General features: G+C 45.5%; 41 protein-coding genes (2 of these 41 only partly in view). 25 read left to right on the top strand and 16 right to left on the bottom strand.

What is annotated here, in order from left to right:
• The 5 genes from AC23N5_RS12150 to AC23N5_RS12130 form a co-directional block, all read right to left on the bottom strand.
• A protein-coding gene (locus AC23N5_RS12150) for a SusC/RagA family TonB-linked outer membrane protein (RefSeq protein ID WP_487755793.1) crosses the window boundary here: on the bottom strand, positions 1–2,118 show its 5' portion. 1,206 nt of this gene lie to the left of the window's left edge; the window shows 2,118 of its 3,324 coding nt (coding positions 1–2,118); it begins with the start codon at positions 2,116–2,118; its stop codon lies beyond the left edge, outside the window.
• A 225-nt stretch (positions 2,119–2,343) separates the two neighbouring features.
• A complete protein-coding gene (locus AC23N5_RS12145; protein WP_487755792.1) occupies positions 2,344–3,438 on the bottom strand; it encodes a FecR family protein in 1,095 nt (364 codons plus the stop codon).
• Positions 3,439–3,459: 21 nt separating this feature from the next.
• Positions 3,460–4,071: an RNA polymerase sigma factor gene (locus AC23N5_RS12140; protein ID WP_487755791.1), complete on the bottom strand. Its 612-nt coding sequence runs from the start codon at positions 4,069–4,071 to the stop codon at positions 3,460–3,462.
• Positions 4,072–4,415: 344 nt separating this feature from the next.
• Positions 4,416–4,790, bottom strand: coding sequence for a PIN domain-containing protein (locus AC23N5_RS12135; RefSeq protein ID WP_487755790.1), 375 nt, complete (start codon positions 4,788–4,790; stop codon positions 4,416–4,418).
• The gene (locus tag AC23N5_RS12130) at positions 4,787–5,026 is read right to left on the bottom strand and encodes a hypothetical protein (protein ID WP_487755789.1); all 240 of its coding nucleotides are present in this window, start codon (positions 5,024–5,026) and stop codon (positions 4,787–4,789) included. The genes AC23N5_RS12135 and AC23N5_RS12130 overlap by 4 nt, the downstream gene beginning before the upstream one ends.
• A 127-nt stretch (positions 5,027–5,153) precedes the next feature.
• Here AC23N5_RS12130 and AC23N5_RS12125 point away from each other — a divergent pair, with 127 nt between their 5' ends.
• Positions 5,154–7,190 carry an alginate lyase family protein gene (locus tag AC23N5_RS12125; protein ID WP_487755788.1) on the top strand — a complete coding sequence of 679 codons (2,037 nt, stop codon included), beginning with the start codon at positions 5,154–5,156 and terminating at the stop codon, positions 7,188–7,190.
• A 13-nt stretch (positions 7,191–7,203) separates the two neighbouring features.
• Here the strand turns inward: AC23N5_RS12125 and AC23N5_RS12120 are convergent, their stop codons facing one another.
• The 8 genes from AC23N5_RS12120 to AC23N5_RS12085 form a co-directional block, all read right to left on the bottom strand.
• The gene (locus AC23N5_RS12120; protein WP_487755787.1) at positions 7,204–8,421 is read right to left on the bottom strand and encodes an exo-beta-N-acetylmuramidase NamZ family protein; all 1,218 of its coding nucleotides are present in this window, start codon (positions 8,419–8,421) and stop codon (positions 7,204–7,206) included.
• Positions 8,422–8,538: 117 nt separating this feature from the next.
• Entirely contained in the window at positions 8,539–11,025 is a 2,487-nt protein-coding gene (locus AC23N5_RS12115; RefSeq protein WP_487755786.1) for a hypothetical protein, read from the bottom strand.
• A 117-nt stretch (positions 11,026–11,142) separates the two neighbouring features.
• A complete protein-coding gene (locus tag AC23N5_RS12110) occupies positions 11,143–12,855 on the bottom strand; it encodes a RagB/SusD family nutrient uptake outer membrane protein (RefSeq protein WP_487755785.1) in 1,713 nt (570 codons plus the stop codon).
• A 19-nt stretch (positions 12,856–12,874) separates the two neighbouring features.
• Positions 12,875–16,330 (bottom strand): SusC/RagA family TonB-linked outer membrane protein, encoded by a 3,456-nt coding sequence (locus tag AC23N5_RS12105; protein ID WP_487755784.1) that lies wholly within the window; start codon positions 16,328–16,330, stop codon positions 12,875–12,877.
• A 119-nt stretch (positions 16,331–16,449) separates the two neighbouring features.
• Positions 16,450–17,454: a FecR family protein gene (locus AC23N5_RS12100; protein ID WP_487755783.1), complete on the bottom strand. Its 1,005-nt coding sequence runs from the start codon at positions 17,452–17,454 to the stop codon at positions 16,450–16,452.
• A 23-nt stretch (positions 17,455–17,477) separates the two neighbouring features.
• Entirely contained in the window at positions 17,478–18,029 is a 552-nt protein-coding gene (locus AC23N5_RS12095; RefSeq protein ID WP_229600083.1) for an RNA polymerase sigma factor, read from the bottom strand.
• 163 nt (positions 18,030–18,192) lie between these two features.
• Positions 18,193–19,701, bottom strand: a complete 1,509-nt coding sequence (locus AC23N5_RS12090; protein WP_487755782.1) for a family 16 glycosylhydrolase — start codon at positions 19,699–19,701, stop codon at positions 18,193–18,195.
• A gap of 32 nt (positions 19,702–19,733) precedes the next feature.
• Positions 19,734–22,157: a T9SS type A sorting domain-containing protein gene (locus AC23N5_RS12085; RefSeq protein ID WP_487755781.1), complete on the bottom strand. Its 2,424-nt coding sequence runs from the start codon at positions 22,155–22,157 to the stop codon at positions 19,734–19,736.
• 521 nt (positions 22,158–22,678) lie between these two features.
• On the opposite strand from AC23N5_RS12085, the gene AC23N5_RS12080 reads away from it, so the two are divergent.
• The 7 genes from AC23N5_RS12080 (at position 22,679) to AC23N5_RS12050 (ending at position 33,694) form a co-directional block, all read left to right on the top strand.
• Complete coding sequence (locus AC23N5_RS12080; protein WP_487755780.1) at positions 22,679–24,481, top strand: FAD-dependent oxidoreductase; 1,803 nt, start codon at positions 22,679–22,681, stop codon at positions 24,479–24,481.
• Positions 24,451–26,274 carry a 2-oxoacid:acceptor oxidoreductase subunit alpha gene (locus AC23N5_RS12075; protein WP_487755779.1) on the top strand — a complete coding sequence of 608 codons (1,824 nt, stop codon included), beginning with the start codon at positions 24,451–24,453 and terminating at the stop codon, positions 26,272–26,274. Before AC23N5_RS12080 ends, AC23N5_RS12075 begins: the two co-directional genes overlap by 31 nt.
• Before the next feature lie 67 nt (positions 26,275–26,341).
• Complete coding sequence (locus tag AC23N5_RS12070) at positions 26,342–27,394, top strand: 2-oxoacid:ferredoxin oxidoreductase subunit beta (protein WP_487755778.1); 1,053 nt, start codon at positions 26,342–26,344, stop codon at positions 27,392–27,394.
• A gap of 172 nt (positions 27,395–27,566) precedes the next feature.
• Positions 27,567–28,721 carry a DUF4856 domain-containing protein gene (locus AC23N5_RS12065; protein WP_183976101.1) on the top strand — a complete coding sequence of 385 codons (1,155 nt, stop codon included), beginning with the start codon at positions 27,567–27,569 and terminating at the stop codon, positions 28,719–28,721.
• Positions 28,722–28,817: 96 nt separating this feature from the next.
• Positions 28,818–29,954 carry an imelysin family protein gene (locus AC23N5_RS12060; RefSeq protein ID WP_183976103.1) on the top strand — a complete coding sequence of 379 codons (1,137 nt, stop codon included), beginning with the start codon at positions 28,818–28,820 and terminating at the stop codon, positions 29,952–29,954.
• Positions 29,944–31,293: an HTTM domain-containing protein gene (locus tag AC23N5_RS12055; protein WP_487755777.1), complete on the top strand. Its 1,350-nt coding sequence runs from the start codon at positions 29,944–29,946 to the stop codon at positions 31,291–31,293. Before AC23N5_RS12060 ends, AC23N5_RS12055 begins: the two co-directional genes overlap by 11 nt.
• Positions 31,271–33,694, top strand: coding sequence for a TonB-dependent receptor domain-containing protein (locus AC23N5_RS12050; RefSeq protein ID WP_487755776.1), 2,424 nt, complete (start codon positions 31,271–31,273; stop codon positions 33,692–33,694). The genes AC23N5_RS12055 and AC23N5_RS12050 overlap by 23 nt, the downstream gene beginning before the upstream one ends.
• Before the next feature lie 6 nt (positions 33,695–33,700).
• Here AC23N5_RS12050 and AC23N5_RS12045 read toward each other — a convergent pair whose 3' ends face one another.
• On the bottom strand, positions 33,701–34,720 hold the full coding sequence (locus tag AC23N5_RS12045) for a LacI family DNA-binding transcriptional regulator (protein WP_487755775.1): 1,020 nt from the start codon (positions 34,718–34,720) through the stop codon (positions 33,701–33,703).
• A 278-nt stretch (positions 34,721–34,998) separates the two neighbouring features.
• Here AC23N5_RS12045 and AC23N5_RS12040 point away from each other — a divergent pair, with 278 nt between their 5' ends.
• The 7 genes from AC23N5_RS12040 to AC23N5_RS12010 all read left to right on the top strand — a co-directional run bounded on the left by AC23N5_RS12040 (position 34,999) and on the right by AC23N5_RS12010 (position 45,026).
• Positions 34,999–36,354: a 3-keto-disaccharide hydrolase gene (locus tag AC23N5_RS12040; RefSeq protein ID WP_487755774.1), complete on the top strand. Its 1,356-nt coding sequence runs from the start codon at positions 34,999–35,001 to the stop codon at positions 36,352–36,354.
• Positions 36,355–36,459: 105 nt separating this feature from the next.
• Positions 36,460–38,463: a glycoside hydrolase family 3 protein gene (locus AC23N5_RS12035; protein ID WP_487755773.1), complete on the top strand. Its 2,004-nt coding sequence runs from the start codon at positions 36,460–36,462 to the stop codon at positions 38,461–38,463.
• A 17-nt stretch (positions 38,464–38,480) separates the two neighbouring features.
• Complete coding sequence (gene uxuA, locus AC23N5_RS12030; protein WP_487755772.1) at positions 38,481–39,668, top strand: mannonate dehydratase; 1,188 nt, start codon at positions 38,481–38,483, stop codon at positions 39,666–39,668.
• Between the two features lie 114 nt (positions 39,669–39,782).
• Complete coding sequence (locus AC23N5_RS12025; protein ID WP_183976117.1) at positions 39,783–40,691, top strand: helix-turn-helix domain-containing protein; 909 nt, start codon at positions 39,783–39,785, stop codon at positions 40,689–40,691.
• A 117-nt stretch (positions 40,692–40,808) separates the two neighbouring features.
• A complete protein-coding gene (locus AC23N5_RS12020) occupies positions 40,809–42,371 on the top strand; it encodes a GDSL-type esterase/lipase family protein (protein ID WP_487755771.1) in 1,563 nt (520 codons plus the stop codon).
• A gap of 466 nt (positions 42,372–42,837) precedes the next feature.
• Positions 42,838–43,827: a VOC family protein gene (locus AC23N5_RS12015; RefSeq protein ID WP_487755770.1), complete on the top strand. Its 990-nt coding sequence runs from the start codon at positions 42,838–42,840 to the stop codon at positions 43,825–43,827.
• Positions 43,828–43,940: 113 nt separating this feature from the next.
• On the top strand, positions 43,941–45,026 hold the full coding sequence (locus AC23N5_RS12010; RefSeq protein WP_487755769.1) for an alpha/beta hydrolase family protein: 1,086 nt from the start codon (positions 43,941–43,943) through the stop codon (positions 45,024–45,026).
• 14 nt (positions 45,027–45,040) lie between these two features.
• Here the strand turns inward: AC23N5_RS12010 and AC23N5_RS12005 are convergent, their stop codons facing one another.
• Together AC23N5_RS12005 and AC23N5_RS12000 are read right to left on the bottom strand one after the other, a co-directional pair.
• On the bottom strand, positions 45,041–45,457 hold the full coding sequence (locus AC23N5_RS12005) for an HNH endonuclease (RefSeq protein ID WP_487755768.1): 417 nt from the start codon (positions 45,455–45,457) through the stop codon (positions 45,041–45,043).
• The gene (locus tag AC23N5_RS12000; RefSeq protein ID WP_487755767.1) at positions 45,454–45,696 is read right to left on the bottom strand and encodes a hypothetical protein; all 243 of its coding nucleotides are present in this window, start codon (positions 45,694–45,696) and stop codon (positions 45,454–45,456) included. Before AC23N5_RS12000 ends, AC23N5_RS12005 begins: the two co-directional genes overlap by 4 nt.
• 53 nt (positions 45,697–45,749) lie before the next feature.
• Here AC23N5_RS12000 and hisD point away from each other — a divergent pair, with 53 nt between their 5' ends.
• The 10 genes from hisD to AC23N5_RS11950 all read left to right on the top strand — a co-directional run.
• Positions 45,750–47,033, top strand: a complete 1,284-nt coding sequence (gene hisD / locus AC23N5_RS11995) for a histidinol dehydrogenase (RefSeq protein ID WP_487755766.1) — start codon at positions 45,750–45,752, stop codon at positions 47,031–47,033.
• 49 nt (positions 47,034–47,082) lie between these two features.
• Positions 47,083–47,907 carry an SDR family NAD(P)-dependent oxidoreductase gene (locus AC23N5_RS11990; protein WP_487755765.1) on the top strand — a complete coding sequence of 275 codons (825 nt, stop codon included), beginning with the start codon at positions 47,083–47,085 and terminating at the stop codon, positions 47,905–47,907.
• Between the two features lie 11 nt (positions 47,908–47,918).
• Positions 47,919–48,677 (top strand): cyclase family protein, encoded by a 759-nt coding sequence (locus AC23N5_RS11985; RefSeq protein ID WP_487755764.1) that lies wholly within the window; start codon positions 47,919–47,921, stop codon positions 48,675–48,677.
• 89 nt (positions 48,678–48,766) lie between these two features.
• Entirely contained in the window at positions 48,767–49,912 is a 1,146-nt protein-coding gene (locus AC23N5_RS11980; protein WP_487755763.1) for an FAD-dependent monooxygenase, read from the top strand.
• A gap of 105 nt (positions 49,913–50,017) precedes the next feature.
• The gene (locus tag AC23N5_RS11975; RefSeq protein ID WP_487755762.1) at positions 50,018–50,974 is read left to right on the top strand and encodes a fumarylacetoacetate hydrolase family protein; all 957 of its coding nucleotides are present in this window, start codon (positions 50,018–50,020) and stop codon (positions 50,972–50,974) included.
• A gap of 126 nt (positions 50,975–51,100) precedes the next feature.
• Complete coding sequence (locus AC23N5_RS11970; protein WP_487755761.1) at positions 51,101–52,240, top strand: esterase; 1,140 nt, start codon at positions 51,101–51,103, stop codon at positions 52,238–52,240.
• Between the two features lie 108 nt (positions 52,241–52,348).
• The gene (locus AC23N5_RS11965) at positions 52,349–53,560 is read left to right on the top strand and encodes an MFS transporter (protein WP_487755760.1); all 1,212 of its coding nucleotides are present in this window, start codon (positions 52,349–52,351) and stop codon (positions 53,558–53,560) included.
• A gap of 145 nt (positions 53,561–53,705) precedes the next feature.
• Positions 53,706–54,002 (top strand): Dabb family protein, encoded by a 297-nt coding sequence (locus AC23N5_RS11960; protein ID WP_487755759.1) that lies wholly within the window; start codon positions 53,706–53,708, stop codon positions 54,000–54,002.
• Positions 54,003–54,109: 107 nt separating this feature from the next.
• Entirely contained in the window at positions 54,110–54,919 is an 810-nt protein-coding gene (locus tag AC23N5_RS11955; RefSeq protein WP_487755758.1) for a sugar phosphate isomerase/epimerase family protein, read from the top strand.
• Between the two features lie 46 nt (positions 54,920–54,965).
• Positions 54,966–57,671, top strand: partial view of a glycosyl hydrolase gene (locus AC23N5_RS11950; RefSeq protein ID WP_487755757.1) — the 5' portion only. 612 nt of this gene lie beyond the right edge of the window; only the first 2,706 of its 3,318 coding nucleotides appear in the window; its start codon is at positions 54,966–54,968; its stop codon lies beyond the right edge, outside the window.

Raw genomic sequence — 57,671 nt, 5'->3', positions numbered from 1 at the left:
CGAGGGAAACGTTCCGAATTTACGACCCTCTCCAAAGGCCGAAAATCCGTCTCTGCGTACACTCAAAGTAAAGAAGTATTTACTTTTCAACGAATACCCCAAGCGCGCCATGGAAGAGATTTGTCGGTTTTGAGTTGCGCCTACGTCAATGCTGTAGCCTTCACCAATTTCCAATGAATTGTAGCCTAACGCATCGTTGAAAATATTTTGGCTTGACAAAAACGAAAACTGATTTGACAACTGATAAATGCCGTAAAGAACGGTTAAATCAAGACTGTGCTCTTGGGCAAATCTCCGCTGGTATTTAAGAATATTTTCTAAGGTAAAATTTTGAGTTTCTCCGTGTCTTTTAGAGCCAGAACCCAGTCGGTTGGTAGGGGCATAGGTAGGACTGTATGTGAATGTTTTGGAGTCGGTTCGGGTATAGCCCCCGTTGAGTTTGTAGGTCAACCCTTCTAACAAGGTTACATCGGCGTAGGCATTGGCAAATAGGATGTTAGTGATAGATTTGTTGGTATTTAAGAGCGTTCCTAATAAGGGGTTGGCTACCAAGCCCCAGTTTTGTGGAAGAGGATTTGGCGAAACCCCGTCTTCTAAATATAAACTAGCAAAAGGACTCAAATAAGAAGTTGGAACAAGGCTGGCCCTTACCCCTGAATTGTCTCTGGACGAATACCCAGAATTGATGCCCAATTTGAGCCAATCGGTAGCCTGTACGCCCAAGTTTAATCGGCTCGACAAACGATTGAAATTATCGCCTCTGACGGGCGATTTAGAGTCGGTATAAGCTCCTGAAAAAAAGTAACTTAATCTATCCATTTTCCCTGAAACATTGAGCTCATAATTCGACATCGGAGCACTTTGTTTGATTTCCTGAAAAGGATTGATTGTTTTTCCCGAAGCAATGTTTGCTTGCTCAATCACCGAAAACGGCACACTTCCCCCTTCGGCTTCTTCGGCATCTTTGCGCGCAGCTAAGTATTGCTCGGGGGTGCGGTAATTAGGCAAAAAAGCATAATCTGACGCCCCCAAATAGGTAGTGAATGTAAACTTTGGCTTGCCCGATTTCCCTTTTTTTGTGGTAATCTCAATGACCCCGTTGGTTGCCAAAGAGCCATAAATGGCCGTCGAACTGGCATCTTTCAGAATGTCGATGGTCTCAATATCGTTGGGGTTGATGTCGGCCAAATTTCCTCCCGCGTAGATAATTCCGTCCAAGACAATCAGGGGAGAACTATTGGCTGAAATGGAGTTGATTCCTCGGATTCGGATCGTTCCTGCTTGCCCTGGGCGACCATTGTCAATGACTTGCACGCCCGCCGTTGTTCCTCTCAGGATTTGCGAAGCGTTGGTGTTGGGTTGCAATCGGGTGGCTTCCACGTCCACACTGGCGATGGCTCCCGTCAGGTCTTTCTTTTTCTGGGTTCCATAACCCACCACCACCACTTCTTCGAGGGCTTTGGTGTCGGGTTTGAGGGATACGTTGAGGCTGGTTTGGTTGCCAATGGCAAATTCTTGAGAAATATATCCTACAAATGAAAAGACCAAGACTTCGCTGTTGTTGGCAAGAACGATTCGGTATTTTCCTGAAGCATCGGTAGTGGTACCGCGCACGGTTCCTTTGATGATTACACTGACGCCTGGTAGGCCCATTCCGTTTTCGTCAGTAACTGTACCTGTGATGGCTTGGTCTAATTGCAGGTCGAACATAGTGGCTTGATTCTTAGGTTCTAACCCTTCGGGTACGTTTCCCAAAACCCGACGCGTCAACACAATTTTGTTGGCTTTGAGCACTTGGAAGTTGATTTGACGCGGGGTTAAAATTTGCTGCAACACCGACTCTAAGGTTTCGTCCTTGATGTCGAGGCTCAATTTTTCGTTGGTAGTGAGGACGCCTTTTTGGTAAGAAAATACGACATTGGTTTTTTGCTCAATGGTTTTGAGTACCGTTTTAAGTTCGGTATTTTTCAAATGGAGCGTAATTTTTTCTTGCAGTCGTTCTTGGCCAAAAGTGTTCTCCGCAAAACTGAGGGTAGTCAGCAGACAAACAAACAGCAAGGGGGTGAGGGTGATTTTCATAAGATAGAAAATCTCTTTTCTGGTAAAGAAATTTGACATAATTTTGATTGTTTTTGTTTTGGAAAAGACAAAGCACGAACGCGCGGTGCTTCCTACACAACCGCAAGTTCAGTAAGGGAAAGATGTGACCGCATCTTTCCTCTTTTTTTGATTATGAGATACGCTGGTATTTTTGGTTTACATATTGGTTGGGTTTAATGACATCTGTCTATCAACATTTTACAATTAACGGATAACTGTTAACCGTTAACAAATAACAACTCGCTACTTACATCCCTTTGACTCGATAATAATCTGAGCATCAATCTCTTTGTAAGCGGCGCCGATGGTTTGGCAAATCACTTCAAGCTGGTCGTAGAGCGAATCATCGCTGATGGTGGTGGTGAGGATACAGTCGGAAAGCGTGTCTTCATTGTAGCGGATTTCGACGCCAAACAATTTCTCCAACTCTTTGAATACGTCGGCTACTTTCACTTCGTCAAACTGCCTTTTAACCAGCGTTTTTTGCGCCACAATGGGGATGGGTACTTCTACCAAGCTGCGATTTAGAAGCTCGTTGGCTCGGTTAAAAACCGCCTGTTGGTTGGGTAATAAAAGCAATCCTTTGGTTTCGGGGTCGGCGATGTCAATGCGGTTTTGTTTAAAAACCGATACCCGCCCCGTTTGGACTTTCACCGTTACTTGTTTGCTGTTTTCTAAGGCTGAGATGCGAAAACTCGTTCCCAGTACTCTGGTAATCAATTCATTGGAATAAACATAAAATGGCTTGGCTGGATTTTTGGCTACTTCAAAGAAGGCTTCCCCGCTCAGCACAACTTCGCGCTTTTTTGCTTCAAAATGCACAGGAAAACTCAAACGGCTCCCTTTTTCCAAGTGCACTAATGTTCCATCTTCAAGGCGTATTTTTTTGGTGGTGGGGCCGTTGTTGACTACTTCCTGACGCGGGCTCTTTGCTTCAACCACTGCAATCAAATCTTGGTAATTGACTTGATGAGCGGGTTGTTTCATGGTCCAAAGCCAAGCGGCACCTGCCACCAAGACCAAGCTTGCGGCCCACTTGAAAGCCCTTGAGTGCCAAAATCGTGGTAAGAAACTAACCTGTTTTTCCACGATTTCTTCCTCAGAAATGAGGGCGGTAATATTGTTCCAAATGGATTTTTGGTCAAGCGAAAGGGAAGTGGCTTCTTCCGCCTTTTGTACAGCCAAAATCAATTGTTTTGCTTGGGCAACTTCGTTGGCTTTGGTAGGATGTTGTTGCAGAAACTGTTGCCAAAAAGCGTCTTCTTCCTGAAACAATACCCATCGGACAAACGAGTCGTCGTGTATAAAATCGTTGCGTTTAAATTGGTCATAGTTCATGATGTCGAAAACAAAAAATGGTTAGTTAATAAGGCGGGATAGTTGTAAAAAAAGCAGTATAAGTGGCTGTATTCCTTTGATAGTGAGGCGCAATACGCTGTATGCTTTGAAGAGTAAGTTGCTGACCGACTGCTTACTAAGCCCCATGAGCTGGGTCATTTGGTCGAGGCTCATGCCGTGGTAGAAACGCAAGTTGATGGCTTCCTGCTGACGCTGGCTTAGTTGTGAAATGGCTTTGGCAACGGCTTGTGTTTGATTGACTTGGATTTCCTGCTCAATGGATTGTTGTTCGGACGAAAAAGCCACCAAAAAATCAAGAAAATCATTGATGTCTTCCGAGGTTTCAAGCAAGTCGTTTCGGGTGTTTCGGATTACCTGATGGCGCAAAGCCCGAAATAAATAAAACTTGACACTTTCTACGTCGGCAAGGTGCTGCCTGCGCCGCCACACATCCACAAAAACGTCTTGAATGGCGTCTTCAAGCTGTTGTTTGTCAGTGCTTAACCGATAGCCATAATTGGCCAACACCTCAAAGTAGCGGTTATACAATTGCTCAAAGGCGCGTACATCGCCTTTTTTGAACGCAATCCAGAGGGTTGTTTCGTCGGTATGGTTTGGGTGGTTTTTCTTCATGTTTTTGCAAACGCTTGATTGTCTGCTTGGGATAGTTACATTTATTCTCAAACGAGTGATAAATGCCTCACAAGTACAGGTACAAGGTTCGCAAAAAAATACCCTTCGTTTGGAAATATTTTTTTTGGGGGGGGAGGTGGCAGCGGGCGAGGAGGAAGGGTTTTAGGGGTTGGGGCGAGACAGGTTCAATGAGTTCTAACTGTCGTTTAGTCGCGGCTTGGTAGAGTTTACGGCCAATAAATTCATCAAAATCTATTACCTCCGGAAAAGATGCTATATGACTTCCAATAATATGTACGCCGTTGGGAGTAGGTTCTTGCAGCTTGGGGGATTAGCAGGCATGACTAACTTTTATAAAGTTTTAGATTGGGTATAAAACTAAAATCTTTGAGGTTGTAGGTGAACAGCTCCATTTGAACACTGACAGCCGATGCCGCAATGAGCGCATCAGGAATTGCTAAACCATGGCTTAATCGGTATTTTTCAATTAGTGAAATGGCTAACTTTGAAGATGTGGAATCTATTTGCACAATGTCAAAATACTTAATTTTCTTTTTCATTTGTGCCAATTCCTGTTTATTTGCCATTCCTTGATATAACTCCATGACTGTCACTGACGAAAGCGCAATGTTTTCATAGCCAATACTTTGTAATGCTTCAATAGTTCTACTATTCCCATTAAAGGCATGAATAATTATATTCGTATCGCAAATAATCATAATTGTACCTTTGTTCTTTTTGGCCAAGCTTTTGTTCTGATTTCTTCGAGAGTACGAGGCTCTTTTTCCCAAATGCCAAATAGATTATCAGGTTTAATGGTCTTATCGCCTTTTTGTAGGGTCGGCTCTATAGCTTCATTCGCTTCTACCTCAAAAGGTACTTGTAAACGGTTGAGTAGCTCAACAAGCCATTGAGCTTCGGCTTCGTTGGGTAAGTTGATGGTTATCTGGGTCATCGCTTTCTTTTTTACCCAAATATAACGATTTTACTAATAACTTACCACGCTGCCATGAAAGCCAAAGGTAGAAATGGCGAGCTATTGTCCTTACTGTTTTTAGGCAGAAATCAAAAAATATCCAACCATGAAACGTAGAAATACCCTGCTTTTTTCCCTCTTATTTTTTCTATTCCTGAACCTTTTCGCCCAAAAAACGTGGCAAAAAATTGTGACGGTGGAGGATGTGTGTGAAAGTTATCCCAAAGAAATGCAACGGCTTTTGGAGCAGCTCAATTTGGAGACCAAAGGCTTGGAACAAACCCGTGAAGCATATCAAAAAGGGGACTTGGTAAATGCCTGCAAAGCCTTGTTGGCGTATTATAAAAATAATGGAAAAGTAGGTTTCTTACGCAAAACTCAGCCTAGTAAAGGCACAAAAACCGTCGCCAGTGCTGACACGATTTTGATGGATGTGTTTGTGGTACAAAATGTAAAAGGAAAAGTGGTGTATGGTGCCGATGGGCACCGCGATTGGTACTACAAAGGCCCCAACAACGACCGTGAATGGGCGTGGCTTTCTAATCGTCATAGTCAGGTGTTGGAGGTGTTTGAGGCGTATTTTGACACAGGAAACCCGAAATATGCCCAGTACATTGATGGTTTTTTGCGGGATTTTATCATTAAAAGTTGGCCTTATCCTGCTGCCAAAGGAAGCGAATCTATCTGGCGTGGACTGGAAGTGGCGGCCAGGGCAAAGGCTTGGTCGAAGGTTTTTTATGGTTTAATCAACAGCGAATATCTATCGCCAGCTACTCAATTACTGATGCTGAGCAGCCTGCCTGACCACGCTCATTACAATCGAAATTTTTATGGAGGAAACAATTGGCTTACGATGGAAATCTCGGCTTTGGCAACGGTGGCGACCAATTTTTCTGAGCTCAAGTCGTCGAACGAATGGCTTGATTACTCCATTGCAACAATAGCCGAAAGCATGAAAGGACAGGTTTATCCAGATGGAATTCAGACCGAACTAACCTCTCATTATCACAATGTTGCGTTGGATAATTTTGTGCTTTTCAAAGAGATTTGTGACCGTGCCAACAAGCCATTACCCGATTTTTTTAACCAAACCATCGAAAACATGTATAGCTACATTGCCCACGCCATACGCCCTGATGGTTTTCGGATTTTAAACAACGACGGCGACCGAGGAAGTGACCGAGCAATCGTGCTGGAAGCGGCCCAAAAGTTCAATAAAAGTGATTGGGCGTATATTGCCTCCAACGGAAAAACGGGGTCGAAACCAACGGATGGTCCTTCTTATTTTTTCCCTTGGGCGGGGCAGCTCATTTCAAGAAGTGGCTATGATGCCCAGGCGCACTGGTCATTTTTTGACATTGGCCCTTGGGGAAGCGGTCACCAGCACAACGACAAGCTGCATCTGTCAGTTTCGGCTTATGGCCGCGATTTGTTGGTGGATGCGGGACGGTTCGCCTACACGGGCGAAACGGCGGACAAATTTCGTCCCTACGCCAAAGGCAGCGAAGGTCATAATCTTTTGTTGATAGACGGGCACGGCCAAAAGCCAGGCCCGACGCACGCCAAAAGCCCGCTGGGGGATTCGTATTTTAAGCTGCACAAAGACTTTGATTACGCCGCCAATTCCATGAGTGATTTTATAGATTTGGAAGGCAAGGCCGAGCACAGAAGGGCGCTTTTTTACGTGAGAGGGGCGTTCTGGGTGGTGGTTGATCAAATCAAAACCGATAAGCCAAGGCAAATTGAGGCGCTTTGGCATTGGCACCCTTCGTGTAATGTCGTCAAAGATAACACAACGGTAAAAACTCAAAATCAGTCTGGGAACTTGGCCGTCATTCCAGTTAGTTCACAGAAGTTTGACATTACCTTTATTAAAGGACAAGAAAAACCGACGATTCAGGGATGGTACAGTCGGGAGTATAATTTATACGAGCCAAACACCATGAGTAAGTTCAGTACCACCATTCAAAGCAATGATACGTTGGTTTGGCTACTACTTCCGTCAGAAAAAGAAACGCCCAAGGTCAATGCCAAGATTTTAGCCCAAAACGAAACTGAAATGAGCCTTGAAGTTAAAATGAAGGGAAAAACATGGCAGCTAACCATTCCCTACGCGGATAGCCGTGGTGCAAGGCTCAAATGAGAAAAATGACAAATTAATCTGGATATAAAAGATATTTTGCCCGAATCGCCTTGAATTTTTGCAATCCTGGCTCCCAGCTTTTTCTGATGTCGGCTTCCGACATTCCCGCGATGATTTGCTTTCTAAGTTGATCTGTCCCGATCCGTAAATCAAAGGGAGATACACCGTTGGTTCTTTCTTTCTGGAAGAAATTAGCTTTGTCAGGATAGGCATTGTAGAGTTCAATGACCCACGCTAAATTAAGCTGACGACTCTTGCGTAACGGGCTGATGTCATAGCCACGAAGGTCGAGTCCATAACAAACAGAATCTTTTTGATTGGGACGTTCGCTCATGCCAGGAATACTTACTGGTTTGTATGAAAACGAGTATTTACCTTTCAATGCGGGCGCGCCCAAAATAGTAAAGGGCATGTACGTCCCTCGGCCTTCGTTGATTGCTGTCCCTTCAAACATACATAAACTCGGGAAAAGTACCACCGCTTGCTGCGTATTTAAGTTGGGAGAGGGATTGATAGGCAGGTCATAAGGGGTCGTATGGTCGTAATTGGCCACTTTGATAACCTTAATTTTGCATGGTTCTTTTAGGTAGCCTTCGCCGTTGAGGTAGTGGGCAAATTCCCCGATGGTCATGCCATGAGTCATAGGCGTATAATGTATCCCAATGGCCGATTTATATTTATCTTCCGTCATGACGGGTCCATCCACAACATAGGCGTTTGGGTTTGGCCTGTCGAGAATCAGCAGTTCTTGGTTGTTTTCTGCACAAGCTTCCATCACATACTCAAGCGTATTGATGTTGGTATAATAGCGGCAGCCCACATCCTGAATATCAAACACCATTAAGTCGATATCTGCCAATTGTTCTTTGGTGGGTTTTTGGTTTTTGCCGTATAAAGAGATAATGGGTAAGCCCGTTATCGCATCTTTTTCGTCGCTTACTGCTGCTCCATTGCTGGCGTTGCCTCTAAAACCGTGCTCAGGGCCAAATACTTTTACAATCGTTACGCCGAGGCTCAATAAACTGTCCACGCTGCTTTTTTTGCCAATAATAGAACTCTGATTGGCAACAAGTGCAATTCGTTTTCCTTTTAGATAAGGTACATATTTTTCAGTCTGGTCGGCTCCCGTAATAATTCCCTGCTTTTGCTTTGATGATTTACTTTGTGCAATGCTTTCACTATTGCTGATTATCAGTAGTGTAAAAAAAAGGATAGAAGTAAATCGTAACATTTGTAGCTGGTTTTATTGTTCGTGCTTTGCGTGATAAGGTGGCTAAATTAGTGAATTTTGGCTAATGAACGCTATTTTAGACCTGCAAGGTTTCAAAAACCTTGCAGGTCTGTTAAATTATTTATACGTCAACCAAGCCGTTGCTTCGCAGTTTTTGTTGGCTGAAAAACGAATCCAGCGCGCTTGAAAACCAGTAGGGAAGGTGTAGTTGAAAGTTTCCCCCGCCTTTACGGTTACTTCTTTATAGTTCATCCAAGGGCCATGACCAATCGGTTCTACCTCTACCGTAAAGGTGACGGCTTCGCTACTTTTGTGGGAAAGTTGGAGGCTTTTTTTGTCATAGAAACCAATCAAATACGGGTCAGAAGGGGTATCGGCACGTACTTGACTGTTTTTCCACGGCCCACCTTGTCCTGTAGGTTTTCCCAATTTCCAAAGGTCGTCGATGGTGCCTGCCCACACTTTGGCTTTCCCGTCGGTGGAAGCAATGATGTGATTGCTGTTTGGCGTTTGGGCATCTAAACCTGTCATCACAAATAACCCACGGTAAGAGGCATAATCGTGAATGGTCAACGAGTGCGAAGCTACAGGACGAATTTTGGCAAAACCGTCGGCGTTTTCGGCGGGTAGTTCGTAAAAAGTGCCGTGTACGTTCATCAAGTCACGCTCAGTAGCCACTTCCCGACAAATCCGCAAGGAAGCACTGTTCGTTTTGGCGGTAAATGCTTCATTTCCTTTGGGCACGCGCCAGCGGCGGCCTGAGTCATCTACAATCAATACCGAAGCCTCGTCCACACTGACCACGTCTTTGGGAATGGCAAATTCTTTACGAATAAACTGCGCTGTGGCAGCGTCTTCTTTACGGACGAGGTTAAGGGCGCTGTCGAGTTCATAATAGCCGTTTTCGCTAAATTGTCCATTCACAAAATCTCCTGCTAACATCCCCAACTGACGGCGGTTTTTACCCAAGCCGTACAAAAGCCCTGCTTTATAATTGTTGCTATTGATGCTGGTCAATCCGTCAAATGATTTGTCTTTGGCAACAGCAAAACGGCTTTCGTCGGTGTAGTTGAAGTTGACTGTCGCAGTGGTATTTTTGTTGGTTTTTAACCGAATCCATTCACCTTGTTCCGTAGCGGCGAACGCAACCGATGCCGCTTGTCCCGCTTTTACGGTGACCGATTTGGCCGATTTCCAGCTTCCTTTTCCGTTCGTGTCGATGTCAAACGTAAACGTCACGTCTTCGTTGCCCGCATTTTTTACCCACGCTATGCGCTGTTTCCAACCCGCAAACAAAAACGGGTCGGAAGCCACGTTTGCTTCTACCTTATCGTTGAGCCAAATAGCTCCTTGGGCAGTGTTAGGGCCTAATTGGTCGGGTAGATTGAAGGAGGTAAACCACAAATTAGAGTTCGACTGTCCTGGGCCTTCGATGTTTCCTTTGGTTTTACGTTTATTCAAAAATTCCTTTTGTGCCGAATCATCGCAGCCAAAAACGAGGCCATTTTGCCAGCGGGTGTAGTCGCCAATGACTTTCAAATACGCCGAACGTGGGCGAATGCCAGCGGTGTTTTTAGACGAAAATGTTTGAGGGAAACGCCAAAATAGCCCGTGCATGGTCATCAAATAATCAGGCTGCGTGGCGGTGCCAATGTCGCGGATGCGCGGCCATTCGGTATTCCAGCCGTGCGCCCCGTCGTAGCTGTGGCTGGCTTTGGGAAGCCTAAAAAACGACCATTTGCCGCTGTCACGTACGGCCAAAAGTACCGAACGATGGTCCCAGCCCGTTGCCCAGATGGGGTCGGTTTCGGGGTTTTTGTTGCCATAAATTCCCCCAGGCCCCGTCACTTCCACAAACTGATTGCGACGCACGACTTTCCAATCTTTTCCATTCCATTCGGCCAGCACACCCGCCTCAATGTCAAACTGTTTGAGGGCTTGGGGACCAGGTTCGCCGTTGTTGGAATACACCATCACGCCTTGTCCCGAGTACAAACCTTTTCCGTGCGCTCCAGGTAGCAATGTACCGTTGTGGTTGTTGGCGACGTCGTTGTCTTTTTTGGTTTTGACGTTGCCGTCTTGGTACAAAAGTTTTGATTCTAAGGTGTTTATATCCACTTCGTAAAACCCTTCTTCCATCGTACCGTAGTAAATCTTGTGGGCGGGGTCGGTCAAGTGCCGTGCATTTCCCGTATGACGGCCAGGCATTTGGGTATAAGGTATGGTTCTGACCTTCCCGTTGTTGGCAATGGCATACGGGCCAATGAATAACTGATTGCTTTCGGAATGAACCATGCGATTGGCGGGTGTTCCACCGATGCTTTCCGAACGAATGGTTTTGTGCAAATCTGGCGTGATTTCGTAAAGTTTGTCCGAAGAGCCGTTGGGCAAGTGCGGCCCGTACGTAATGACCCAGAGCTTTCCAGCCCAAGGGACTACTGCGCCCGTGCCGCATTCGCCTTCGTTGTTATAATAAGCAAGGTGTGGATATATGCCGCTGATTTGTCGGAAAGATGTTTTGGGTTGGGCGTAAGAAGTCTGGGTGGTTAGTTTCAAGCCAATAATGACGCTTGTTACCAACCATTTTAATGGTATTTTATGCATGGTAAAATGAAGTTTAATCAAAAAATGAATAACGTTTCTACTTAACTAATTAAGCAGAACTAATTGAGACATTCCAAGTTTATCAAGTACTTATTTCTAAAACTTGGAATGTCTTACTTAATACCCGTCGTTTTGCTTCATGTTGGGGTTAATTTGGATTTCGGCGGTGGGGATAGGCCACAAATACTGGCGGTCGTTCCAAGTGGTGGGGACTAAGTTTTTGATAAGCCCCGTTTTTTCCATTTCGCTGAAATCAGGTGCGCCGTCTTCGTCAATTTTAGGTGTTCCAGGAAAAAACCAGAGATTTTTGTCAACCACTTTCGCGCGCAAGTCAACAGGGTCGAGCATCCCATAAATCGGACGATTGAGTACTTTGCCCGCAATACGCCAACGCACGATGTCCATGTAGCGAAGCCCTTCAAAGGCCAACTCCATGCGGCGTTCCATGCGAAGTTCGCGGCGCAATTCGGCTTGATTGGTGGTCGTAATAGCAGGGTAGGAGGCCGTGGCGGTAAGTGCTACTTTATAGGCCCTTGCCCGCACAGCGTTAATGGCGTCTAACACCGATTTGTCAATTTGATTTTGTTCAATTTTGGCTTCGGCGTACATCAACAGCACGTCGGCATAGCGGATGATGATTTGCTCAGGATCAATCAATCGGCCATTGAGCAACCACGAATCGTCAACGCCTTTTTTCCAAACCAAACCGTTGAATGACGCAAATTGCGCATTAGCACGGTTATCGTTGTTGGTCACTTTGGTGTTGGTGCTGATACGTGTCACTTGTAGGGTATTTGGGTGGGGATCATAAATAAATCCTAAGTGGGGTTGACCAAACTCTACGATGGTGGCCGTACAGCGAGGGTCACGGTTTTTGAAGGGGTTACGTGGGTCATAAAGCGGCGATTTGTCGATTGTTTTACCGTCTGTACAGAGGTAAGAACAAAACAAATCCCATGAAGGGTTGGCTGCGGCAAAGCCTCCCGAAGTACGACTGATAATATCGGAAGTCGGCCCTGTAGTTACTTTCAATTCCAATGAACGGGGAATGGAGAAAATGATTTCTTTGGAGTTTTTGGTACTCTGCAAAAACAAATTGGCATAGTCCGAATGTAACACGTATTGGTTCAAATCGATGCACGCTTTGGCGGCGTCGCTGGCCGTTTTGTAGTCTTTTTCGTAAAGCGCAAAACGCGCTTTCAGAGCCATTGCAACGCCTTTTGTAGCACGCTTTACTGCCGAGGTAGCATAACTCGTGGGCAAATTGGCAATGGCAAAATCAAAGTCTTCGTAGATTTTGGTCATCACCGTTTTTTTGTCGGTACGGCCTTTGGTATAGGCCTCTTCAATACTGACAACGTTGTCGCTATAAACCACATCGCCAAACTTATTGACCAACTTAGCATACTGCCCTGCCCGATGAAGCCGAGCTTCTGCTAAATAAACATCTAATTTTGCCTGACTTACCTTGGCTTTGGTTTCGGCGCTATTTAAGGCTACAATCGCTCTATTTGCCCTAGCTATGGCCTTATAAGAGTTGCGCCAAAGCGTGGTCGAAAAAGCCCATTGGCTCGTCACTGTGCCAGATTTGATGGGCGTAAGGGTTTGACGATAAAAACCATCATCCGAAAGATAATTGATACCAGTACCGTCTTCGTCCCACTGCCAAAAATCAATACGATAGAGGTCATTGAGGGCTAGTTGGATTTCGGTTTCGTTAGAGTACCACTTTTCGGCGGAGGGTTCAGCCAATGGATAAAGGTCGAGGGAGTTTTGGCAGGAAGCTAACAATAGAAAGCTGAGAGCTGCGATATATATGTTCTTTTTCATTGAAAGTCAAAGGATTACATTAAAAGCCAATGGTAAAGCCACCCAATACAGTTGTTACGATTCCCATTCCTTCTGGATCCCAACCTTTGGGGTATTTGTTGAGTGAAAATACGTCGGTAGCATTGAGATACACCCGAATGTTGTTCGAGAGAATTTTGCGCGAAATCCGTTGTGGAATGGTGTAACCCAACGTGATGTTTTTCAGACGGAAATAACCGCCATTAAACAACCAAAAATCAGACATGGCGCGGTTCAAGCCCTTGTTGGTTTCGGTAAATCTTGGGTATTTCGCGGCAAGGTTTTGGTCGGCAGTATTGTTCATACTCCAAGTGCTTCCGTCCAAATACACAGGAAAGACACCCCAGTTTTCGGCGTTGTAATCGGTATAAGGTAGCAGCGACGTGTTTTGGTAGCCAATGCCCTGAAAAGTTACTCCCAAATCAAATCCGCTGTAGTCTAACTTAAAATTTCCACCGTACATCCACTGAGGTTGTGAATTGCCCAATAAAACACGGTCATACTCAGGAGAAATTTTGCCATCAGGGACGCCATTAGGGCCGCTGATGTCGGTGTATTTCATGTCGCCAACTTTGACGTTCGCGTTGATTTTGGGAGAATTATTGACGTCTTCTTGGGTTTGGTAAATTCCTTCCGAACGGTAGCCGTACCACTCGTCAAACTGGCTTCCTAACCTTCGGATGCGGTCGCCAATAAACTCAGTTCCGCCCAAATCGCCCATGACAGATTTAAACTGAGACAGGTTGAAAGAAGCCGAATAGCGCAGCTTGCCGATGTTGTCGCTCCAGCCTAAATCCAAATCAATGCCTTTGGTAGTCATGGTGCCTGTATTTTGGTTAGGGTTTTCAAATCCTACAAACATCGGAATCTGCAAGGCCAACAACATGTCTTTGGTTTGCTTGTAATAAGCATCGGCCGTGAAGCGCAAACGATTTTTTAGGAAGTAAGCATCTAAGCCAACGTCGGTAGAGGCGGTCTTTTCCCACGAAATATCCTGAATGGCATATTGCACTTGGGCGGCGGTTTGCTGAGCTACCGCTACGTTGTTTTGATAAAAAAGTGCATTGCTAAAGTTCATGATACCCACCGATGGATAGTTTCCAATACGCTCGTTACCAAGATTTCCCCACGATGCCCGCAGTTTCAAAAATGACATCACGTTTTGTCTTTTGAAGAAATCCTCTTCGCTTACTACCCAGCCCGCCGACACCGACGGAAATGTACCCCAACGGTAGTTGGCATTGAAACGCGACGACCCGTCACGGCGCACATTGGCCTGAATCAGATATTTATCTTTGAAACTATAGGTCAAACGGCCGAAATAAGAGCGATAGGCCGTTTCAAAGGCTGACCCGAAGTTATCTCTTAACGCAGCGGGGCCTTGGTTGAGATAAGGATAGGTGTCAAACAAATATTGGTCGCGCGAAGCCCCCATCGACTCGCCTTTGAAATAGTAGTTTTCGTAACCTGCCAACGCCGTAAAGTCGTGGTTACCAATGGTTTTTAGGTAGTTGCCTAAAAACTGGGTTGTCACACTAAAATTAGTCGTGCGGTTTTCGTCCAAACGTGTCGTGAGACCACCGCCAATCAACGATACCAAATATTGGTTGGGGTCATTGGCGGCATAGACATCTACTTGGCGATTAAAGCGTTTTTGAATGTTAAAATCAAAAATTGGGGCAATGATTCCCGATATTTTCAGTCCTTCAATGGGTTTAATATCAAGGGCAAGTCGTCCACCAATTTGATTGTAATTGATTCGGTCAGTGCCACCATATTTAATCTTAGCATACACGTTTTCACCTGCTTTTCCATCAGCAATGCGGCCATCTGCCCAGACTGCTGGATAAATAGGAGATGAGATCAGAATGCGCTGCAAAGGAGTTGCCACCGAAGGGTTACTTCGGGTATCAATTCCAATGTTTCCTAAATCTGTTGGGCTGGTGTTTGCGGTTGGGTCGAGCGTGTTCGTTCTTTTGAAGTTAAAATCAACCGTTCCTCCAATGAGTTTATTGATGGTAAAGTCGTTGTTGGAACGGACAAAAATCCGATTGTAGTTTTTGTTGTCGTAAAAACCGCCCACTTTCTCAAAACGAACCGATGCGTTTGATTTTACAAATTTTGAACCTCCTACGATGCTGATGCTGTGGGCTTCTCTAGGGGCTACTTTGTTGAGGGTCAAGGCCATCCAATCGGTGTCGGGGTATCGGTTGGGGTCAGACAAGTGTTTTTGGTTGTAATCCGTCAACAAATCTTGGCTAAAAGTCGGGAAGCGGTTTGCGCCGTTGCCCGCATCGTTCCAGCGGAGTTCATTGACAAGCTCCATGTAGCGCTGCGCCCGCATGTAGTCGGGTAGCTGAGTGGGGGTATCAAAGCCGTTTTCGTAACTATATTGAATAGAAGCTTGGTCGGTTTTGGCGCGCTTGGTCGTAATCAAAATTACCCCTGCTGCTGCTCGCGAGCCGTAAATAGAGGCCGACGCCGCATCTTTCAATACAGTAAGGTTCTCGATATCATTGGGGTTTACTTGGTTAACATCACTCACAGGTACACCATCGACAATCACCAGTGGGTCAGAACTACCAATCGTCGTAATCCCCCGAATCCGAATCGTGGCGCCGCCCATCGCACCATTGGCACCACTTCGCGACACCATCACGCCCGACATCGCCCCCTGCAGTGCTTGTGCTACCTGCGTTTCTTTGCGCTCCTTAAACATCTCCGCATTGACGGTGGACACGGCACCCGTGAGGTCTTTTTTCTTTTGAACGCCATAACCTACCACCACCACTTCTTCCAGCGATTTGGTGTCAGGCTTGAGCGAAATAGTCAAAGAAGTCTGATTGGCGACATTTATTTCTTGACTCAAATAACCGACAAATGAGAAAACGAGGATGATGTTGTCGTCGGGAATCGAGAGACGATAATTGCCATTGACATCGGTATTGGTGCCACGCTGCGTACCTTTTACCAAAATACTTACCCCAGGTAGCCCTACACCTTTTTCGTCCGAAACGGTCCCCGTGATATTTCTATCGACATTGCGGAATAATTCAAGGCTTGAGGCGTCGCCGTTTGGGAGTACTTCTTTTTCGTTTTTTACTTTTTTTAGCAAAATCCGATTTTCAATCACTTCGTACGTGACTTCGATGGGCTTCAAAATTTGGTCCAACACGGTCGAAAGACGGCGGTTGTTGAGACTCACAGAAAGGCGCTGGGTTGACTTGATTTTGGTGCTATACACAAACTTAACGTTTGCTTGCTTTTCAATGTCGCTCAAAATTCTACTTAACTCAAGCTGCTCCCCCGCGACGGAAATGGTGCGGTTGAGCACCTCTTGGGCACGTGTATCGTGTGCGATTGCCATACCACTGCACAACACGATTAACAGCAATTGTGATAAGGTAATTTTCATGAGATTCCACCAGATTTTGGGAATTGGTAACGGTTTTTGCATACATTTACTTGTTTTTTGATTGGATAAATTGGAAAACTAGCCCCTCCCACAGATTGGCGTTTGTAGAGGGTTTTACTCTTGGCCGAAAATGTTCGCTGCATTTTCGGCCGCTTTTTTATTTAGCAACCGTCTCCATAAATGAAGACCACCGTGCCACGTTTTTCGTAAGTGGCGTCTATGGATTTACAGATAAGTTCGAGTTGGGTAAACATCGAAAGGCCGTTGAGGTCGGCAGTGATGTGGCAATCCTTGGCGTTGGGATTGGCAATCACAAACTCTAGCCCGTACCGCAAAGAGAGGGAGTGGAGGACGTTCTCCAACGAGGTTTCTTTAAACACCAAAGGAAGATTCTCTACCTCTGGTGCAGCAATTGGAACAGGGTTTTCAACAATGCCTGGGACAATGTTTTTGGAGGTAACGTCGTAGAGCACCTTTTGATTTTGGGTTAAAATAACGCCATTTTTCTCCGCTTTCTGGTTGGGCTTTTCGGTATAAACCGATACTTTGCCCGTCGTAACCGATACTTCGATGGTGTTTGATTTTTCGTGGTGACTTACCCAAAAGCTCGTTCCCAATACCTCGGTTGTTAGCTCTCCCGCGTGTACCACAAAGGGTTTGGTAACGTTGCGTTTTACCTTGAAAAAGGCTTGTCCTTTCAAATAAACGGTGCGTTTGGTTTGGTTGAACGTTTTGTCATACACGATGCTGCTGTTTTGTTTGAGGAGCACAATCGTACCGTCTTCGAGGCGTACTTCTTGCTCGTGTGTGGTCGTGTTTTTTACTTCAATACCCTTGTTTTCGGCTTGCGCCGTAATGGCTTGTAAAGTGATGTTTGAGGTTGTCGGCTCGTTGGTATTCCACCAAATGAAGCCCATGACTAAACATGCCGCGGCTGCCGAAACCCACGTCCAGGGCATTTGTAGGAGGCGAGCGCTAGGACGAATATGCCCGTGAATACGCTGCCAAAGGCGCTTTTCAAGCGAATTTCGCTGATTTTCTGCTAGATTGGTGGGGTAGGAAGAAGGTTGCTGCCGAAGCCATTGCTCCAAAAACCGCTCCTCTTCTTCGGTTGTTTTCCCTTCTAGGTAGCGCTTTGATAGCTCGTTAAATTCTTGTTGAGTCATCTTTATAGGGGTGTGTTTATAGCCTAGTTGTTGGATTGATACGATTTCAGGTTTTCTTTCAAGAACTTGAGCGATTTGGTAATGTGGTACTCGACCGCTTTTTCACTCAGGTTGAGGCCATGAGCAATTTCTTTCACCGATTGATTCTCAAAACGGCTTCTCTTAAAAACCTCCGCACTTTTTTCGGGCAAAAGATTGAGCACTTTGTCCACCGCTTCGGCCAATTCTACGTAATTGACGATTTCGTCGGTGGCATAATTTTGATGGATTTCCTGAAAAATAAGGTACTCTTGGTATTTGCGGTAGTTGACTTGCGACTTGATGTAGTCATAAACCTGGTTCTTGATGGCAATGGTCAGGTACAAATCCAAGTGGCGAATGACTACCTCGTTACGGCGGTTCCAAATGGTTAAAAATACCTCTTGCACCAACTCTTCGGCTTCTTCCCGCACCCCCGTTTGGTGGTAGGCAATGCCGTAGAGTTTGTACCAGTAGCGACGGTAGATTTCTTCAAAAGCAGGAATCTTGCCTTCTCGTAGAAACTCCACCAATCGTTCGTCATCCCATTGCTTCATTGTCATTATTGTGTGATTTACCAGTACAGTAGAGGAAAGGGAGTAAATCCCTAAATAATTTTAAAAAATAATTGAATTATCTTGTTTTGAGCCAATAGAGGCATAAAAAACAAAAAAGGAGGCCACGTTCAGTAACCTCCTTCGGAAAAACAATCGGGCCAATTTATTGATAAATGCGCACAAAATCCACTTCCATCGAAGCAGGGAAAACGCTTTCATCAACCCCTTTGGCGCCACCCCAGTTGCCACCAACGGCTAAGTTGAGCAACAAATAGTGGGGTTTGTCAAAAGGCCATTCATTGACCGTTTTGTGTTCGTTGGGAATGCTCAAATAAACAACGCCATCCAACAAGAAATCCATCTTCTCGGGTGTCCAGTCCACGGCATACACGTGAAACTCGGTATAAGGGTTTTTGATGAAAATTTTCTTCGATTTCTGGGTTCCTTTGACGTGGTTGTAGGCTTGGGTGTGAATCGTCCCGACGAGCGTATCGGGGTCGTAGCCAACGTGCTCCATGATGTCGATTTCGCCGCATTTGGGCCAGCCGACTTCTTTAATGTCTTTGCCAAGCATCCAAATCGCGGGCCAAGTTCCTCGTCCTTTCGGTAATTTTGCCCGAACTTCAATTCTGCCGTACGTCCATTCCCCTTTGTCACGCGTAACCAAACGAGCAGAGGTAAATTTGCGATTTTCCATTGCCTGTGGACGGGCTGTAATGGTCAAGATGCCTTTCCGAACGACGGCGTTGTTGGTGTCTTCCTTCGTATAATATTGCAGTTCGTTGTTTCCCCAACCATTTCCGCCGACGTCGTAACCCCATTTTTTTGAATCAGGTAAACCCGTGTAATTAAACTCATCACCACCTACCAACTTGCGTTTGGTTTTGGCAAAATAGGCATCGTGTTGCAGCCCTTTTTCGGGTTCATCGGTCGTAAGGAAATCAATGTTTCTACCTAAAAAATAATCCATGAGCAAGGTATCGTTGACCGTCCAAGCGTTCGTAACAATGCCCTCTTTTTTCGCTTCATCCAGCCATTGTTCATCCCGTTGAAAAACACTAAAATGATAATCTGCTCCACCGATGTTGTCGGCTTTCAACTGTGCTGCAGAAATGTTGCCATTGAGGTATTGAAGTTTGGCGTCTTTGTCGAGTTCGCGTACTTTTTTCAAAATATCATAATCAAAGCTGATGTAAACAATCCACTTTTGAGCCTTCATTTTGCGCACCATTTGCACCACTTTTTCGGCCAAAAGCACCGCCCGTTCTTTGCCCGCAGGCGACGGTTTGATTTCGGTAACGAGCATGGTTTTTTTCTGCTTTTTGCCTTCTTTTAAGTACTCCTCCAGCGTAGGTAGTAGTTCGCCGTTTTTGAGCGGTTTTTTACGCAGTTCGGCAAAATCGGTTTGTTCGATGTCCATGCCTTCGTGGTGCGCGTCGTGGTTGATGACCAAGACGTCATCTTTGGTCATCCGCACGTCAAATTCAGAGCCTACGCATCCCAAGCGAACGGCTGCTTGCAGGGAAGCGATGGAGTTTTGAGGAACGCCCGTTTTTTTCCACGCTCCTCGGTGTGCCACGATTTTGTTGTTGTGAAACTGCTGCGCACTACTTAATTGAGTGCTTAAAAGTAGGATTGTGAAAAGGGAAATCAGATGGATTTTTGGAGTCATGATGAAAATCAGGAATAGAGCTACTAGGTTGACTACTGTACTTTTATTACTTTCAAAATCGTTTGTTTATCTCTCAAATGAACACGTAAAAAATAGACACCATTGGATAACTGACTGACGTTAAATTCTTCGTGGTGGATACTCGTTTCGGGGACAAAAACCCGTTTAAAAACCTGACGACCCGAGGCGTCTAATAAAATAGTTTGCACATCTTGCCCTTTGCTCTCTTGTACTTTTAGGCGAAGGGTGTTGGTGACGGGGTTGGGTATCACTTCGGCCAAAGCCCCGTTGTCTGTCATTTGTTGTCCATTCTCCGAAGCAATTGCTTTTTGTCGTAAGGCGCCTGCTCCGACGCCGTCTTTGGATTGAATTCGGAACCAATATTCTTGATAGGCCAAAACTGTTCCTTGTGGTTGCCGCGTTGAGGGGTAATTGCTTCCCCAGCCTTTCTGATTCCAGTAGCGGATGGACAACTTAAACAAACCTTTGGACAAACCTGCATCGTGAATATTTACCCCTTTGTCATCCAGCTGATAAAAGCCGTAGGCAGGGTGGTTTTGGGCATAAAGTTCGGTAAAACCGTCGCGATTGGCAAACATAAAATAAGGGGCATTGTTTTCGTGGGTATTGTACGAACGCACAGTGCCTGTTTCCGAAACGGTTAGCATGTCAAAGGTAAGCGAGCCGTCGGTGCCAAGTGCGCAGGTTTCTACGAAGGCTGTCCAAAAACGGGGTGCGGTTTTGTTGGGGTTTTCGCTGTAATAAATGGTTGGATTTGATTCAGTACTTTGTGGCAATGTGGGGCCTGCATCGGGAGAAATGTACTGAGAAGCCCAAGCCGTCAAGTCATTTGTTTTGATGGCCGATTTTGATTGCCCAATGTTGATAAGGCTAATAGTGATTGGTGTAACCCTCACGAGTGCGTTGCCGTTTAAGCTGGCTGAGGGTAGGGTTGCGCCATTGGCATCTGTCACCGACACCAAGGTGTAAGTGGTGGTCTGGGTAGGAGCTACACTTATTTTCTGACCGCTACTGTAATTATTGACGGTAAAAGTACTACTGCCATTGCCATACACAAGGGAATAGGGAGCGGTGCCACCCGTAATAGCCACCCTAATATCGGTACTTGCACCTGCACAAATGGTGGCTTCACCGCTGAGGATGGCATTGGTGAGCGGCATTGACGAACAGCCAGCGATGGGTTGAAAACCGACGTCAGTACTTTGGTCAGAACCACTACTCAGCACTTGGTTGAGGCTGATGGTGCCGTTGCCTGCACTTTCAAACCCATTTCTGATGGTTGAGGGCGTCGTGGAGCCGTGCCAGTTACAGTTTAGGGTGACAGTACCTTGGGTTCGGTGGATGAGTGCTTTGTAGGTGAAGCCAAAACTTAAATCGTTTTGTTCAACGATGATTCCAACGGGAGAGGCATTGATTTTCCCAAATTCCCCAAAACGAATGCCATTTTGCGGCCCAGCAATCCGATTGTTTTTCAGGATAACCCCCGACAGCGCCGCAGGGAGGGTATGGTACAAAGGGGCATCGTCGCGGGCTTTGATGGCAATGGCCGCAGCACTTTGTGAGTCTAATGCCGCACCATTTACCCCCGAATTGGTAATGTCTGAGTTTTGGAGGGTAATGTTGGCGTAAGTGCCGTATTTCAAGTTGATATCAATGCCGTTGTTGAACTCATAAGTGGGGTCGGTGCCGTTGTTTTCCATCGTTAGATTTGATAGCAACGCGTTGCTCAGTTTTTCAAAATACAACCCCTTCTGAAAATTATTGCTAATGGTGCTGTTTTGAATAGTGATTTGGTCAAAGGCAACGGGTGTGGTTGACTGGGTGACCAACATTCCTTGGGTATTGCCCGAAATGAGGCAATTGTCAATCAGCATTCCGTTGACTGCGTTGGTGGTAAGTACCTGAATCCCGACTGTGCTTGCTTTTGCGCTGGTGCGTTGAATGCTTGTTTTTGAAATGGTAACATTGGTGGTGAGGCCACTGAAATTGATTCCTTTTTGACAATAATCTACCAAAGCCATGTCTTGGAGCGTCGGACGAGCAACTCCGCTTATTTGTACAGCTACCTCATACTGGGTAAGGTACATTTGTTGAAGGGTGACGTTGGGGGCGGTAATGGTAAATCCAATTCCTTGGCAAGCCGATGCGGGAGTCAGAATGGTATTGGTAGCAGGGGAGCTTCCTTTGCCTGCTCCTTTGATGGTCAGTTCTTTCGACACCATGACGTTTTCTTGGTAAGTTCCTGCTGCTACGTTGATCACGTCGCCAGTTGACGCAGCATTGATTGCGGCTTGAATCGTACGTTTGGGCGACCCCGCCGCTCCCGCATTTGAATCGTTACCTGTTGTAGAAACGTACCAATCGGCCGACCAACATACATGGGTAGCTACTAAAATACCGACTAAGCTCAACAAGAAAGAGGCTGTTTTTTTCATGACATTTGGAATAGAAAAGGTGTATGGGGGGAGGAGGCTAACGCTAACAAGGATGTAAAAATACGCAGGCACATCAGAATTGCCTAGTTTTTTATTTCTTTTAAATAGAAGATTTTGATTGTCGCTCTAAGTCATCCTAAATGAGTGTATCCAAGGTGGATGAGATAGGCATGAGTATAGGTGACTTTGTGTTTAAAGTGTCTGTTAGTCAGCGTTTTAAAAAAGGTGTCATTCTGACACAAAGCAAAGTGGCTCCATACACCTTTAAGTACCATCGCAATTTTATAGTTTAGGCTTTAAAAAAATGGAAAACCGTTAAGTAATATTTAGATAACATAGCCTTTGTAATACCAAATGAAATTCCTTAATTGCCATCAAAAGGCAAATTAAGCACAATTAACTAATGAAATTACCCATCAAAACCATTGATTTCTGCTGCTTAAAAGACTATTTATCCTTTTAACAATTAGTGCTTATTGTTAAAAAACTTACGAATAGCAGATTTTTCAAACCATACTTCCTTGAAACCGACAGAGATTAAAAACCCTGAGTATTTCCACAAAGTGGTGGATTGCCAGTACGCTTGCCCTGCGCATACGCCTGTACCAGAGTACATTCGGCTGATTGCGGCAGAGCGCTACACGGAGGCGTACATGGTCAACTGGGAATCCAATGTTTTCCCAGGTGTGTTAGGTCGTACTTGCGACCGTCCGTGTGAGCCTGCTTGTCGCCGTGGGCGCGTGGAGGAAGAACCCGTTGCGATTTGCCGCCTCAAGCGCGTTGCTGCTGACAACAAAGGGGACGTAAAGGCATTTATGCCGCAAGGCCCTTTTACGTCAAACGGTAAACGTATTGCCTTGATTGGTGGTGGCCCTGCGGCCCTGACCGTGGCGCGAGATTTGGCGCCGCTTGGTTATCAAATCGACCTTTACGACGACCAAGACCGTGGGGGAGGAATGATGCGCAGCCAAATTCCTTCGTTTCGTTTACCCGAAAACGTGCTGAACGAAGAGGTAAACTTTATCCTTGATTTGGGGATTCATACACATTTCAAAACGCGCGTTGATAGCCTTCGTGGCGTGTTGGACAAAGGGTATGATGCGGTTTTTGTAGGAACGGGCGCGCCCAAAGGAAAAGACTTGGCCGATTTGCCAGGGCGTTGGGATTCGACAGGCAACATCCACATCGGGATTGAGTGGCTGGCGAGTGTTGCGTTTGAACACACCCAAAAAATTGGTAAGAAAGTACTTGTACTGGGTGGTGGAAATACCGCCATGGACTGCTGCCGCACGTCTCGCCGCTTGGGTGGAGAGGAAGTGAAAGTGGTGGTTCGTAGCCCACGCAAAGAAATGAAAGCCTCGCCTTGGGAAATCGAAGATGCCTTGCACGAAGATATTCCTATTTTTGAAAACCACGTTCCAAAATCATTTGTGACCGAAAACGGTAAGCTGGTGGGAATGATGTTTGAAAAAGTAGAACCTAGATATGAAAACGGCCGCCGTAAGCTTGTTCCAACGGGCGAACCTGAGGTGTTTTTTGAGGCTGATGATGTATTGATTGCCATCGGACAAGAAAACTCCTTCCCTTGGATTGAGCGTGATTTAGGCTTGGAGTTTAACCAATGGTGCTTGCCTGCGTTGGATGAAACGACGTTCCAATCGACGGTTCCGAACGTATTTTTTGGTGGTGACGCTGCACTAGGGCCGAAAAACGTCATCACGGCCGTAGCGCAAGGACACCAAGCAGCGGTTTCGATTGATTTGTACTGTAACCAACAATCGCTTACTGAGCGCCCGTCGCCTTATACCAACTTGATTAGCCAAAAAATGGGTATTCACGAGTGGATTTATGATAGCGATGTGACGACTGATATTCGCTACAAAGTGCCGCACGCCGATAAAAGCTTGACCCTAAAAGACCGCAAAAAAGAAGTGGAGTTGGGCTTTAGCCAAGATACGGGCTTCAAAGAAGCGCAACGCTGCCTCAACTGTGACGTTCAAACGGTCTTCTCTGAAAGCCGCTGCATCGAATGTGATGCCTGCGTGGATATTTGTCCTACTACTTGTATTACGTTTACCACAAATGGTGAAGAAGAAGACCTTCGTACGCGTTTGAATGCGCCCGCCAACGATACTGACCAAGATTTGTACGTGTCGGATACGCTGAAAACAGGGCGGGTGATGATCAAAGACGAAAACGTGTGCTTACACTGTGGCCTTTGCGCCGAACGCTGTCCTACATCGGCTTGGGACATGCAGAAATACTTATATTCAGTTACCAAAGCAGGGAATCAATGCGGAATCTTACAGGAATTAACGACTTAGTAGTACGATTTGCCAACGTTAACGGGACAGGGTCGGCCAGTGCCAACAATATGTTTGCAATGTCCATTTTTAGAATGGGCATTCCCATGACGGCTAAAAATATTTTCCCCTCTAATATCCAAGGACTACCAACTTGGTACGAGGTTCGGGTGAGCGAAAAAGGCTATTTGGGCCGCCGTGAAGGGGTGGACGTGCTTGTGTGCGTCAACCCACAAAGTATGAAACAAGACATCGCCTCGGTCAAATCGGGGGGATATTTTGTGTATGATAACACCAAAAATTTACACAAAGATTTTATCCGCGAAGACATCAACTACATCGGAATCCCGATGATTGGTATCTGTATGCGTTTGTACCAAGACCCCCGTCAGCGTCAGTTGTTCAAAAACATGATTTACGTGGGAGCCTTGGCTGCTTTGTTGGACATTGAGTTGGAGGTGGTAAAAGGAATCATTGCTGATGAGTTTGCAAAAAAACCAAAACTCATCGAGCCCAACGTGCAAGCAATGATGGAAGGTGTAAAATATGTGCAGGACAATTATAGCTATCCGCTCCATGTACGCGTCGAACGCCGTGATTTGGTGGGCGACAGCATCGTGATTGACGGAAATACAGCGTGCGGCCTTGGCGCAGTGTATGCGGGAGCGACCGTCGCGGGCTGGTACCCGATTACTCCTTCGACCTCATTGGTAGAAGCTTTTGCCAAATATGCCAACAAATACCGCCTTGACCCCGAAACTGGACTCAAAAAAGTAGCGATCGTGCAAGCCGAAGATGAGCTCGCAGCCTTCGGGATGGTGTTGGGTGCTTCGTGGAATGGAGCACGGGCGTTTACGGCAACGAGCGGCCCAGGAGTTTCGTTGATGAACGAATTTTTGGGCTTGGCCTATTTTGCCGAAATCCCAGCGGTACTGGTGGATGTACAACGTGGTGGCCCTTCAACGGGGATGCCGACGCGTACGCAGCAGTCTGATTTGTTGTTGGCTGCTTATGCCTCGCACGGGGATACCAAACACGTTTTGTTGTTGCCAAGTACGCCTACTGAATGTTTCAATTTGATGGCAGATGCGTTTGATTTGGCAGAACGTTTGCAAACGCCTGTCATTGTGATGACGGATTTGGATTTGGGAATGAATGACCACTTGACGGCACCCTTGAAATGGGACGATAGTCGTCGCTACGACCGTGGTAAAGTATATACTGCGCAAGATTTGGACGATTTGACGGCAGTAGGTAAGCAATTTGGGCGTTATTTGGACGTGGACGGCGACGGGATTCCATACCGTACCATTCCAGCCACTCACCCAACCAAGGGTTCATTCTTCACACGCGGTACGTCGCACGACGAATACGCCCGCTATACCGAAGACGGGGTGAAAAATGCCGAAGTGCTTGACCGTTTGCTTAAAAAGTGGGACACCGCCAAAGAAATTACGCCAAAACCTGAGTTTTACCAAACCGAAAACAAGAGCAATGTCGGGGTGATTTTCTTCGGAACAACGACCTACGCGGCGTTGGAAGCGATGGATTTGCTCCGTGAAGAAGAAGGGATTGCGCTAGATGCGATGCGTGCCACGGCCTTCCCGTTCCATTCGTCGGTAGAGGAGTTCATTGCGGCGCACGACCAAGTGTTTGTGATTGAGCAAAACCGTGATGCGCAGTTCCGTACGTTGTTGATCAACGAACTGGAAGTGAATCCGAAAAAACTCATCAAAATCCTCAATTACGACGGAATGCCAATCACCGCAGAAGCGATTCGTCGTCAGATTGCGGGGGTTTTAGCGACGGTGTAAATAAAATCTAACCAACCTCCCGAAAGTTTTAAACTTTCGGGAGGTTTCCAGAAATTCGACATTCAAAATGACTTACATAAAACCAAAATTTCGTCACCCTGAAATGCCCAAAAATACCATTGGGTACGCCAAAGCTGATTACGAAGGGGTGATTTCGACGCTTTGTGCAGGTTGTGGCCACGATTCCATCAGTGGGGCCATCGTACAAGCTTGTTATGAAATGGCGATTGAGCCGCATCGCGTGGCCAAATTGTCGGGGATTGGTTGCTCGTCTAAGACGCCCAACTATTTCTTGAACAATTCGCACGGCTTTAACTCGGTTCACGGCCGTATGCCTTCGGTGGCGACGGGCGCTAACATGGCCAACCGCGACTTGATTTACCTTGGTGTTTCGGGCGATGGCGATACGGCTTCCATTGGGATGGGGCAGTTTGTGCACGCCATTCGTCGGAATTTGAACATGCTTTACATCGTGATGAACAACGGCTGCTACGGACTGACCAAAGGGCAGGATTCGGCAACGGCCGACCAAGGTTCGGTGAGCAAAAGTGGCTCGGTCAATCCCTTTGAGGGTATTGACTTGCCAGGGATGGCGCTTGAACTGGGAGCGACTTTTGTGGCACGTAGCTTTTCGGGAGATAAAACGCAATTGGTTCCACTCATCAAAGCTGCGCTTTCGCACAAAGGTTTTGCGTTGATTGATGTGATGTCTCCGTGCGTTACGTTCAACAACAATGCGGGCTCAACCAAATCGTACGACTACGTTCGCGACCACATCGAAGCCTTGGCCGAAATTGGTTTTGTACCTGAAAAAGAAGAAATCACGGTTTCGTACGAGACAGGTACAACAGTAGATGTAGAGTTGCACGATGGTTCGGTAGTGCATTTGCAAAAATTAGCCGATGGCTGGGACCCACGCGACCGTCAAGCGGCGATGCGTCGTTTGCAGGCAGCCAAAACAGAGGGAGAAATTCTGACGGGGTTGTTGTATATCGACCCAAATAGCAAAGATTTGCACGAAGTGATTAAATCGGATTTGCGCCCGTTGAATAGCCTGAAAGAAGAAGACTTGTGCCCAGGTTCTTCTATTTTAGACCTTATAAATGAGGATTTTAGATAGTAATAAACGCTAACGAATTTTAAAAAAGTGGACCCTGACAAGTCCACTTTTTTGTTTTTAATCCATGGAATGCTAAGGTAATTTCGCTCAAATTTTTTCTACTTTATATTTGTAATAAGTCTAAATAATAGTAATCTTTGCGGCTGTATTTCTCACCAAGCCAATAAATACTATGTTTAAGCATCTTTTATCTATCCGTTTTGCCGCAGCCGTGTTGGTAGCTATCAGCCTGACATCCTGCGAAAAAGAAACGACCACACCTCAACTTCGCAAAACGATTGACTACGCAACGTTAACAGAAACGACCCCTTACAGTAGCTTATTTGTGGACGAAACGGGCAAAACAACCGTTGACTTGAGCAATGGCAACAACCGTTACAAGATGTTTCAGGCGTTGAATACCTACATTAGTTCTTCTATTAGTGGAAATAAGCAAGTGGATGCTACTGTGTTGAAAAACATGTTTGGCAATACAGGAAATGCGTTTGCGGATAGTACAAAACTCAATACTTCAGGAGTACAATTACGGAATGTAACTGCTTCGTCTTGGTCAACGACCGAAGCAGAGAAAGTAAGAGCTTATTTTGAAACATACTTTACGCTGACTGCCGAAGCCAGCAAATCGGTGACAGCTACTGCTGCCAAAGGAAAAGCAGGCAAGCTTGGAACGTACTTAGTGGACGAACGAGGAATTGAGCCCATTCAAATCATTCAAAAGTCTTTGATTGGCGCTATGCAGTACGATTATATCGGGAATGTGTTGCTAACCAAAGGGTTAGATGCCGATAATTCTACGTTGGTGTCGGGCAAAAATTACACCCAATTGGAACAAAACTGGGACGAAGCCTATGGATTGTTGACCCTGAACCAAGTATATCTTAAAGGTTCAACGGATGCAACCAGAGGAACTACTGAGTTTGCATTGGGTTCTTATATTTGGGAATACAACAAAGGGGCGTATGCTAAAATCCACCCGGCTTTCTTAAAAGGACGTGCGGCGATTATCAACAACGACAAAGCCGAACTCAAAAAACAAGCCGACTTTATCAAAGCTGAAATAGAAAAAGCGCTTGCGGCTTCAGCCTTGGGATATTTAGGCCCTAAATACATCGCAGCTACCACCGATGCAGCCCGTGCACACGCCATTGGCGAAGGTCTTGGATTTATCTATTCACTGCGTTTTGCCACGGTAAATGGGGCAGATGCGGCTTTCTCGGATGCAATTATCAAAGCGTTGGTCTTGGATTCAGCAGGTGGTTTTTGGGATTTGACTCCTTCAAAACTCACGGCAGCTTCTGACGCCATTAAAGCCAAATTCAAATTGTAACTTTCTGCCTTATCCACACCATTGATTTCTAAGCAAGAGGGTAATTGGTTTTCAGCCTTTTGCCCTCTCTTTTCTGTTTAAAAAGCTATGTTTAAAATGAATACTTTCAAACGAACTATTGCAGTTGTAGCGCTATTGAGTGGTTTTTTGTGGGCATGTGGAGAGAGCTCAACGACCGAGCCAGCGCCAGATGACGATTCTAAAGACCGTAAAGCCGTTTTGACTCATCTAGCGGACGAAATTATTTTACCAGCTTATGCCAATTTTAAGCCGAAATTGGAGACGATGATTTCAAAATCGCAGGCATTTTCGGCCAAGCCTGATGCGACTACCTTGAGCGAATTTCGTCAAGCGTGGGTGGATGCTTATACTGAATGGCAAAAAGTAGAACTGTTTGACGTGGGGCCTGCCAACAAAACGGGAATTCGGAATTACTATAATATTTATCCAACAAATGTGACGGGTATCAATGACTACATATCCGACCCATCGGTCAATTTGGAAGTGGCTACTTCGTACGACAAACAGGGCTTCCCAGCGTTGGATTATTTGATTAATGGCGTTGGGGCAACCGATACACAAATCGTCGCCTATTATACTGCATCGGTGGAAGGCCCCAAGCGATTGGCTTACATAAAGCGAATTACTGACCACATGAATGCGTTGATTACGAAGGTGATAGCCGATTGGAATGGTTCGTACCGAACAGAGTTCACGACCAAAACTGGACTTGACATTGGCTCGCCGATGGGTGAGTTGGTCAATGGGTATGTGCTTCATTATGAGCGCTATATCCGTTCGGGAAAATTCGGTATTCCGTCGGGAGCAATGCTCAATGGCGTGGTCGCCTCCGATAAAGTAGAAGGTTTTTACAAAAAAGATATTTCCAAGATACTTGCCCAGACTGCTCACCAAGCTGCTGTTGATTTTTTTAATGGAAAAAGTGTAAAAACGGGGACAAATGGCGCAGGGTTTAAAACGTACCTCGATGCGCTTGGAGCAAAGGACAGTGCTACTGGCAAAACCCTTTCTGAAATGATCAACGCACAGTTTGACATTGCCAATCAGAAAATAAATGGGCTCAAACCTAATTTTTATGAGGAAGTAAAAACAAACAATGCTGCCATGGTGCAAGTTTATACCGAAATGCAAAAAGCGGTACGTATGCTAAAAGTGGACATGACTTCGGCCATGAGTATCGTGATTACCTATACGGATAACGATGGTGATTAGGGAAGTAAAAACAACTTCAGCAGCCCCTTTGGCCGTTTTTAGGATTGTCTTTGGGGCTATGATTTTTTTGAGTGTGATTCGGTTTTGGTACCAAGGTTGGATTCAATCATTGTACATTGACCCCAAGTATTTTTTTCCATTTTATGGCCTTGAATTTATAAAGCCGTGGGGCGAATATACCTATATTCTGTTTGTTAGTTGTGCTTGTTGTGCCTTGATGTTGGCTTTAGGTATGTTTTATCGGATAGCTTCGATTGGTTTGTTTTTAAGCTTTACGTACATTGAGCTAATGGATAAAAGTACCTACCTCAACCACTATTATTTTGTAAGTTTGGTGTGTTTGATGTTGATTTTTTTGCCAGCTCAGGCGTATTTCTCAGTAGATGCGTATCGGAACAAAAACCTGCTTTCTGATGCTATCCCCGCTTGGTGTCTTAGTTCGCTTCGGCTTTTTGTGGGGCTTCTCTATTTTTTTGCAGGCTTGGCCAAAGTAAACAGCGATTGGTTGTTGTTAGCACAACCCTTAAAAATTTGGCTACCAGCAAAAAATGACCTGCCAATTATTGGTTTTTTGTTCAATTATTCGTGGATTCCCTTCGTATTTAGCTGGTTTGGCTGCCTTTATGATTTGCTCATTCCTTTTTTATTATGGAATGCAAAAACGCGACTTTGGGCCTACGGAGTCGTGGTTGTGTTTCATGGTTTAACGGCTATTTTGTTTCCCATTGGGATGTTTCCTTACGTGATGATGGTAACGGCCTTGGTCTTTTTTTCGGGAGAATTCCACCAAAAAATCATCTCTCACTTAGGAAAATGGTTGCAACTTCCATCGACTTTTTTACATCCCAATCGAATCTATGCTTATGCACCAACTAGGCAACGAATCTTGTTTTTGGGATTTGGAGCCTTTTTTTGTTGGCAATTACTTATGCCGTTTCGGTATTGGTTGTATCCAGGAGAATTGTTTTGGACAGAAGAAGGTTATCGGTTTTCGTGGAGAGTGATGCTGATGGAAAAAGCAGGCTACGCCCAATTTACAGTGCTTGATAAGCAAGGGCGTCGAGAAGTAGTTAATAATCAGCAATTTTTGACGCCATTACAAGAAAAAATGATGTCAACTCAGCCTGATATGCTGTTGCAGTACGCCCATATTTTACGCGATTTTTACCACCAGCGTGGTTATAATAACCCCCAAGTTTACGTTGATTCTTACGTAACTCTCAACGGGCGGATGGGGAAGCCACTGGTCGAACCTACGACCAATTTGGCGCAAGAAGAAGAGTCTTTCAAACCTAAAAAATGGATTACTTCCTTTGATGATACAATTACGGGTTTTTAGTTTTTTAATGACATTTAGCGTCATTTTTTCGGCTTTGGGCCAATATCAGCTTACTGGACAACTTTTAGCCAAACAAGATAGTAGTTTTGTGAAGGGCTGTATCGTTTCGTTGAATGTGGGTAATCGAACTGCTACTACGGACGAAGAAGGGCGTTTTTCGTTTGGAAAATTGGCAAAAGGTACCTACGAGCTCTATACCAATTGTGCAGATTTTAAGTCTGCCAAAATCTCGACGACGCTTTCGGACGATACTCATTTTGTGGCTATCTGGTTGGTGGGGCGTAACGAAACGTTGAATGAAGTGGTCGTTACGGAGAAACAAGCCGACTTTGGTTTTACACGGATGCGTGCCGTCGAAAGCATGGGAATTTATGAAGGGAAAAAATCGGAAGTAATCATCCCAGAACAGTTAGTTGCCAATCTCGCAACCAACAACGCCCGTCAGGTGTATGCCCGCGTTGCAGGGCTGAATATCTGGGAAAATGAAGGCGCAGGGTTGCAACTCAGCATTGGTGGCCGTGGTCTTGACCCCAACCGAAGTTCAAATTTTAACGTACGGCAAAATGGTCACGACATCAGCGCAGATGCGTTAGGCTACCCCGAAAGTTATTATACACCTCCCATCGAGGCCGTTGGAAAAATTCAAATCGTGCGGGGAGCTGCCTCGCTTCAGTACGGTACGCAGTTTGGGGGATTACTCAATTTTGTCATGAAAAAACCTGTACTGAACCGCAAGCTTGAGCTGGTAGCGCGACAATCTATTGGTTCATTTGGGTTTTATAATGGCTTTGTCAGTGCAAGCGGAACTGTCGGAAAACTGAGTTATTATACCTTTGGACAATACAAGCAAGGCAATGGTTGGCGTCCCAACTCGCATTTTACAAATGGGACATTTTATGCCGATGTGGACTATCGACTGTCCGAAAAAACAACGCTTGGAGTGGACGTAACGCATACGTCCTACTTAGCCCAACAGCCTGGCGGGCTCACCGACCAAATGTTTCGGGATAATCCGCGTCAAAGTAACCGAGAACGCAACTGGTTTAAGGTAAATTGGAACATGCTCGCGGTGCATTTTGACCATAAATTTAACGTAAATCACGAGTTTAACCTTCGTTTGTTTGGCTTATCGGCCTATCGCTATTCGTTGGGCTTCCGACCCAATCGCGTCGCAAGTATCGACGACAACAGCGAGCGTGATTTAATCAAAGGCGATTTTACAAACTGGGGAGCCGAAGCGCGCTTTTTGAAACGGTATTTTTTGGGTAAAAAACAAGGTGTTTTACTCGTCGGAACGCGTTATTACCACGGTTTTAACCATAGCATTCAAGGGCTAGGAAGTAAAGGGAAAGACGCTGATTTTACCTTTGTAGATGACCCGCAGTCGGTGGCTTCGGACTACCGTTTTCCCAATCGAAACGTGTCGGCATTTGTAGAAAATATATTGTATCTCAATGACAAACTTTCAATTACACCTGGGCTTCGTTATGAATACATTTACACAACGGCGGATGGGTTTTATGGGACGATTTTACGCGATTTGGCAGGGAATATCATCAGTTCAACCCGCATCAACGAACGCCGCACCAACGGGCGTCAGTTTGTGATAGGGGGGATAGGTGTCAGCTTTAAACCTACGTCAACACTAGATGTGTATGCCAATGTTTCGCAGAATTATCGTTCTATTACGTTTAGCGACATGCGCATCACCAACCCTTCGTCGGTGATTGACCCCAACATGAAAGACGAGCGTGGTTATTCGATGGATTTGGGCATTCGAAGCACACAAACGACGCTGTATAATTATGACGTAAGTGGGTTTTATTTGAATTACAATAACCGCATCGGTGAAGTACAATTTTATGATGAAAACCAACGGGTGTTACGCCGCCGTAGCAACATTGGACAAGCCATTATTTATGGGTTAGAATCGTACGGCGAAGTGGATGTTTGGCGGGCGTTTTCGCCTGATTTGTCGAAAGCGAGTGGGGTACTATTTGCCAATGTTGCCGTAATTCGCTCCAATTATAAGGCAAGTGAGATTGCTGGAGTCAAAGGGAAACAGGTGGAATTTGTCCCAAAAATTAACCTCAAAAGTGGGCTTCGGATAGGCTATAATCATTGGAAAGCATCGTTTCAATATACCTATTTGTCGGAGCAGTTTACGGAAGCAACCAATGCCCGCGACGGTGGTGTGTCGGCGGTCGTTGGAATAATCCCTGCTTATACCATTTTGGATGTAAGTGCTTCCTACGAATTTCGCCGTTTCCGAATCGAAACAACGGTAAATAACTTAGCCAATCGCGCCTATTATACCCGTCGCGCCACGGGGTATCCAGGCCCAGGGATTCTTCCTTCCGACGGGCGCAGTGTGTATGTTACTGTCCAAGTGAAAATATAAAAACACCTACGTTTTTCGCAGCGAAGACGCCCGAATCACCACAGTAGTATGTAAAACTTTGGTGATTGATTGGGTGTTCTCGTTGGGTTTTTTGATGAGTTTAATGAGCAGTTCTGCGGCCGAACGACCCATTTCAAAAGCAGGTTGTGCGACCGAGCTCAACGGCGGGTTGAGCATGGCAGCCATGGGCAAATCAGAGAACCCAATCAAGGCAATGTCCTTGGGCATGGTCAGACCCGCTTCGGTAATGGCCGCGTGGCACCCAATGGCAATGTTGTCGCTGGCGGCAAAGATACCATCGGGATGAATGGCACTTTTGAGTAGTTGCCGCGCCACTTCAATCGACTGCTGTGAGTCAAAATGGGTGGACCAGACATATTCTTCGTGATACGGCAACCCGTGGTCGAGCAAGGCGGTTTTGTACCCTTGAAGTCGCCTTTTGCTGATCAACAAATGCGGCGGCCCTGAGATGTGAACAATCCGCTGACAACCTTGGTCAATCAGGTGTTTAGTGGCATTGTAAGCACCTTCATAGTCATCGACGGCCACTTTATGGGTGTCTATTTCTTCGTAAATGCGGTCAAAAAAAACAATCGGAAAGCCTTTGTCGTGCAGGTTTTTGAAGTGCGAGAAGTCGGTGGTATTGGTCGCGACGGCCACTAAAAAGCCGTCTTTTCTTCGATTGTAAATGTGCTTGACGTTTAACACTTCGCGTTCGTAGTCGTCGTGGCTTTGGTAAATCACGACGTGGTATCCTTCGGCAAAAGCGACGTCTTCGATTCCCGCAATCACAATCGCAAAAAATGGATTAGAAATGTCAGGAACAATCACCCCGATGTCGTTACTGTGGCTGTTTAATAAGCTTAGGGCAACGGGGTCGGGGGTATAGTCTAGCTGTTCGGCAAGTTCAAGAACCTTGCGTTTGGTTTCGATACCAATTTCGTGACTATCTCGTAGCGCCCTCGATACGGTCGAGGTCGAGAGGTTCAGCTGTTTGGCAATGTCTTTTATCGTGACTTTTCTCATGGGAGTGCAAACCTAAAAAAGTCCTATTTAATTCTCAAAGTATGGTCTTTAAATAAGAAACATAAATATAACAGTAGGCGCTTATTTTCCAATTTTAAATCAAAGAAAGCTGGGTGGTGCAACCGTTCCCGAAAACGTTTGCGTAAATAAATGAATCTTACTTCTTTCATAAGCGGGCATTAAATTCTAACATCATGGAAGAAAAATGCCCTGTCGCTCTTATTTAAGCGATACAAAATCTAAACATAATACCATTTTATTTACTAAAAATTGTACGAATGAAAAAGCAACTAGCTATTCTTTTCACTTTACTTTGGGTATCGAGTACTGCCTTTGCCCAAAAAGAAAAATGGACCCCTCTATTTGATGGAAAATCATTTAAAGGATGGAAGCAACTCAATGGCCAAGCAAAATATACCATTGAAAATGGGGAAATTGTGGGAACAACCGTTGCCAATACGCCCAACTCTTTCATGGCTACCGAAAAAGAATACGGCGATTTTATCTTAGAATTAGACTTAAAGGTCGATAATTCGATGAATTCGGGCATTCAAATTCGTAGTTTGTCAAAGCCCGATTACCAAAATGGCCGCGTACATGGTTACCAAATCGAAATCGACCCGTCAGACCGTGCTTGGTCGGGTGGGGTGTACGACGAAGCACGCCGTGGCTGGTTGTACAACTTGAACTTTAACCCCGAAGGTAAAAAAGCATTCCGCCGCGACCAGTGGAACCATTACCGCATTGAGGCCATCGGAAACGTGATTCGGACGTGGATAAATGGTATTCCAACGGCGCATTTGATTGATGACATGACACCTCAGGGCTTTATTGCGCTTCAGGTACATGCCATCGGCAAAGACCAAAAAGAAGGAACGCAGATTCGTTGGAAAAACATTAAAATTCAGACAGAAAACCTCAAAGCGAGCCCCGTTGATAATTGTCCCGTGGAGAACTGGATGATAAACAGCTTGTCGGAGCAGGAAAAAGCACAAGGTTTTAAATTGTTGTTCAACGGCAAGGACTTTACAGGTTGGAGAGCCGTACACAGCGATAAAATGTCGGGTAAGCACTGGAATGTGGTGGATGGCACAATGAACGTAAGTCCTTCGGATGGGTCTGAAACGGGCAATGACATCGTGACGACTGACCAATACGGCGCGTTTGAAATGAAGTTTGAGTTTAAACTTTCAGAAGGAGCTAACTCAGGTGTGAAGTATTTTGTGAACGAAGCCTTTGATTCGGGAGGTAAGTCGGGTATTGGGTTGGAATTCCAAGTGTTGGACGATGAAAAACACCCCGATGCCAAAATGGGCGCTGCTGGAAACCGTACGTTGGCGAGTTTGTACGATTTGATTCCATCGTATAAATTGGACAAACGCTTCCAAAAGAAAATTGGTGAGTGGAACCAAGGCCGCATTGTGGTGTATCCAAATAACATCGTTCAGCACTGGCTCAATGGTTTTAAAGTGCTAGAATATGAGCGTAAAAGCAATATTTATGATGCACTTGTTGCTCGTTCAAAATACTCAAAATATAAGGAGTTTGGCGCAGGTGATAAAGGCCATATCCTTCTTCAAGACCACGGCGACAATGTGTCGTTCCGTAATTTGAAAATCCGCGAATTGAAGTAATACTTTTACCACATAGGACACACTAGGTAAGAAGCACATCAGAAAACCTATGTGTAAATACTAATGTGAACTATGTGGTAAACCATAACTAACCAAACCTTCCCGATGAAAAAATTACTGTTATTCTTATCAATCGTAGGCGTAGCCAACGCCCAAAAACAACCTCAGTTAAGTCACCGTTCGGTCAAAGTGTTAAAAGTGAACGGTTTAGAGTTTAAAGACTTAAACAAAAACGGTAAGCTCGACAAATACGAAGACTGGCGTTTGTCTGCCGAAGAACGGGCAAAAGATGTTTTGTCGCAAATGACCTTGGAAGAAAAAGTGGGTTTTATGCTCATCAGCACGACGCGGATGGCAGGCGAGATGACTTTTCAAGGAAATGCGGGCAACGAACGCCGTGAAATCACGGGTAGTTTCAACGAAGAAGATTTGGTACAGGGCACCAACATGTTTACCCGCAAACCGTTGGCTGTGCCTATGCTTTCGGCGTCTGGTACTACAAAAGGCGTGAACGAGCGGCATTTGCGGCATTTTATTTTACGGGCCAATACCAGTGTAAAAAACCTTGCTGAGTGGTCAAATAACCTGCAAGCGTTGTGCGAAAATACGCGTTTGGGTATCCCTGCGATAGTGGCCTCCAACCCCCGAAACCACATAACCTTTGACGCTTCCGTGGGCTTGAGCGTAGGAGCAACGCCTTTTTCAAAATGGCCTGGCGAACTCGGAATGGCCGCCATGCGCGATTTCAAATTGACGCGTGAGTTTGCCCAGATAGCCGCGCAAGAGTGGGCAGCCGTAGGGTTACGCAAAGGCTACATGTACATGGCTGATTTGGCTACCGAACCCCGCTGGAACCGCACCGAAGGAACGTTTGGAGAAGACGCCGATTTGTCGGCCAACATGATTCGGGAGATTGTACTTGGGTTTCAGGGAACAAAATTGGGGAATCATTCGGTGGCGATGACAACCAAGCATTTTCCAGGGGGAGGCCCGCAAGTGGGAGGACAAGATTCTCACTTTGATTGGGGGAAATTTGCCCACTATCCAGGCGGGATGTTTGATTACCATGTAAAACCGTTCAAAGCGGCGATTGAGGCAGGTACCTCGTCGATGATGCCCTATTACTCGGCTCCCCAAGGCAAAGAGTTTGAGGAAGTTGGATTTTCGTACAACAAGGCCATCATTGACGATTTATTGCGCAAAAAATTGGGTTTCAAAGGTATTATTAACTCCGACACGGGGCCAATCGACATGATGCCGTGGGGAGTGGAGTCGTTGACCCTTGAGCAACGTTACCAAAAAGCATTGAACGCGGGTGTTGATATTTTTTCGGGAACAGCCGACCCTACTCTTTTGCTCGAAACGGTGAAAAAAGGACTGGTGACTGAAAGCCGAATCGATGCGTCCGTCGCTCGTTTATTGAAAGAAAAATTTGAATTAGGATTGTTTGAAAATCCTTATGTGGATGTTGAAAAAGCCCAAAAATTGGTAGGAAATACTGAATTTCAACAAAAAGCCGACCTCGCCCACCGCAAATCAGTTGTTTTGCTTCGCAATGACGAGAAGTTGTTGCCGTTGACCCAAAAAACAAAAGTATTACTCGAAGTCATTCGTGATGCGGGCGGGCGCAATGCAGAATCTCCCATCAAAGTGATTAAGCCCACTGCTTCGTATCCAAACGTGGAGTTTGTGTCAACGAAAGAGGAAGCCGATGTCGTGGTGGAATGGCTGTATCCGACAACTGGAGGACTTTTCAGCTCGAATGGAAAAGCGATTGAATTGAGCTTATCAAAAAACCGAATTGACGTGGTGCGCCTCAATGAGTTGTGTAAAGCCAAACCTACAATTGTGGTCGTAAATTTTACGAATCCTTGGGTAATTGAAGAAATTGAGGGAAATACTAAAACACTTTTAGCTACTTTTGGCACTACGCCCGAGGCGGTGATGGATGTAATTACGGGGAAATTTAACCCAACGGGTAAGATGCCGTTTGCGATTCCTGTCTCAGAAAAAGCCGTAGCAGAGAACAAATCTGACGTTCCTGGCAGTAAGGAAAACGCAGGCTACGCTTTGTTTAACTTTGGAGCTGGCTTAAATTATAAGAAATAAATCGTACTAATTTTTTTATGGCATTAGAACAAACATGGCGCTGGTACGGCCCTAAAGACCCTGTAAGTCTCTGGGACGTTCGTCAGGCGGGAGCAACAGGCGTGGTAAACGCATTGCACCACATTCCGAATGGCCAAGTGTGGACCATCGCTGAAATCGAAAAAAGAAAGGCTGAAATTGAAGCAGTAGGGCTGACGTGGTCAGTGGTAGAAAGTGTACCCGTTCACGAAGACATCAAAAAAGCGACGGGGAACTACAAACAATACATCGAAAACTACAAAGAAAGCTTGTCCAATTTGGCAGCTTGCGGCATAGACACTGTTTGTTATAATTTCATGCCTGTGTTGGATTGGACGCGTACCGATTTGGATTTTCGTTTACCCGACGGCTCAACAGCTTTGCGGTTTGATATGACGGAATTTTGTGCGTTTGAAACCTATATTTTGAAACGCCCCAATGCCGAGAAAAGCTATTCGGAAGCCCAATTACAGAAAGCAAAAAGCTGGATTGACCATGCTTCGGACGCCTCGGTTCAAAAACTAATCCGAAACATCATTGCGGGTTTGCCAGGAAGTGAAGAAAGTTTTACGGTAGAGGAGTTTGCCGAAGTGTTGAAGTCATACGACAACGTGGACGATACGGCACTTCGCACCAATTTATACAACTTTTTGAAAGAAATTACTCCCGTAGCTGAGGACGCAGGCGTATTGTTGGCCATTCACCCCGACGATCCCCCGTATCCGATTTTGGGTCTTCCTCGGGTGGTAAGTACCGAAGCCGATGCTCAGCAATTGTTGAAAGCCTACGAAAGCAAGCACAATGGTCTTTGTTTTTGTACGGGAAGTTACGGCGTGCGGGCTGACAACGATTTGGTAGGAATGGTCGAACGCATGGGGAATCGCATCAATTTTGTGCATTTACGGGCTACCACGCGCGATGCGGAAGGTAATTTTTATGAGGCAGATCACCTAACGGGCGACGTGGACATGTACGGCGTAATGAAGGCGTTGGTGACCGAACAACGACGTCGGATTGCCGAAAACCGTCCCGATTACCGTTTGCCTTTCCGTCCCGATCACGGGCACCGAATGTTGGATGATTTGAACCCCAATAAAAAAACAAACCCAGGCTATACGGCCATCGGTCGCCTTCGTGGGTTGGCGGAGCTTCGTGGGTTGGAATTGGGGATTGAAAGAAGTTTATAAGTTGTTGAAAAATGGAACACGGGTTTAATGAATTAAACAGATAACCACGGATTTTAAATCAGTGCAAATCCGTCTCATCCGTTAAATCCGCGTTCCATAAAACCTTGCACCTCTTTGAAAACCGATGCAGTTCCTATTCTAAACCCCTTTGAAATGGGGCAGCTCCATTTTGAGGAGCATTTGGCGTGGCAGTCGTTGTTTGCGCCAACGCATCACTATTTTCACATCAATCGTCTCGAAGATTACAAAGACATGATGCGCTTTCCTTTGCCGCCGCATCGAAAAGTGGTGTATGATTTTGTGTTTTTGACGGAAGGGCAAAGTGTGCGTAGCAAAGGATTAGATAGCTTCTCGTTTTCGGCCAATACTTTTTTCTTTTTACCCGCTTACCAAATCACCAGTCACAAGTCGATGAGTGCCGACGCGCGAGGGTTCTACTGTCACTTCGATCTTGATTTATTGACCAAAAATATCCACCACAAAGAAATTTTGCAGGATTTTCCTTTTCTTCAATTTATTGGAAATCCGTTGGTGTCTGTTGATGAAACAACGAGAGAAACCATCCTATTTTTGCTTCAACGCCTCGAAAAAGAGTACCAAAAGCCCGAAAAACCTGATTTTCGACTTGCACAATTGTATTTGTTGGCATTGATGACCGAAATTAAGCCCTTTGTCGTGGCGGATAAAAAGGTAAGAATCAACGCCGCATCGCAAATAACCGAGCGTTATAAAAATGCACTGGAGCAATTTATTTACCAAAAGCAAAAAATCACAGATTTTGCCGAAATTCTAGCCGTTACGCCCAATCACCTTAATAAATGTGTCAAGGCAACGACGGGTAAATCGGCGCATGAGCTGTTGGACGATATGCTTTTGTTGGAAGCCAAAGTGCTTCTAAAACAAACAACGTTGCCCATTGCTGACGTGGCGCTTCGTATAGGCAAAAGCGAACTAAGTGACTTTGGACGTTTTTTTAAGCAGAAAACAAGCTTTACCCCCAGCGAATACCGCAAAATGGATTGATGTGGATTCGTTTTTACCACATAGAACATAGTAGTTTTACACATAGAAAAACATAGATTCGCATTGTTTATTGGCCTATGTGTTTACCAACCAGCTCTTAACCAAAATTGATACAAAATGAAAAAAGCGTTCTTAATTGTTGCCGCTTTATTTTTGGGAGTAAGCCTCGAAAGCCAAGCACAACAAGTCATTCCGTTGTACGAGGGCAAAGCCCCAGGTTCTGAAAACTGGACGTGGTCGGAGCAAGAGTATTCAAACAATGGTTTCAAAACTCGTGTGGTTTATAACGTCGTGAAACCGACCTTAACGGTCTATTTACCCAAGCCCGAATTAGCCACGGGAACGGCCGTCATTGTAGCACCTGGCGGAGCGTTTCATATTTTATCCATTGATAATGAAGGTATTGATGTAGCAAAGTGGCTAAATTCCAAAGGAATTGCTGCGTTTGTGTTGAAATACCGTTTGGTGCGTAGCCTGACCGATAACCCTGTGGCGGAGTTGATGCCTAAAATGCAGGATTTTAAGAAACTGGATGAAATCAATGCTCCCGTGGTTGAGATGGCCGTGGCGGATGGTAAAAAAGCCATCGAGTACGTTCGGAGTCATGCCAAAGAGCTTGATATTTTGCCCAACCAAATCGGAATCATGGGATTTTCAGCAGGAGGAGCCTTGACTTTAGGGGTGGGACTGAGTTACACGGCTGCCAATCGCCCCGATTTTATTGCTCCGATTTACCCTAAAACCGATATTTTTGGTCCGCTTAAAGTCCCGGCCGACGCGCCGCCCGCGTGGATTTGTGCCGCTTCCGACGACCAATTGGGCTTTGCTCCGCACGCAACGGCATTGTACGACGCTTGGATTGGCGCAAAAAAAATCGCAGAATTACACATGTATCAAAAAGGAGGACACGGTTTTGGCATGAATAAACAAAAAATACCGACCGATACGTGGTACGAGCGTTTTGGGGAATGGATGAAATTGCAGGGTTTATTGAAAAAACTACGCCTATCTGCCTTGGAATTGAACTATTCGGAAGAGCAGATTGCGAATTTTGAACGCAACGATTGGGCTAATTTCAGTCGCTACAGTGAGGCCAACAAAAAGTTGTCCCCTCCCAAAGAGGGAGAAAATCGCGTCGTATTTTTGGGAAACTCCATTACACAAGGTTGGGTGAGCAAACAACCCGATTTTTTTGCCAAAGGCAACTACATCGGTCGTGGTATCAGCGGACAAACTTCTCCCCAAGCGCTGCTGCGTTTTCGCCCTGATGTGGTGGACTTGAAGCCTAAAGTGGTGGTAATCAACATTGGTATCAATGATATTGCCGAAAACACAGGGCCGTATAACCCCGATTTTACGTTAGGAAACATTGCGTCGATGGTCGAAATTGCCAAAGCCAACGGCATCAAAGTTGTGTTGGCGTCGGTACATCCTGCGTTTGAATTTCCGTGGCGGAAGGATATCAGTGACGTTCCCAATAAAATTATTCGCTTCAACGAACGCCTCAAGCAGTACGCTCAGTCGCAAGGAGTTGTTTACCTCGATTACCACAGTGCCATGAAGGACAGCCGCAATGGCATGGCTCCTGACATTGCCGAAGACGGCGTTCACCCAACCCTGAAAGGATACCAAATAATGGCACCACTGGCCGAAGCAGCAATTGCCAAAGCGCTGAAATAAATTAATGTGCAGGAGGTTTCTCAAAACCTCCTTAAATAAGCCTCGGTAGAGGCATAACGTTTGTAGTTAACGTGCAGGAGGTTTCTCAAAACCTCCTTAAATAAGCCTCGGCAGAGGCATAACGTTTGTAGTTAACGTGCAGGAGGTTTCTTAAAACCTCCTTAAATAAGCCTCGGTAGAGGCATAACGTTTGTAGCTCTCGGTAGAGGCGCAACGTTTGTAGCCCTCGGTAGAGGCGTAACATTTGTACCTAACGTGTAGGAGGTTTCTCAAAACCTCCTTTTTTTGTGTAAAGGCATAAAAATTGATATAAAATCAGGAATATTAGAAGACTAGATTTGAAAATGGATTGATTTTGTAGAATAGTTGCGTCTTTTAGATTAACAACTGCTGCGTAAAATATTGAAACTTTGCATTGAAAAATAGGACTATATAAAGCGATATTCAACTTTAAAAACATACGTTAGTGGCAAAGAATCCGCATTTCCTTTCGCAAATGGCCCACATAGAGGTGCTAACAACAGACCTTGAAAAGTCGGTCTATTTCTTCCGAGATGTTGTTGGCATGGACGAGACAGGGCGTGACGAAAATTCAGTGTACCTCCGTGCTTGGGGTGATTATTTTCATCATACGTTAAAATTAACCCAAAGTGAGCAATCGGGTTTGGGGCACATTGGATGGCGGGCCGATAGCGCCGAAGCGCTGGAAGAATGTGTAGCGCATTTGGAACGCTTAGGTGCGGGCAGAGGCTGGGTAGATGGGGATTTAGGCCACGGGAAAGCGTATCGTTTTCAGTCGCCCGATGGGCATACCCACGAGGTATTTTGGGACGTAGTGTGGCTTCGTGAAACGGGCGAGCGCGGCAGTGTCTATGCCGACCGTTATGCAAGCAATCGAATGAAAGGAGCGAACCCTCGCCGCTTTGACCACGTAACCTACATGGTAGCCAAAGGTAAGTATGCCGCTGAAAAGGCATTTTGGCAAACATTTGGACTCAAAAACCCCGACGAAATACGAATCGCAGATGAAATACCACCTGTCGGTGGATTGTGGACCATTGGAAACCTCTCGCATGACATTGCCGTCTTTACTGACCCTAATATCGGTGAAAATGAGGCCGTTTTGAACCACATTTGTTGGAACGTCGATAGCCGTGAAGAGGTACTTCTGGCATTGGATTATTTCATCGAAAAAGGCTTCAAGAGTGTGATGGGAGCACCCACGCGTCACAAGGCTGACGAAGGCTTCTTTATTTACATCCAAGACCCAGGCAGCGGGGTTTTATTTGAATACTATGCTTGCGCGCGTTTGGTGTTTGCGCCTGACCATCAGGATGTTCACTACCTAAAAGATAACCCGAACGACGCGTGGGGAAGCGTGAATCCATTTGCCGAAATGGCCAAAGGGAAAAAACTCGGCCTCACCGATGGACAAGTTAAACCAGTTGATATTTAATGTAGTGATAAGTGATGAGAGTTAAGAGATAAGTGTTTCTTAGCCCTCATCTCTTATAACCCATCTCTCATAACTCATCACTCAAAATGTGGCATTATTTTCCTGGGCAGTATATGCCCTCATATCAAGTCAATCGTGCATTAACTCAGGCCCATTACGGGGGTGGAGAGTTTGCCGAAATTTTGGAAGTAGCAAGTGAAATCGACCCACTCGACCGCGAGAGTTTTAACCGTGCTTGGGTGAAAATGGGCGATAAAGTCTATGACAAAGCAGAAGCTTATGCACAGGCCAATCAGCGCGTGTCGGCGCGACGTACCTACTTGCGGGCGTTCAATTACTTACGTACGGCTGAGTTTTTTATGACTCTACACGACGAACGTAAAATTCCTTATTACCTCAAATGCCGCGATGCCTTTATCAAAGCCATTGATTTGTTCGATGAACGACCAATAACGGTTGATATTCCGTTTGAAGGCTCAACACTTCCTGCCTACCTTTTTAAACCAGTTGGCGTCGCAAATCCGCCAGTAGTGGTCATGTTTGGTGGGTTGGACAGTTTGGCCGAAGAGCTTTACTTCGGAATTGCCCAACACCTTAATGAACGCGGAATAGCCATGATGGCCGTCGATGGCCCTGGACAAGGAGCGGCTTTGCGCTTGAATCACATTCATACCCGCTATGACTATAATGTGGCTGGGACGGCAGTATTGGACTATATTATTGAAAATCTCGGCGAGCATGTCGATACCGCTCGGGTAGGGGTTGGGGCTGTTTCGATGGGGGGCTACATGACGGCACGCTGTGCGGCTTTTGAGCCTCGTTTTAAAGTGTGTATGATTTTTGGCGCGGTTTGGTCGTACTACGACATCTGGAAAAACCGTCCAGACAATCACCCATTGGCCGAAATCGTACAACATATCGTAGGAGCCGACAACATGACCGAAGCCCGCGAGCGTCTTAAATACTTTACCTTAGAAGGTGTTGCCGAAAAAATTCAATGCCCAACTTACATTCTCCACGGCGAAGACGACCGCCAGAATTTTGTGGAAAATGCCTACAAAGTAAACGACGCCTTGACTTGCGAACACGTGATGGAAATCGTGCCGAAAGAAGAAAGTGGCTCTGCTCACTGCTCCGTGGACGATTTTACCAAGACTTTTAATATGTACGATTGGATTGAGAAGAAGATAAAAGAATAATCGAGTGTAGTACGTCATGGAGCAAGGTACATTCCGATTTCAATAAGGTTAGCTCGAAGAATAACTCGTTCTGTTTGATTGAAATGCAAAATGATAACAGTTGCTTTGCCAATTTCGGTAACGCCTACGATTTCGCCATTAATCAGTTGGAAATGTTCATGCCAAGCGTCGGTTCGAGGATTGAAAAAACGGATAAGCTGTTCACTGTCAACAATAAAGGTAGCTACATCACTGCCCTTGTTTTGGTTGCAGTGAGGGCAAGTGAAAGCGAGATTGTCAATAGTTGTTTTTCCACCATGTTTTTGACTACGAATATGATCAATGTGAAAAGTGGTAGCGAGAAAGAACTCTGGTATGAGACAGTATTCACACTTAAAACCAGCACGAAGTGATACTTCTTTACGTAGTCTTTCAGAAATTCTGGTAGTCACGATTGCTGTAAATGTTTATAGGCACGAGCTTTTGCTAAACCGATAAGGAGGTCGTATGTGAGGTATTTCTCCAATTCTTCGGCCTCTTCTTGAGAAAGAGACGTATTCTTTTTCTTTTCAATCAACTGCTCGATTCTCTTTTGGATGGTGGGCGAAAATTTAAAATGGAGAATCTGTGCAGGCATAGCATCTGCAATAAGGGTTGCAAGTTGGTCTTGTGCTGAAATAGATGCAGTCATGTGCAATCAGGTTTTTAGTAAAGATAACAAAGTATATCATAAAAATAAAGGTTATGATACAACAAATAAAAAAAGGAATTACGTACGCCGAAAGTAAAGAAGCAGATCGTAAAGTGCGTGCTTTGGTAGAGGAAATGCTCGAAAATGTGGCGCAAAATGGTGACAAGGCCGTACGTGAGTATTCGACAAAGCTTGATCATTGGTCGCCCGAAAGTTTCCGACTTTCGGACGAAACGATTGAGGAAATTGTCGCGTCGTTGCCCGAACAAGTGATTCAAGACATTACGTTTGCACAAACCCAAATCCGAAATTTCGCCCAAATCCAGCGTGAATCTATGCGTGATGTGGAGGTCGAAACCCTTCCTGGGGTGATTTTGGGACACAAAAATATTCCCGTCAATTCAGTAGGTTGTTACGTGCCAGGTGGGCGCTACCCGATGGTAGCCTCAGCGCACATGAGCGTACTTACGGCCAAAGTTGCGGGGGTGAAGCGCGTGATTGCGTGTACGCCACCCATCAAAGGTGAAATCCCCGCCGCTACTGTTGCAGCGATGTACATGGCAGGTGCTGATGAAATTTACCTCCTAGGGGGCGTTCAGGCCATTGCTATGATGGCGTTGGGGACGGAAACCGTAAAGCCCGTTGATATGCTCGTAGGCCCAGGAAACGCCTACGTGGCCGAGGCCAAACGGCAATTGTTTGGAAAAGTAGGAATTGACCTTTTTGCGGGTCCTACCGAAACCTTGGTGATTGCCGATGATACCACGGATGTCGAAACCTGCGCCACCGATTTGCTCGGACAGGCAGAGCATGGGCCTACGTCGCCTGCGGTATTGTTAACCACGAGCAAAACCATCGCCGAAAGCATCGAAGCCGAAATTCAACGCCAATTGGCCGTTTTACCGACGGCCGATATTGCGAGTGTTTCGTGGCGAGATTACGGACAAGTCATTTTGTGCGACACCGTGGATGAACTGGTGGCCGAAGCCGACCGCATTGCTAGTGAACACGTACAAGTAATGACTGAAAATCCACGGTATTTCTTGGACAAAATGACCAACTACGGCGGGTTGTTTTTAGGCGATAAAACTAACGTTGCGTATGGCGATAAAGTCATTGGCACCAATCATACATTACCTACCAAAGAAGCAGCTCGTTACACAGGCGGACTCTGGGTAGGCAAGTTCCTCAAAACTTGTACCTACCAAGAGGTTCGTACTCCAGAAGCCAGCGCATTGATTGGAGAATATTGCTCCCGACTTTGCGCCATCGAAAACTTCTGGGGCCACAAAGAACAAGCGGACTTACGGGTGAGAAAATATACGAGCGATAAGTGATGAGAGCGAAGTGATAAATAAAAGTTTACGAGGTTTAAAAGTAAATAGTATGGACAAAGAAAACTCATCACTAAACTCTCATCGCTCATCTCTCAAAGTTGTTCTCGTCACAGGCGGTGCAGGGGAAATCGGCTCGGCCATTTGTAAAAAGTTTGCTGAAAATGGCTACTCAGTCATTGCCACGTACAATAGCAATTCTGCCAAAGCTGAGAGGCTACTAGCTGAGTTGAATGTAATTTCTGAGTCTAAAACTCAACACTCATCGTTCATCACTCATCACTCAATTTTCCACGCCCCAACCACCGATGCTCAAAAAGTAGAGGAGTTGAAGGCATTTGTGGCCGAAAAGTATGGAAAATTAGATGTCTTGGTTAATAATGCAGGCATTACAACCCCCGTACCGCACGATGATTTGGAAGGCTTGACCGACGAATGGATTGATAAAATCATGCAGACAAATTTCCGAGGTTCGTTTGCCATGTGCAGAGCGATGAAAGAACTATTAGAAAACTCATCACTCATCGCTGAGCACTCATCGTTAATAGTCAACATCTCCTCCATTGCTGGTATTTACGGCATCGGTAGCAATGTGGCGTATTGTGCCTCCAAAGCGGCAATTGATTCCATGACGCGTTCGTTGGCGCGCGTGTTGGCACCCAAAATCAGGGTAGTATCGGTGTCGCCAGGATTTGTGGAAGGGGAATACACCAAAAATTTTGACCAACAATTCCTGCAAAACCAGCGAGATAACACGCCATTGGGGCGTTTTGCAACGGGGAACGACATAGCGCAGGCTGTGTTTGCCTTGGCGACCTCACTTGCATTTACCACGGGTACGATTCTGACCGTTGATGGCGGTCGATTATTGAAATAAATTCTTACAAAATGAAAATAATAGACCTTTCAGTAACTATTTCAGAAAAGATAAAAGAGCCGCTCCCAACCAAAATCGTCTATGAAGACCACAAAGAAGGGGCAAAAAAAATGGGTGGCAAACTCTTTGAAGGCTTGACCGATGTGTTTATCGACGGTAACGGCCCTGCGGGTGAATTTTTGACCGTAACGAGTCATTGTGGTACGCACGTCGATGCACCTTACCATTATTTTCCGACTTCTGAGGGAAAACCAGCCCGCACGATTGATGAAATGCCGTTAGAATGGTTTTTTCAAGATGGCGTTGTCCTTGATTTTACCGATAAACCCGACGGCTATATGTTTGAGCCAGAGGATTTACAAGAGAAATTAGAGGCTATCGGCTATAAACTGAAACCATTAGATATTGTCTTGATTCGTTGTGATGCGGATAAGCGTATTCATGACGATGATTTTGTGAAAATTCACGTGGGAGCATCGGCAAAAGCCACGCACTGGCTTATTGACCAAGGCATTAAAGTAATGGGTACCGACGGTTGGGGTTGGGATATTCCATTGCATATTCAAGCAGCAGATTTCAGGGAGAATCCTCGTCCAGGCATTATCTGGCAAGCGCACTATGTAGGTATCGAAAAAGAATACTGCCAAATCGAAAAACTGGCAAATCTTGATCAATTACCTCCTTTTGGTTTCAAAGTGGCTTGTTTCCCTGCCAAAATCGAAAAAGCAAGCGCTGGCTGGACGAGGGCGGTAGCGATTTTGGAAGATTAGTGAAAAACGATGAGTAAAATTCATTTGTAGGTTTTTCAAGCGTAATCAATCGTCAATCGAATCAATCCTAAACCGTAAATTAAAATACCGTGGTAAAAAAAATATTGGTAGTCGGAGCTGGCATCGGAGGACAGTCAGTGGCGATCGGTCTTAAAAAAGCAGGTTTTGAAATAGACGTTGTCGAAATCCATAAAGAATTTAACGTTTATGGTGTGGGCATTATTCAGCAGGCCAACGCCCTTCGTGCGTTAGACGCCATTGGAGTAGCCGACGAGGCCATGCGGAGAGGCTCACCTTATGGAAAAGTAAAACTTTGTTTGCCTCACGGCAACTCGCCGTTTGGCGTTCAGATTGGCGAAGCAGGAACGCCACCGATTGGTCGTTTTCCAAGCCATAATGGTATCTCTCGCCGAATCTTACACGATGTGCTTTTTGAAGAAGCTCAAAAAGTAGGCTTGAAATACGGCATGGGAGTGACTGTTGAGTCCATTGATAATCAGCCTGATGCTGCTAAGGTAACGTTTACGGATGGTACTTCTGCTACCTACGATGTTGTCATCGCCGCCGACGGAGTCAACTCAAAAGTACGCAAGCTCATTTTTGGCGAGTTCAAATCTACTTACGTAGGTTTGTCGGTGTGGCGCTATGCCTTTAAGCGTCCTGCGAGTTTGGATACGGGGTATATTTTCTTTAATAAAAAACACAAGCTGGGAGTCATTCCAATGACGGCTGAGTTGTGTTATATTTTCCTTAATTCGGCGGAGGGAGACAATCCAATTATCCCTGAAGACCAATTGGTTGAGAAGTTGAAAAGCTACATGTCGGCTTATCCGATTCCGATGGTGCAAGAGCTTATCCCTCAAGTAACAGACCCTACATTGGTCAATTATCGCACGCTTGAAACCCTCAAAATGCCAGCGCCTTGGTACAAAAACCGAGTCGTAGTGTTGGGAGATGCCGCGCATACGACGATTCCGCAATTGGGGTCTGGAGCGGCGTTAGCCATCGAAGATGCCGTGGTTTTGATTGAAGAATTGCAAAAGGAAGGTTCAGTTGAAGAAGTCTTTGAACGATACATGACCCGCCGCTATAATCGCTGCAAAATGGTGGTGGATGTTTCGGAAACCTTGGGGGCTTGGGAATTGCTCGAATACAATGACCAACCACTACCTGAAGGGGCAAACATGGGAATGCTTATGGGAAAAACAGGCATGGCGTTGACTCAGGAAATTTAGTTAATGGTTACTTACTATTAGTAAATCAGTTTTAAAGAGAAGTTTTAAATGCCATTGGTACTGTAAGCAAGCAATAACCAGTTTACCAATAAACCAACAACCCAAATGAAACTAATCACATTTTTAAATAAAAGCCAAGAATCACGCATTGGCTGGCTTGTGGGAGAAAAGGTAGTAGATATGCAGTTGGCGAGTTCTCAATTACCGACGGATATGCTCACTTTTATAGATAACCACGAAATTTATTTCGAAATTATTCAATCGTTAGGCGATGTAGCACCGCATTATTCGTTGGCTGATGTGCAACTTTTAGCACCGCTACCCAATCCACGAAGTTTTCGGGATTATATTGGGTTTGAGATGCACATGCAAAACGCTTCTCGCTCGTTTGGGCATAAAATTGGCCCTGCTTGGTACGATATGCCAATTTTTTATTTTACCAATCACCAAGCCATTTATGGCCCTGAGGCCGAAATCAAACGTCCAACCAAGGAGACGAAGCTCGATATTGAGTTAGAAATGGCCTGTATCATTGGCAAGAAAGGAAAAGACATCAAAGCGGCTGATGCTCGTCCGTATATTTTTGGTTATACGATTTTCAACGATTGGACGGCGAGAGCAATCCAAAAAGTAGAGATGGAGATTCCGTTGGGGCCGCACAAAGGCAAAGATTTCGCCAATGCGATTGGCCCTTGCATCGTCACAGCCGATGAAATGGAGCAATACCGCGTTCCGTTTGACCCCACGGTTTTTCAAGAACCCATCAGCGTACCAAAAGTGGCAGGTGATAGACTGAACTTGAACATGACGTCTCGTATCAACGGTCAGACGGTGTGTGAAGGAAATTACAAAACATCGTACTATAATTTCGAGCAAATGATTGAGCGCGCTTCCGAAAACAACGTAACCCTCATGCCAGGCGATATTCTTGGTTCTGGTACACTCGGTTGGGGAAGTTTGATTGAAAACAATTTTACGGTTCATCGCTCCCTCGAACCTGGCGATGTCGTAGAACTGGAAATTGAAGGTATTGGTATTTTGAGAAATAAAGTAGTGGCCTAATCGCGCACAACTGATTGATTTTGCATAAACTTCCTCTTTTTTTGCCCATTTTTCTTGCTCATGTTAAATTAGCTTTGTGTAATTATATATTGAAATAATGCCAAAGTTTAACTCTTATAAAAAGCAATGAAAAAAATAACGTTTACCTTTTTTACTCTTGCAGTTACCACTGCTGTTTTTGCTCAATTTCCGCAGCGAACGCCAACCCCCAATGATACCTTACAATCGGTGAGGCAACTGGCCGATGGTAAAGTGAAACTCAGTATTTATGCCCCCAAAGCTTCGGAAGTAACGGTTTCTGGCGATTTTCCAAACGGTTTTCCTGCCGCTAAACTGCAAAAAGACGAAGTAGGAGTGTGGTCGTTTACGACGGCAACGCGCGTATCCCCTAATGTCTATACGTACGATTTTAACGTGGACGGATTAAAGGTATTTGACCCAAAAAATGCCCAGTACAAAGAATCGAACAGCGGTGTGTCAAACCTTTTTGAAGTAAAGGGGCCTGAAAATGATTTCCAAACGCTCAAAGACGTACCGCACGGAAAAATTGAAAAAGTGCTGTACAAATCAACGGCTTTAGAGGGAGCTTCGCGCCGTTTGCACGTGTATTTACCCCCCAACTACGACGAAATTAGCAAGAAAGAAAAACTGCCCGTGTTGTATTTATTTCACGGCGGTGGGGACAATGATGCTTCTTGGACGACGATAGGGCGGGCCAATTTGATTTTGGACAACCTCTACGCCCAAGGAAAACTCAAACCAATGATTGTGGTGATGCCCGCAGGACACACGCACATCCAAGGCTTTTTTATGGGGGCAGGTGCGCAGCAAGACCCTTTCTGCCGTGACATGGTTCAAGACGTGATTCCTTTTGTGGAAAAAACGTATCCAGTTTCCAACAAACGCGAACACCGTGCCATTGCAGGGCTTTCGATGGGAGGCATTCAGGCCATTAATTTAGCCCTTTGGCATCCCGATTTGTTTTCGCAAGTTTTTCCGATGAGTACGGGCTATTTTCCCAATGCCATTGCGGAAATCAAAGAAAAATACGGCGAGGTGATGCGTAACAAATCCATTAATTCTTTCAAAAACTTTAAGATTTATATGGGAGGTGAAGCCGACATCGCGTACCAAAATAACCTAAATATGATGAAGATGTTCGACGAGTTTGGCATCAAATATACCTATGAAAACGGCGGGGGAGCGCATACTTTTTTGGCTTGGCGTCAAAATCTAAAAGACTTCGCACCGCTGTTGTTTAAATGATAAATAAGGCTAAACAAATCACTACGATGAACTTGGCCGTCCTACCTCATAGGCTCCCGTTCCTATGAGGTTTTTTTATACCCGAAATCACCCTAAAACCTATTCTCGATGAACACTCCAACTGAACAAGGTATTTCCAAGACGTCCAAAAAAGGATTATTTACCTACGAAAACGGCATCGTCTTAGTGATGGCGCTGACCTTCGGTTGTCTTTTCTTTGACCGCCTCGCGCTTAATTTTTTAATGCCCTATGTGGCCAAAGACCTTCAACTCAACAACACCCAAATCGGCCTTTTGGCAGGGGCATTGTCGTTGGCATGGGCTTTTTCGAGTTTTTGCTCTACCGCTTGGGCCGAAACGAACAACAAAAAGAAAGCCGTTTTTGTCATTGCCGTTTTTGTATTTTCGATTTGCTCCTTTGGCTCAGGCTTGGCCACTTCGTTCGTAACCTTGCTTTTGGCTCGGCTACTCATGGGGTTAGCCGAAGGGCCTGTTATTCCATTGGCGCAAAATTTTGTTGAGCGCGAGTCTTCACCGCACCGCCTTGGTGTGAATGCTGGAATTTTACAAGGAATGGGTTCGGCACTGTTTGGGTCTATTTTAGCGCCCGTGGTTTTAGTGCAAATTGCCGAAAACGTGGGTTGGCGCAATGCCTTTTACATTGCAGGGGCGCCAGGGTTACTTTTGGGACTAATTGCATGGGTATATGTCAAAAAATCAACCGCAGAAAGTACACACATCAAAGAAACGTCCACGCTCAATCTTTCCGAGTTACTACAATACAATAACGTTAAATGGGGCATTCCTGTGGCCTGTTGTGTGTTTGGTTGGTGGTTTGCTACGCTACCCTTTATTTCCAATTATTTCGTCAATGCCCAAGGCATGAGTGCCGACGAAATGGGGAAAACGATGGGGTTATTAGGGGTTTCAGGGTTGTTTTCTTCCATTCTTGTCCCTGGCCTTTCGGATAAAATAGGGCGAAAAAAAGTGATTCTATTTTTCTGTGGGGTAGGGGCTTGTTACCCTTTTGCCGTCTATTTCTTAGCTGGTTCGGGGGCGCATTTGCCCGTTATGTTTCTTACCTATTTTATGATGGGGCTCATTCCTTTGGTCGCGGCTGTGGTGCCTTCTGAAGCAGTCCCCGAACATCTCAAAGCCAAAGCCATCGGGTTGATAACTGGCATTGCCGAAATTGTGGGGGGCGTGCTCGTTCCTGCTTTGGCGGGTTTACTTTCTGACGCTGTTGACCCCTCTGCGTTCTTGTGGATTGCGGCAAGTTTGGCATTAGCAGGACTTGCTTTTGCAACGAAACTGAAATAGAAATAACGCAAGTTTATTATTGTCTAAAATTAAGACAATATCAGGTAAGTACAGGATGATTTCTGTATAAAAGAAATATTTTTTTGTACTTATAGTAGCAAAAATGCTTCTCGTATTCAAAATATCTTAGTACTTGCCTACAATTATGCTTCGACATTCCGTCATTCTGAAATTAAAACCCTCATTAGGTGCTGACGAGCAACGCGCTTTTTTCAAAGCAGTTGATTCTCTCGCTACGCTTCCAAATGTTCAAAAGTTTGAGGTGTTGAAACAGATAAGCCCTAAAAACAAATTTGAGTACGGGATTTCAATGGAGTTTGCGACTCAAGAACACTATGATTTTTATACAAATCATCCAGAACACGAGGCTTTTATCCAGAATTTTTGGCTAACATCTGTGGACGATTTCTTGGAAATAGATTATCAAAAAATAAGCTACTAAGTGTGCCTCCTTGAGATAAACATGGCGATAATCAACTAATACACAGTGATATGAAAGGTATGTTTCAATGTCCAAAGAGTAACATTATAAAATTGACAATACTTCTGATGTATTGTTTCTCAATCGTATCATACGCTCAAAGTAAAGCAACCTCGGTCGATTGGAAACTAGGGGTGGCGCTTTATACCTTTAGTACTGCATCATTTCCCGACCAACTGGCCTACGCCGACAGTGCTTCCTTGAAGTATGTGGAAGGGTTTGTGTTTGCCAAAGCAGGAAAAGAACTCCAAGACTCGGCGTTATTTCGGCTTTCACCGTCGGGGCTTCAGCATTTGAAAAAGCAGGTAGCTGATAAAGGGCTTAAAATGGAGTCGATTTACATCATTGGAGGTAAAACAGTAGCCGATTGGAAACGAGATTTTGACATAGCCAAAGCCTTTGGTGTCAAATACGTGACGGCCGAACCACCCCGAAATTTGTGGAACAGCGTGGATAGTTTGGCGGGTGCTTATGGGGTAAAAGTGGCTTTGCACAACCACTGGAAAGGAAACAGTATCTATTGGCATCCCGACTCGCTATTAGCAGCGTTGGAAGGACATCCCAACTTCGCGGCTTGTCCCGATTTGGGGCATTATCCAAAATCAGGAATAAATCCAATTCTAGCCTTGAAAAAACTGCAAGGTAAAATCATTGGCATTCACCTAAAAGACATCGCGGAATATAACAATAACAAACTCCAAGATGTGCCTGTAGGAACGGGAGTAATCGACTTTCCAGCGGTTTTTGACGAATTGAAGAGCCAAAACTACAAGGGATATATCATGATTGAACGCGATACCAAAGAGAAGCCGTCGAACCTTTCCTCGGTGAAGCAGACGGTCAATTTTTATTATAAAACGCTAGCCATCCCCCGCTGAGGTAGGTAGCTAGTGTGCGCCCTTTTTTACCAACAACTCTAATTGAATGAGAATGAAAGCGAAAATTCAAGCTGTTGTAGCCTTGCTACTCGTGTCGAGTGTAGGAGGTTATGCCCAAGACCAAACTCAATTTCAAACACCGCCCAGCTCGGCTAAGCCGCGTGTTTGGTGGCATTGGATGAACGGAAATATCTCCAAAGAAGGCATCCAAAAAGACTTAGAATGGATGCAACGCGTGGGTATCGGCGGGTTTCAAAACTTTGATGCCAACTTGTTTACGCCCGTCGTAGTGCCCAAGAAGCTTGTCTTTATGACACCCGACTGGAAAGATGCTTTTAAGTTTACTACGCAATTGGCCGACCAAAAAGGGCTCGAAATGGCCATTGCAGGTTCGCCAGGCTGGAGTGTGACGGGCGGCCCGTGGGTAAAGCCCGAAGATGCCATGAAAAAATACGTTTGGACCGAAACTCGGATTGAGGGAGGAAAACCATTTTCAGGGAAATTGCCCCGACCTTCGGATATAACGGGAAAATACCAAAATGTTGAAATAGGAGCAGGAGGACTCACGGGGGGATTTGTGGGTGAAAAACCTAAATTTTACCAAGATGCGTTGGTGATTGCGTACCGACTGCCCAATTCGGAAAAAACGCTGACTGAATTAGCGCCTAAAGTGAGTTCGAGCGGAGGAGGTTTTGCGCTGAAAGAACTGACAGATACTGATTTAAGTAAGGCTACGTTGTTGCCTCCAATGGCGGTAGGGCAAGAGATGTGGCTTCAGTACGAATTTGAAACCCCACAAATGTTTAAAGCATTTTCTTTGGCAGGCGCCAACGAGGGTGCATTGTCAGAGTTTCGGGGAAATCCTGAAAACCGAACGTTGAAAGTAAGCGACGACGGTGTGAATTTTCGTGAAATTGCCAAAGTGTCAGGAAGTACCGTTCCTTACAACACCGTAGCCATTGCTCCGACCACGGCGAAATATTGGCGGATGTGTTGGAAAACCCTTGCGCCTGCTCCCAATATGTTTGCTGCCATGGCAGGTCGTCCTGCCGAAGAGCCTAAACCTGAAGGGGTTCACGTGGCCGAGTTTGTGTTGCACAGCAATAGCCGCATCGACCAGTTGGAAGATAAAGCGGGTTTTACACCTTGGAAAGAGAGTAGCCCCTCAAGCAGCCCCCTAAGCCCCAATGGGGGGATTGAAACCATTCCCACCTCAGATGTTATTGATTTAACATCTTTGATGCAACCTGATGGTACACTCAATTGGGAAGCCCCCATTGGGAGTTGGGGAGTGATTCGTCTCGGTTATTCACTTACAGGACGTCAAAATCACCCAGCGTCGCCCGAAGCGACTGGTTTAGAGGTAGATAAATTGGATAAAGAGGCCGTTCGTCGTTACATCAATACCTATTTGGACATGTACAAAGACGCCACGGGAGGATTGATGGGGGCTAAAGGTCTCAATTACATGGTGTTGGACAGCTACGAAGCGGGACACATGAACTGGACCAAAAGTTTTCTTGACGAGTTCAAAAACCGCCGTGGGTATGACCTTCGCCAGTGGGTGCCTGTCTTGACGGGCAGAATCGTGGCATCGTTGGAGGCAAGTGAGAAATTTCTGTGGGATTTTCGTAAAACGATTGGTGAGCTGATTGCCGAAAACCACTACGATGTGATTGGAGAAGAATTGAAGAAACGCGGCATGAAACGTTATACCGAAAGCCATGAAAATGGACGGATTTATTTGGCCGACGGCATGGACGTAAAACGCAACTCAGACATTCCAATGTCGGCCATGTGGACGCCAGGGAGCTTGGCGGGTGGAAACGACGAGGAAGTGCGGAGCGAGGCAGATATTCGTGAATCGGCTTCGGTTGCCAATATTTATGGAAAACCCATCGTGGCGGCAGAATCAATGACGTCGGTGGGGAAACCTTTTCAAGAATATCCTGAAAAATTGAAACGTACTGCTGATTTAGAAATGGCGTCGGGTTTGAACCGATTTGTGATTCACACATCCGTTCACCAACCGCTTGATGATAAAAAACCAGGGTTTTCGCTTGGGCCATTTGGACAATATTTTACCCGCCAAGAGACGTGGGCCGAAGCAGGAGGCAAAGCATGGATGTCGTACTTGGGGCGTAGTTGTTATTTACTTCAACAAGGCCGCAACGTCGCGGATATTTTATACTATTATGGCGAAAACAACAACGTGACGTGGATTAGTCGTGAAAAATTGCCCTCAATTCCAGTGGGTTATGAATTTGATTATGTCAATTCTTCCGCACTTATAAATGCCTTTAAGGCTCAAAATGGTAAACTCGTGGCGCAAAGTGGTAATACGTACAGCCTGTTGGTACTGGATGAATCGGCAAAACTGATGACCTTGCCTGTTTTGAAAAAAATTCGTGATTTGGTCAAAGCAGGGGTAAAAGTAGTCGGTGAAAAGCCGCTAAAGTCGCCAAGTTTGTCCGATAATGAGGGTGAATTTCAGTCGATTGTTAATGAAATTTGGTCAAATCCAAACGTCAATGTAGAGACAGGGCATGCCCTGTCTCTACGCCTACCAAAACCCGACGTAATTATTTCAAATACCCCCAATAAAATCCTGTATCGCCACCGACAGGTTCAAGAAACCGATATTTATTGGTTAAATAACCGTAGCGACAACCCTACCAATGCCGAAGTGAGTTTTCGGGTAACGGGCAAAGTACCAGAAATATGGAACCCACAAACGGGCAAAGTCGAAAAA

The sequence above is a fragment of the Runella sp. R5_40 genome (genome assembly GCF_057652295.1).
The sequence above is the reverse complement of the archived record's forward strand: the minus strand, read 5'-3'. Positions and strand labels throughout refer to the sequence as shown.

Excerpts from the sequence above, each read along its gene's own strand:
- AC23N5_RS12145 (WP_487755792.1), bottom strand. The coding sequence starts at position 3,438 with ATGAACTATGACCAATTTAAACGCAACGATTTTATACACGACGACTCG.
- AC23N5_RS12140 (WP_487755791.1), bottom strand. The coding sequence starts at position 4,071 with ATGAAGAAAAACCACCCAAACCATACCGACGAAACAACCCTCTGGATT.
- AC23N5_RS12135 (WP_487755790.1), bottom strand. The coding sequence starts at position 4,790 with ATGATTATTTGCGATACGAATATAATTATTCATGCCTTTAATGGGAAT.
- AC23N5_RS12130 (WP_487755789.1), bottom strand. The coding sequence starts at position 5,026 with ATGACCCAGATAACCATCAACTTACCCAACGAAGCCGAAGCTCAATGG.
- AC23N5_RS12125 (WP_487755788.1), top strand. The coding sequence starts at position 5,154 with ATGAAACGTAGAAATACCCTGCTTTTTTCCCTCTTATTTTTTCTATTC.
- AC23N5_RS12120 (WP_487755787.1), bottom strand. The coding sequence starts at position 8,421 with ATGTTACGATTTACTTCTATCCTTTTTTTTACACTACTGATAATCAGC.
- AC23N5_RS12115 (WP_487755786.1), bottom strand. The coding sequence starts at position 11,025 with ATGCATAAAATACCATTAAAATGGTTGGTAACAAGCGTCATTATTGGC.
- AC23N5_RS12110 (WP_487755785.1), bottom strand. The coding sequence starts at position 12,855 with ATGAAAAAGAACATATATATCGCAGCTCTCAGCTTTCTATTGTTAGCT.
- AC23N5_RS12105 (WP_487755784.1), bottom strand. The coding sequence starts at position 16,330 with ATGCAAAAACCGTTACCAATTCCCAAAATCTGGTGGAATCTCATGAAA.
- AC23N5_RS12100 (WP_487755783.1), bottom strand. The coding sequence starts at position 17,454 with ATGACTCAACAAGAATTTAACGAGCTATCAAAGCGCTACCTAGAAGGG.
- AC23N5_RS12095 (WP_229600083.1), bottom strand. The coding sequence starts at position 18,029 with ATGAAGCAATGGGATGACGAACGATTGGTGGAGTTTCTACGAGAAGGC.
- AC23N5_RS12090 (WP_487755782.1), bottom strand. The coding sequence starts at position 19,701 with ATGACTCCAAAAATCCATCTGATTTCCCTTTTCACAATCCTACTTTTA.
- AC23N5_RS12085 (WP_487755781.1), bottom strand. The coding sequence starts at position 22,157 with ATGAAAAAAACAGCCTCTTTCTTGTTGAGCTTAGTCGGTATTTTAGTA.
- AC23N5_RS12075 (WP_487755779.1), top strand. The coding sequence starts at position 24,451 with ATGCGGAATCTTACAGGAATTAACGACTTAGTAGTACGATTTGCCAAC.
- AC23N5_RS12070 (WP_487755778.1), top strand. The coding sequence starts at position 26,342 with ATGACTTACATAAAACCAAAATTTCGTCACCCTGAAATGCCCAAAAAT.
- AC23N5_RS12065 (WP_183976101.1), top strand. The coding sequence starts at position 27,567 with ATGTTTAAGCATCTTTTATCTATCCGTTTTGCCGCAGCCGTGTTGGTA.
- AC23N5_RS12060 (WP_183976103.1), top strand. The coding sequence starts at position 28,818 with ATGAATACTTTCAAACGAACTATTGCAGTTGTAGCGCTATTGAGTGGT.
- AC23N5_RS12055 (WP_487755777.1), top strand. The coding sequence starts at position 29,944 with ATGGTGATTAGGGAAGTAAAAACAACTTCAGCAGCCCCTTTGGCCGTT.
- AC23N5_RS12050 (WP_487755776.1), top strand. The coding sequence starts at position 31,271 with ATGATACAATTACGGGTTTTTAGTTTTTTAATGACATTTAGCGTCATT.
- AC23N5_RS12045 (WP_487755775.1), bottom strand. The coding sequence starts at position 34,720 with ATGAGAAAAGTCACGATAAAAGACATTGCCAAACAGCTGAACCTCTCG.
- AC23N5_RS12040 (WP_487755774.1), top strand. The coding sequence starts at position 34,999 with ATGAAAAAGCAACTAGCTATTCTTTTCACTTTACTTTGGGTATCGAGT.
- AC23N5_RS12035 (WP_487755773.1), top strand. The coding sequence starts at position 36,460 with ATGAAAAAATTACTGTTATTCTTATCAATCGTAGGCGTAGCCAACGCC.
- uxuA (WP_487755772.1), top strand. The coding sequence starts at position 38,481 with ATGGCATTAGAACAAACATGGCGCTGGTACGGCCCTAAAGACCCTGTA.
- AC23N5_RS12020 (WP_487755771.1), top strand. The coding sequence starts at position 40,809 with ATGAAAAAAGCGTTCTTAATTGTTGCCGCTTTATTTTTGGGAGTAAGC.
- AC23N5_RS12010 (WP_487755769.1), top strand. The coding sequence starts at position 43,941 with ATGCCCTCATATCAAGTCAATCGTGCATTAACTCAGGCCCATTACGGG.
- AC23N5_RS12000 (WP_487755767.1), bottom strand. The coding sequence starts at position 45,696 with ATGACTGCATCTATTTCAGCACAAGACCAACTTGCAACCCTTATTGCA.
- hisD (WP_487755766.1), top strand. The coding sequence starts at position 45,750 with ATGATACAACAAATAAAAAAAGGAATTACGTACGCCGAAAGTAAAGAA.
- AC23N5_RS11990 (WP_487755765.1), top strand. The coding sequence starts at position 47,083 with ATGGACAAAGAAAACTCATCACTAAACTCTCATCGCTCATCTCTCAAA.
- AC23N5_RS11985 (WP_487755764.1), top strand. The coding sequence starts at position 47,919 with ATGAAAATAATAGACCTTTCAGTAACTATTTCAGAAAAGATAAAAGAG.
- AC23N5_RS11975 (WP_487755762.1), top strand. The coding sequence starts at position 50,018 with ATGAAACTAATCACATTTTTAAATAAAAGCCAAGAATCACGCATTGGC.
- AC23N5_RS11970 (WP_487755761.1), top strand. The coding sequence starts at position 51,101 with ATGAAAAAAATAACGTTTACCTTTTTTACTCTTGCAGTTACCACTGCT.
- AC23N5_RS11965 (WP_487755760.1), top strand. The coding sequence starts at position 52,349 with ATGAACACTCCAACTGAACAAGGTATTTCCAAGACGTCCAAAAAAGGA.
- AC23N5_RS11960 (WP_487755759.1), top strand. The coding sequence starts at position 53,706 with ATGCTTCGACATTCCGTCATTCTGAAATTAAAACCCTCATTAGGTGCT.
- AC23N5_RS11955 (WP_487755758.1), top strand. The coding sequence starts at position 54,110 with ATGTATTGTTTCTCAATCGTATCATACGCTCAAAGTAAAGCAACCTCG.